The following is a 55,577-nucleotide window of genomic DNA, read 5'->3' as shown; positions in this document are numbered from 1 at the left end:
CGAGGGCGCGGGCCGCCTCCTTGTCTTGCGGTCACCAGGCTCATAGGATTATGAGCGTACTTTAATTGCTCGAGGGAGCCCATCAGCAGGCGCAGCCGATGCGCCGCCACAGCGCCCTTCCCACATCGCGAGGAGCTTTTCATGGACCTCTCCACCAGCACCGCCCTCGTCACCGGAGCCAACCGGGGCCTGGGCCGGGCCCTCGCCACCGAGTTGCTCAGCCGCGGCGCCACGGTCTACGCCGGCGCCCGCAACCCCGACCAAGTCGACCTGCCCGGCGCCAAGCCGATCGCGATCGACATCACCGACCCCGCCTCCGTCGCGGCCGCCGCCCAGGCCACCGGCGACGTGACCGTCCTGATCAACAACGCAGGGTCCTCCACCGGGGCCGATCTACTGGCCGCCGGCCTGAACGACATCCGCCTGGAGATGGACACCCACTACTTCGGCACCCTCTCGGTGGTCCGGGCCTTCGCACCCCAGATCGCAGCGGGCGGCGGTGGCGCGATCCTGAACATCCTCTCGGGCCTGTCCTGGTTCAGCTTCCCGGAGGCCGGCGCCTACTGCGCCGCCAAGTCCGCACAGTGGTCACTCACCAACACCCTGCGCCTCCAACTCGCCGACCAGGGCATCCGCGTCGCCGGCCTGCACGTCGGCTACATGGACACCGACATGGCCCGGGCCGTCGACGCGCCCAAGTCCGACCCCGCCGACATCGCCCGCATCGCCATCGACGGCATCGCCGCCGGCGCCTACGAGATCCTCGCGGACGACGCCGCCCACCAGGCACAGGCCGCACTGTCGGGGGGCGTCTCGACGCTCTACCCCCAGCTTCCCTGAAAACCAGCGGCCGGGAATCCACCCGGTCCAGTGAGCACCAGAACCAACGGCACAGACCGAGGGCGTGCACTCAAAGCAGGCCGGGCTCGCGGGTGGCGTGCTGACACCGCTATAAAATTTCCCCACTGTCCTCTTCGCCGTCCTGCCCACGCTCCCCAGCGACGCCTCGCCCCCTGGCAGCCCTTGCCGTCGCGGCCCCTCTCCTGAAACACGCGGGCGGGTGCGGATGGACGGCGTCGCCTGAGTTTCGGCCCACCAGGACCGTATCTCGACGGGCCTCCGTCCAGAGGCGGCATGCTCGGTGTTTCGCCTGGGACGCGGCTCCGCACTTGTCCCTCAACGCAGCACATTGACCAGCGGGCGCCCCGGCGTCCTCGTTCCGCACCGCGGTTCTGCTGGCGGCGGCGAGACCACGGGGCCCCAGGATGCGCCGGCACCCCAGCAAGTCCCCATAGCTTCCTGGGCGGCGGCCGACTTCACTTTGATCCGCGTGCGCGACTCTGTGCCGCCTGATGGCCCGCTCCCCGCAGAAGTCGGACGGCTGTTCTCGCGCCGCCCCGAGCAGAGCATCCCTGCGGCGGCATTCACCGGCGACAGCATGAACTGGCACGGCGGCGGTGGCTGCGCCGACGTTGGGTGCGTGACCACGATCAAGATCTTGATCCTCACGTCAGCGAACTATCCATGACGGCCGCTGAGTTGGCATGAGCCGGAACTACATCGTGAGTCGCTCGTGGTGGGTGCGGCCTCTTGATACCCCGATGCGGCGCAGCGTGCGTTGGGTGGCCAGCACGGCTGGGTTGGGCCCGACGACGAAGAATGCCCCACGCGCGACCTCCTCGTCGGACAGGGCATGGGTCAGATCGTCTCGGGTGAACCGCCCGGTCCGGACAGTGACGGTGAGGCGACCGCCGCTGAGGTTTTCGTACTCCTGCAGAAGGGTGTCGTAGTAGGCGTCCTCGGGACGGCGGACCGACCAGAGCAGGTGAATGCGCCGATCCCCTCGATGGGCTGCGATCAGACCTAGCAGCGGTGCGACACCTGCGCCCATGCCGACGAGCACGAGCGGTGCACCGACAGGGTGTTGCCGGACAGTCTGGTCGAACTGTCCGAACGGCCCTTCCAGGCGTACTGGTGTTCCGGGCGCGACGCCGCCGGCCTTGCGGGTGTAGTCGCCGGTCTGCCGGATCGTGAACGTCAGGGTGTCGTGACGGTCGTCGGTCGCGGAGAAGGGATGCCACTCCCGGCCGATGCCCGGGTCCTCGAACCGGAGGAAGTAGAAGTCGCCGGGCCGTGACGTCGTCGACGTACGGTCGAGTGTGACCGCCAGCCTGCGGGTCGCCCGGTTCAGTGCGACGTTGTCCTGCACTCTTCCCGTGAGGTAGCTGTCTGGTGCGATCCACTTCTTCCAGACGTGGATACCGAGCACCACAACCGTGTGAAGGTCGAAGAGGACCATGAACGCGAAGTGCTGGGCCACCCGGTCGATCACGTGGACGTGCAGCCAGATCAGGAGGACGGCGGCCAGGTTGAGCCGATGTATCCAGACCGAGAGCTGGTGCCGGAAGGCGAGTTCGAGCCGGCTCTTCACCTTCAGCAGGAGAGGCGACCTGTCGGTCAGCCATCCGCTCATGAACAGGAGCGAATAGCACAGCACCGCGAACGCCGCCCAGAACGCCCAGTCACCGAGGTCCCTGGCCCAGGTGCTCGGGGCGAAGGTGTTCTCGCGGTGCAGATATGCCGGGATGAGGGCGAGGATGCCGAGCACACCGTGCAGCGCGTAGATGTGCCGCAGCCCTACTGCCCGGTCCAGCCAGGACGGGCGCACACTGAGCAGGATCGCCAGCAGCCACCAGCAGTACGCGACCAGCCCCAGGGATATGTAGAGCCGCATGTTCGTCACGTCCGTGAGCTGGGCGTTCAGCGTGAGCACGAGGGGCAGCGGGAACACCGCGACAAGGCCCCACAGCAGTAGCGTCCTGGCCATCAGAACCCCAGTTCTTCCAGCCAGGAGTTGACCTGGGTCCGGGTGCCGTCAGGATCGCGGTAGACCTGCTGGCCCTGCCGGGCGTAGCCGTCCAGGACGTCTGCCTGGGGGTAGTAGCGCTCGAGGATTTCAAGTGAGTTACCGAACTGCGAGCCTTCGTGGGTGACGAAGGGGACGATCCTGGCGCCGTTCAGATCGTGATCCCGCATGAAGGTCTGCATCGCCATCGGCTGTTCGCCCCACCAGACCGGGAAGCCGAGGAAGACTGTGCCGTATTGGTCGGTGTCGGGTGTGCCGGGCTTGATGGGACGGTAGAGGCGCTCACTCGCCTCGCGTTGCGCCATCCTGTCGGTCTCGTCGTAGTCGGCGGGGTATGGCTCGGCCGGGACGACCTCGTATCTGCCCCCGCCGACTCGGTCGTGGATGAATCCGGCGACCTGGGCGGTGTTGCCGACTTCGAGGTTGAGGTCGGGGAAGTTCCTGCCGGTCTTGGAGTAGAAGACGACCAGGGTCTTGTTGCCCCGCCTCGGTGGGGTGCCCCCGGCGTTGACCGGGGAGATGCCCGGCCAGCCAGGGTCGGACGCGTTCTGCCAGTTCACGGCCAGGAGCCCCGCTGCGGCAGCGGAGCCGGCGGTGATCAGTCCCAGCAGTTTGCGGCGGCTGACGCCGTGCGGATTCACGGCCGACCCCCTCGACGACGCCGACGTACTGTGTCCCATGGGGTGGGGCCGTCGATGGTGTCCACGCCGCGGTAGGGCCAGAGGCTCGAGCAGCAGACGCAGGAAGCTGAGAGCCGGATGAGGGCATCTGTCGGGGCGGTGCTCTTCGGGGCGGCGATCTCTTCCACACGTACGTCGCCGGGGGCGTGCAGTACTGCAGCGTGCATGGGGTTGCTCCTTTGCGGTTTCGGGTCGGCCACCGAGGCGGTCGGGACGGTTCCTTGCCATGTCTTGGGCCCGGCCCGGTGGACGCGGTGGGGGGCGCCGGTGGTCGGCCGTCATCTCACCCGCGTGCCCGAGCGTCCGTTTTGATCGGTCCTCTGATGGGTGCGGTCCTGACCAGCGATGGCTCAGGCCTGCTCGGCGTGGGTTGGGGCTGAGCTGTGGATGCCGGCGGCCGTGGAAGCCGCGGGTCGGCGGCGCTGAGCGCAATGGCGAAGTCGACCGCGGCCGAAGACCAGCATGCGCGGGCGCGACGCCTGGACGTGGACGAGGACGGTCAGCGGTTCAGGGCATCCGTCCCCGCTGCCGCCGACCGTGACGCGGGCGGTGCGGCCTGCCCGCAGCAGGGCCCGGGCTTCCTCCGCCACCAGCCGGTCCGCCGATCCGTCGCCCAGGGTGCCGTAGGTCATGCTGCCGTCGGCGAGGACGCTCAAGGTGGAGCCGAGGACGTCGTCCGGGCCGTCGACGACCTGGGCCACGGCCGCGGGCCTCCCTTCCACGACCTCACCCAGAGCCGCCGCGAGGTGAGGTCCGTCGGACCAGTCGACGCGCTGCACAAACACGTCGAGCTCGCCGCCGCAGGTCAGCCCGACAGCGAAAGCGTCGTCGTCGGAGTACTCGAACCAGGCCCGCTGCGGGGCGCCCCCGTCGTGCAGCACCTGTCGGCACAGCTCGTACACGGCGCCCTCGACGCAGCCGCCGGAGATGCTGCCGACCGCGTTTCCCTCCGCGTCCACCGCGACCGACGTACCCGTGGGCAGGGGTGCGCTGCCCCGCACGTCGACGACGGTGGCCAGGGCGAAGGGACGTGCCTCGCGGCACCAACGGTTCAGCGTGTCCGCGATGTTCAGCATGGGCGGGTCTCCGTGTGAGACGACGGGGGACGACGATTCTTGGAGTGCGACGGCTTGGGCAGGTGGGCCGCCGCTGTGTCGTCGGGGGGAGTGACACGGCGGCGGCCCCGGGGTCCGGCGGCCAGGCATGGTCGGCCGCCGGACGGTAGGGGGAGCACCCCGGGCGGTCGTCTCACCTCGAAACCGGCCGCCCGGGGGCTCGTATCGGGGCTTCGGCTCAGAGCAACGCCTCGGCGGTGATGGGCAGTTCGCGGATCCGGCGTCCGGTGGCGTTGAAGACCGCGTTGGCGATGGCGGCCGCCACCCCGACCTGGACGATCTCTCCGACCCCCTTGACGCCGAGCGGGTCGGCCTACATGTCCTCGCCCTGTAGGTAGATGGCCTTGATCTCGGGGATGTCGGCGTTGACCGGGACCAGGTAGCCGGCGAGGTCGGCGTTGACGATACGACCGTCGCGGTGGTCGGTGACCGTGTGCTCAAGGAGTGCCTGGCCGATGCCGCCGACCATGCCGCCCAGGGCCTGGCTGTCGGCGAGCTTGGGGCTGACGATGCGTCCGCAGTCGTACACGCCGAGCATCCGCCGCACCCGCACCAGGCCCAGGGTCGCGTCGACCCCGACCTCGGTGAAGACCGCGCCGTAGGAGTAGTACGAGTGCCGCTCGGGATCCTGCGGCCCGGCCCAGGAGCCGTCGGCTTCGATGTGGGTGAGGTTGTTGCGGGCGAGCAGCCGTTGGTAGGTCTCGCCGCGCGCCGTGTTGCTCCGCACGTGCAACCGCCCGCTGCGCACCACGATGTCCTCGGCTTTGACGCCGTACAGGGGTGATTTCTCGTCCTCTACGGCCAGTTCGATCGCCTGTTGGCGGATCTTGTTGCAGGCGTCGAGGTTGGCGGAGCCGACGCACATCATGGTCATGGAGCCGCCGTGCGGCGGGGTCTGCGGATACAGGGAGTCGCCGAGCCGGAAGGTCACCGCGCGCATGGCGAGTCCGAGGGCGTCGGCGGCGACCTGGGTCTGGGAGGTGTAGGTGCCCGGGCCCATGTCGCTGGCGGCGGCCTCGACCACCGCGGTGCCGTCCGCGTTCAGGCGGGCGCGGGCGTGCGCCTCCATGTTGTTGGGGTCGTACACGGCCGCCGCCATGCCCAGACCGATCAGCCAGTCGCCATCCCGCCTCGAGCGGGGTTTCGGATTGTGCCGGTGCCAGCCGAACTCCCGGGCGCCGACGGTGTAGCACTCGCGCAGTCGGCGGGTGGACCAGGGCAGCCCGTTGGACTCGTCCTCGGCCGGTTCGTTGCGCAGGCGCAGCTCGATCGGGTCGATGCGGAGGCGGTGCGCGAGTTCGTCCATGGCCGACTCGATGGCGAAGGAAGCGTTCGCGAAGCCCGGGCCGCGCATCCAGATCGGGCTGTTCACGTCCAGGGGCACCTTGCGGTACTCCTGGCTGACGTTGGGGGTGCTGTAGAACATCTGGCCGGCAAGCATGATGGCCTCTTCGAACGTCTCGTACGACGAGGTCTCCGCGTCTATCTCGTGGACCGTGGCCTTGAGGCGGCCCCGCCGGTCACTGCCCAGGCGCAGCCGGTACTCGTACAGGGGCCGGAAGCCGGTACCGAAGTACATCTGTTTGCGGGTCAGGACCACCTTGACGGGACGCTTCATCTCGCGGGCGGCCAGCGCGGCGACGACCGTGTGCGGCCAGCAGCGCAGTCCGCTGCCGAAGCCGCCGCCGACGAAGGGGTTGATGACCCGCACGGAGTCCAGCGGCACATCGAACACCGTGGAGAGTTCCGTCTGGGTGCCCACCACCCACTGCGTCTTGTCCCACACGGTGAGCTTGTTGCCGTTCCAGCGGGCGATGGTGGCGTGCGTCTCCATCGGGTTGTGGTGGTTGCGCGCCATCCGGTACGTCAGATCCATCCGCACCGCCGCCTCGCGCAGGCCGGCCTCGGCGTCACCGCGTGCGTACTCGGTCGGCTCGCCCGCCTTGGCCTCGTGCAGGTCGGTCGAGGGCTGCTCGGCGTCGTACTCGACCTTGACCAGGCTCGCGCCGTGCTGCGCTGCCTCCAGGGTGGTGGCCACCACGACGGCGACCGGCTGACCATGGAAGAGGACCTTGTCGTCCTGGAAGACCCGCAGCCTGCGGCCGGGAAGGTTGTTCGAACCCGGATTGTCGCGGTACGGCAGCTTCGGCGCGTTGCCGTGATGGATCACCCGCAACACGCCCGGATGGGCTTCGGCGTCACGCGTGTCGACGCCGGTGATACGGCCGCGCCCGACGCTCGCGTCGACGATGACCGCGTGCACCACCCCGTCGACATCGAACTCGGCGGCGTACAGCGCCTTGCCCGTGACCTTCAGCCGCCCGTCCACCCGGGACAGCGGCGCACCCACGGCTGCCTGGGGCTGGGGGCTCACTTGGTACCTCCTACGACGCGCAGCTGACGCTCGACGGTCCGCTTCAGCAGCGCGACCTTGAACCGGTTGTTCTCCAGCGGACGAACCCCCTGCACCGCCTCCTCGGCGGCGGCTGTCCACAGGGCGTCCGAGGGACGTTCCCCGACGAGGTGCCGCTCGACGGCGGGCAGCTTCCACGGCACCGTGCCCACTCCCCCGGCGGCGGCCTTCGCCTCACGGATCACCCCGCCGCGCACGTGCAGGGCGACGGCCGCCGAGGTCAGGGCGAACTCGTACGACTGCCGGTCACGTACCTTCAGGTAGCCGGACTTCAGCGGGCGCGGCAGGGCGGGGATCTCCACCGCCGTGATCAACTCGCCCTTGCGGAGGGCGTGTTCACGGTTGGGGGCATTGCCAGGCCGCAGCAGGAAGTCGGCGAAGGGCACCGTGCGCTCCCCTTCCGGGCCCAGCAGATGCACGGTCGCCTCCAGCGCCGCGAACGCCACCGCCACGTCGGACGGATGCGTGGCCACACAGGCATCGGAGGTGCCCAGGATCGCGTGCATGCGGTTGAAGCCGTGCAGAGCGGCGCAGCCCGAGCCGGGCTCACGCTTGTTGCAGTCGGCGCTCACGTCCCGGAAGTAAGTGCACCGGGTGCGCTGCATGATGTTGCCGCCGATGGTCGCCATGTTCCGCAGCTGCGCCGACGCGCTCAGCTCCAGCGCCTCGGAGATGACCGGGAACAGGGAACGCACCTTGGGGTGGGCGGCGGTCTCGGCCATGCTCACCAGCGCGCCGATGCGAAAGCCCCCACGCTCGGTGACCCTGATGTCGCGCAGTGGCAGGTCGCTGATGTCGACCAGGGTCTCGGGGCGCTCGACCGTCTCGCGCATCAGGTCGACGAGGGTGGTGCCGCCGGCGATATAACGACCGCCGCGACGGCCCGCGTTGAGGGCCTCACGGGTATCTGCGGCCTTCATGAAGGAGAAGGGATGCATGTCAGCGGCTCCTTACTTCCGGCCGGCGGTCTGCTCGACCGCGCGCACGATCTTCACGTAACAGCCGCAGCGGCAGATGTTGCCGCTCATCCACTCCCGGATCTCCTCCGGCGAACCGGTGTGCCCCTCCTGGATGCAGCCGACCCCGGACATGATCTGGCCGGGCGTGCAGTAGCCACACTGGAAGGCGTCCTCGTCGATGAACGCCTGCTGGAGCGGGTGCAGTTCGTCGCCCTCGGCCAGGCCCTCGACCGTGGTGACCTCGGCACCCTCCAGACGCACCGCCAGCGTCAGACAGGAGTTCACCCGACGCCCGTCGACCAAAACCGTGCACGCCCCGCAAGCTCCGGCGTTGCACCCCTTCTTCGAGCCGGTCAGGCCGAACTGCTCGCGCAGCAGATCCAGCAGCGAGGTGCGGTTGTCCACGGTCACGGTCCGCCGGGTGCCGTTGACCGTCAAGGAGACCCGGCTCTCAGGCGGGGCCTCGGCGGCGGCCACCTCGTCATCGACGAGCAAGGTGCCTCCGATCACACCGCCCGCAACGACAGCACCACCGACCACGGTGGTGGTGGCGATGAAGGTGCGCCGGGTGGGCGCCGAGGAGGGCTCGTCGACTCCGGCGGGGGGAGGAACGGAGGACTGAGGGAATTCAGTAGACATTCGTACGCCTTCACATCACGGACGGATCAACCACGCACAGGGCTCTGCGGCAGCTCAAGCGGGAAGTCGTGCAGTACGGGATACGGAACGTGATCGAGCTGCGGTGCTTCAGGAAACCGGCTCAGCCGCGCGTGAGGAAGGTCGTGTCTATAGGGGGCATAAACTCAACCCCCCTCCCGAGCAGGCTCACGACTACCGTCTGGGGCCATGAACCCCTGACCCTCGGCGACCAAGCCGACAACCACTCGGAGATGGCACGCCTACTGGCGTACCGGGTGCGACGCGGCCGACCTTGCGGGTGAAGTCGCGGAGCCACTCGCGCCCAATGCCGGCGGCTTCGAAGCGGAGGAAGCAGTAGTCGCCGGAGCGTGCGGCCGTCGCTGGCCGGTCGAGCGCCACGGACAGCCGACGAGTCACCTCGTTCAGGGCGGTGTTGTCATACACGTGACCCGTGAGGTAGCTGTCCGGTGTGACCCACTTCTTCCGCCGCGTGGAGCGCCGCCTCGGTGAGCACTCAATGCCCGGCTCACTTCATGGCTGCTCGTTCTCTCACGGCCGGCCGGTGGATCGGGCCGCTGGTCGACGACAGGGGCAGCCCGGTGCCCAGGTTGGTGTGGGCGATGATCTCCGCTGTGATGGAGACGGCGGTCTCCTGCGGAGTGCGGGCGCCGAGGTCAAGGCCGATGGGGGACCGCAGCCGGGCCAGTTGGTCCTCGGTGAGGCCGGCCTGCCTCAGCAGGTGCAGGCGCTCGTGGTGGGTGCGCCGTGAGCCCATCGCGCCGATGTAGGCGGCAGACGTGCCGAGCGCCAGGCGCAGTAGGGGGATGTCGAACTTGGCATCGTGGGTGAGGACGCAGATGGCGGTGCGTTCGTCCACATCGGTGTGTTCCAGGTAGCGGTGAGGCCAGTCGGTCACGACCTCGTCCGCGTGCGGGAAGCGGGCCGTGGTGGCGAAGACGGGGCGGGCGTCGCACACGGTGACCCGGTAGCCGAGGAAGGCCCCGGCCTGGCTGAGGGCGGCGGCGAAGTCGACGGCGCCGAAGATCAGCATGCGCGGGCGGGCGGCGTGGACGTGCACCAGCACGGACAGCGGTTCCGGACAGTCGTCTCCCCCGCCGCCGGCCTCCGCGCGTCCGGTGCGCCCCATACGCATCAGGGCACGGGCCTGGTCCGCCACCGCCCGGTATACCGGTCCGCTGCCCATGGTCCCGTGGGCGACGTCGTCGTCGCCGAGGATGCTGAGAGTCGCGCCGATGAGGTGGTCAGGGCCGTCCACGATCTGTGCCACGGCGGCCGGTCGGCCCTCGGTGACCTCGGCGAAGGCGGCGGTCAGGTGGGGCTGCTGTGCGGGGTCGATCCGCTGGACGAGGACGTCCAGTTCGCCGCCGCAGGTCAGGCCGACGGCGAAGGCATCGTCGTCGGAGTAGCCGAACCAGGCGCGTTGTGGGGCGCCCCGGTCGTAGAGCACCTGTTGACACAGCTCATACACCGCGCCTTCGACGCAGCCGCCGGAGATGCTGCCGACCGCGTTGCCTTCTTCGTCGACCGCGACCGACGTACCGATAGGCAGGGGCGCACTGCCGGTGACGTCGACGACGGTCGCCAGGGCGAAGGGACGGGCTGCGCGGCACCAGCGGTGCAGTACGTCTGCGATGTTGAGCATGGGACTGCCTCCGGGGAGTGCTTCTTCGTGCGATGGGGCGGGCCGCCGCCGCACCCTTCGGGGAGCGGAGAGCGGCGGCGGCCCTGAATGGCCCGGCAGCCGGACGCGATCGTGGACCGACCACCCGTGCCCAGGAGCACGGCTGGGTGACTCGCCATCGCCGCAGGAGGGGATGGCCGTGCGCGGGGGCCGTCGCCCGCACGCGGTATGTCGCGCAATGACGGGTGACAGAACGGAACGGCTGGGGAGTCGCCACGCCGCGCCGCAGTCGAGTCTCCTCAGCCCGCTCCGTCTTCTGCCGTGGTGGGGAGCGGGCGGAGAAGGGGTGTGAGAGGCGGGATCAGAAGGTGAGGATCACCTTGGTGGCGCGCCGCTCGTCCATCGCCTTGTAGCCCTCCGGGGCCTGTTCCAGCGGCAGGGTGAGGTCGAAGACCTTGCCGGGGTCGATCTTGCGGTCCCAGATGAGCTGGATCAGGTCGGGCAGGAACCGGCGTACCGGGGCAGGGCCGCCGAGCGTGTGGATGCCGGCGAAGAACAGCTCGATGCCGGGGATGGACACGTCGTAGTTCACACCCACGTAGCCAAGGTGTCCGCCGCCGCGGGTGGCGCCGACGGCCTGCATGAAGGACTCCTGGGTGCCGACCGCCTCGATGACCGAGTGCGCTCCGAGGCCGCCCGTGAGTTCCTTGATTTTCGCGACGCCTTCATCACCGCGCTCTTCGACGATGTCGGTGGCGCCGTAGTAGCGGGCCAGCTTCTGCCGCTCGGGGTGGCGGGACATCGCGATGATGCGTTCCGCGCCGAGCTGCTTGGCGGCCAGGACGGCCATCAGGCCGACGGCGCCGTCGCCGACGACCGCGACGGTCTTGCCGGGCCCGGCCTCGGCGGCGACGGCGGCGTACCAGCCGGTGCCGAGCACGTCGGAGGCGGCCAGCAGGGAGGGGATCAGCTCGGGATCGGGCTGTCCCGGAGTGGCGACGAGGGTGCCGTCGGCGTGCGGAATGCGGGCCTTCTCGGCCTGGGTGCCGATCGTCTGCGCGACGAACTCGGCGTGCACGCACTTGGACTGGAACCCGGCCTGGCAGATCTCGCAGGTGTTGTCGGAGATGACGAAGGACCCGACGACGAAGTCGCCGACCTTGACGTTCTTGACCTCGGAGCCGACTTCCTCGACGACGCCGGCGTACTCGTGTCCCATGACCTGGTGGTCGGCGGGCTCGATGCCGCGGTACGGCCACAGGTCCGAGCCGCAGATGCAGGTCGCGGTCAGCTTCACGATGGCGTCGGTGGGCTCGACGATCTTCGGATCCTCGCGCTCCTCCACCCGAACGTCACCGGCCGTGTACATCACTACTCCACGCATGGTGGATCTCCTTGCTCTGTTGTGCTGGCGCCTGGGGCGCCGTTTCGTGTTAGTCGGTTTGTGGGGCTCATGCCGCCGGGCGCCGGCGCTGGGTGAGCGCGATGGCGATCGTGGGGACCAGGGTCAATGCGGCGATGACGGTGCCGATGACGGCGGGGCCCGTGGCCCCCAAGGGGGATGCGAGGGCCACTCCGGCGATCCAGGAGCCGATGGCGGTGCCGAGATTGAACGCCGACACGGTCAGTGCTGATCCCAGAGTGGGTGCCTGGCCTGCGAAGCGCACCGCCAGGGCGATGAGGACCGGGTTCGCGCCCAGACCGAACAGTCCCAGCAGGGCGATCAGCGCGACCGTCGGCACGGCGTGGGTGGACAGCAGGCAGATCGCCAGCAGCAGGGCCGTGGTCACCGCGGGGGCCACGATCGTGATCGTGTGCGGACGGCGGTCCCCCAGGCGGCCTCCCACCAGGAACCCTGCCAGGGCGCCGACGCCGAAGCCGACCAGCACCAGCGGCACCAGGGTGGCGGCCAGACCGGCCCGGTCGGTCAGCAACGGCGAGATATAGGTGTACGTCGACAGCACGCCGCCGGTCGTGGTCGTGCAGGCCGCCAGTGCCAGCCACAGGCGCCCCGAGCGCAGAGCCGACAGCTCGGAGCGCACGGAGATCGCCTGGCCGCCGTCGGTGTCGCGCGGAACCTGGCGGGCGATGAGCACCATGGCCGTCGCCCCGAAGACGGCCAGGGCCCAGAACGGTCCCCGCCAGCCCAGGAGCTGCCCGGCGAAAGCGCCGAGCGGCACGCCGACGACGTTGGCGAGCATCGCGCCGGCGCCCACGACGCCCAGAGCACGGGAGCTCGCGGCGGGACCGGCCGCACGGGCGGCCACCACGTTGGCCACCGCCCAGAACGCCCCGGTCGCCAGCGCGGTCAAGAACCGCGCGGCCAGCAGCAGCGTGAAGCTGGAACCGAGCGCGACGATGACGTGTCCGGCCGCGAAGACGCCCAGGGCGAGGATCAGCGTCAGCCGCTGGGGCAGCCGTAGCGTCAGCATCGCCATCAGCGGCGCGCCGACGATCATCCCGACCGCGAACACCGTGATCAGCAGCCCGGCCCGGGCCACACTGACCTGCACATCGCCCGCTATCTCCGGCAGCAGGCCCGCCACCACGAACTCGGTCGTGCCCATCAGGAACGTGCCCAGGGCCAGCACGTACACGACGAGCGGAAGCCGGGCGGGCGGACGCTCGCGGTCACCGGTGCGGCCATCGGCGGGGGCGTGGAGGGCTCCTCCTCGCAGGGTCATGCATCATCTCCGCAGCGATCGAGATCGGGGTGCGCATCCCACGAAACCGCTCCTGTCGCCCGCGCGGGAGGCTGCATTTATGGGGGGTACAAGCTCAACCCCCTTTGCCCCGGTTGCGGGCCGTAGCGTGGGAAGCATGGAAAGCCGCTCCGACAACCGCGCCGACATCCGTGACTTCCTCGCCCGCCGACGCGCCCAGCTCACCCCCGAACAGGTTGGCCTGCCCACCAGCGGCCGGCGTCGCGTGCCCGGGCTGCGCCGCGAGGAGGTCGCCGTCCTCGCCGGGGTGAGCACCGAGTGGTACACACGGCTGGAGAAAGGCCACATCAGCGGCGTGTCCGAGGATGTCCTCGACGCCGTGGCCCGCACCCTGCAGCTGAGCGAGGACGAACGCATCTACCTGTTCGACCTGGCCAAGGCTGCTCATCCCAGCCCTGCGAACCGGAGCCGCCACAAGGCCGTCGACGTCCCGCCCCGCGTCCAGTGGCTGCTCGACTCCATGACGCTGTCCGCGGCATTCGTCAGCAACGGTCGCCTGGACATCGTGGCCACCAACGCTCTCGCCCGCGCCCTGTTCGCACCGATGTTCGACAGTCGCACCACCGGCGAGCGCCATCGCCCCAACTTCGCCCGCTACTACTTCCTCGACGACGCCTCCCACGACTTCGTCGACGACTGGGACCGCGCCGCGAACACCACCGTCGCACTGTTGCGCGCCGAAGCCGGCCGATACCCCCACGACAAGGCACTGCGCGAACTCGTCGGTGAGCTGTCCACCGTCAGCACCGAATTCCGCACCCGGTGGGCCGCCCACAACGTGCGCATCCACCACGGCGGCGTCAAACACTTCCACCACCCTGACGCAGGCCCTCTGGAACTCACCTACCAGCCACTGGACCTGCCGATCTCCGCCCGCGAGGCGCACTCGCTGACCATCTACACCGCCCAGCCGGGCACCCCGGACGAAGAACGACTCAAACTGCTCGCCAGTTGGACGGCCACCCCCCGACCTGCCCACTCGCTGCGCCGGCGGTCGTGAGCCGGGCGAGCTGGACCGTTGCGGTGCAGGAGATGCGAGATGAGGCGACGCCCGCAGGCCGGCGAGTGGGCAGGTCGGCCAGCAGCAGGCCTGACTGCAGGGCGGCGGGCAGACGGCGAACAAGCTTGCTGAACCTGGCGAGCGACTCGAAAGCCGCAGCAAAGAGGGCGCAGGTGCGGCACTCGATTGGCAGCCCAGTGAGCAGAACCCCGTCGCCGCGCCGGCGCCGGTGAAGGTCATGGAGTTCTTCCAGCGTGCGGGTCTGCCCCGAGGGAATGTTGACCATCGGCCGCAGGCGGCAGCAAACCGCCGAGCAGCTCGTCGACGACCCGCACGTCCCGGCGGTTTCGTTCGTAGGCTCCAATGCCACCGCACAGGCGACACGGGCGGCCTTTTGGTCGCAGGATCCCGAGTGTGAACAGATGGCCCGGCGGCGCGTCCACTCCTCGAGAGCGCACCGTGCCGATGGCGCTCATCGGCATCAATTGGCCGGGTCTCATCGTCGCGGTCAGCTGCGCGGGCGTCGCGACGCCGGGCCGCATGCTCTCCCGCAGCGGACCACTGGACCTGGACGCCTCCGCCCGGGTGGTCGGAGTCAACCTCGTCGGTTCAACGTCTTCCGGCTCGCCGCCCAGCGCATCGCCGTGCTCAACGGCGAGGTCATCCGCCTCGACGGCGCCATCCGCATGGCACCGCGCTTCCGGAGGGCCCCAGCAGATGTGAGAGCCCAGGCCGAGGCGACCATTTGACGAAAGGTGAATGGTGCTTCACTCTACTAGGTGAAGCCACATTCACGTTATGGAGGTTGATCATCATGGCCAGCAGGAGCAACCGGTGGACCGAACAGGACATCCCCGCCCAGGACGGCAGGGTCGCCGTCGTCACCGGCGCCAACAGCGGACTCGGGCTGGAGACCGCGCGGGCCCTGGCCGAGCACGGCGCGCACGTCGTCCTCGCCGTGCGCAACCCCGGCAAGGGCCACCAGGCCCTCGCCCGCATCAGGGAAAGCGCCCCGGGCGCCAAGCTCAGCCTTCAGCGCCTGGACCTCGCCAGCCTCAAATCGGTACGCGAGGCCGCCGATGAGCTGCACGCCGCGCACCCGAAGATCGACCTGCTCATCAACAACGCGGGCGTGATGTACACCCCCCGGCAGAAGACCGAGGACGGGTTCGACATGCAGTTCGGGGTCAACCACCTCGGGCACTTCGCGCTCACCGGCCTGCTGCTGGACCTGATGCTGCCCGTGCCCGGCTCCCGGGTGGTCACCGTCAGCAGCGTCGGCCACCGCATCCGGGCCGACATCCACTTCGACGACCTGCAGTTCGACCGCTCCTACAACCGGGTTGCCGCCTACGGGCAGGCCAAGCTGGCCAACCTGATGTTCACCTACGAGCTCCAGCGCCGCCTCGCCCCGCACCGCACCACCATCGCCGCCGCCGCGCATCCCGGCGCGTCGGATACCGAACTCAATCAGAACATGAGCGGCCTGGCGCGCAAGGGAGCCGAACTGGTCCAGCCTCTGGTCACCCAGTCGGCCTCCATGGGGGCGCTGCCCAGCCTGAGGGCGGCCACCGATCCCGCCGTCACCGGCGGCCAGTTCTACGGCCCCAGAGGCATGGGCGGAACCCGCGGATACCCCAAGGTGGTCGCCTCCAGCAAGAAGTCACACGACACGGCCGTCCAGCAGCGCCTGTGGGCCGTGTCCGAACAGCTCACCGACGTCACGTACCCCGCCTGAGGCGCCCACCCGCGAGCCGGCCGACCAAAATGAGAGGGTCGGCCTGCGCGCAGTCCTCGCTCGGTGAGACCCGGCATATGTGCCGCGCCTGGGCGTCGCCGTGCCACTCAACAGCACACACACTCTGCGTACCCGCATCTCCGTGCTGGACCGACAGCACCGGAGCGGCCCGCAGGTGACCAGTCCGACGAGCCTGCACCCACCGGAGCTGACGGCCGACGTGACCGGCACCCTGCCGCCTCCGCACCGGCTGGCTCTTCGCCCGCCTACGACGAGGACATCCGGCTCCACGTCGAGGTACAGCTTCTGAGTGCCGTCGAGGCGCAACTGCTCGACCAGCGCCTCTCCACAGGCTGCCTGGACTGCTCGCCGAGCACCGGCACCACGGCAACCACAACCAATAGGCCGACGAAGGACGCCACCGATGCACCTGCGCAGTCAAGTCATCGAGCGCATCATGCGCCTTCCCGCACCCGCGACCAGGGATCTGGTCGTCGAACGCGTAGGTGGCATCGAGAGAGACATAGGGGAAGCGGATGTGATCCAGCGGGCGGGTGCGGAACGCATCGAGTTGTTCGTCGAGGTCCGCGCAGATCCGGGAGACCTCGCTCTTCGGTATGCCGGTGTCCGAGCCGAGGGCTTTGACCAGGTCGTCGACCGAGCGGGTGGAGACGCCGTGGACGTATGCCTCCATGACGACCGCGTAGAGGGCCTGGTCGATCCGGCGCCGTGCTCGAGCAGGCTCGGGAAGAAACTGCCGGCCCGCAGTTTCGGGATCGCGAGCTCCAGGTCGCCGGCCAGCGTGGTCACGGTCTTCTCCCGGTGCCCGTTGCGCCAGGTGGTGCGGCTGTCGGTCCTCTCGCCCCGCTCCGCACCGATACGGGCGGTGGCCTCGGCCTCGATCAGTTCCTGCAGCAGCCGATCAGCGACCTCGCGGACGAGTTCAAGACCGTCTGCCGAACGTAGTGACTCAAGCAAGCGAAGTAGGTCATGCCGGGACAAGGCCACCGGGCACCCCCTTGGACCGAACTGGCAGTTCACCAAGGACAGTTGCACGGTGGCCTGCCCCGTTCTCAGGGAGCGTTCACCGGCAGTCGATGCACGCGAGGGCACGGAAACGGCGCACTTCCCAGCCTCGCCCCGGGCACCCACCAGAGCCGTTCGCAACCCTCCGGCCCCCACCCTGTCCGCACCCATCCGACCGCAGGTTGACAGCAACCCGGCACTCGCAATATGGTTGACATTGTCACTGAGTGAGGATCTCAATGATTGACAATAGCGCCCATGTTGTGGAACTCGTCCCGGCGCTGATGCGGCTCGTGGCCGAGTTGACGAGAAAGACACGCGCACTCTTCGGGGCCGGCGGTCTGGATTTGACGCCGGATCAGTTCGCGGTGCTCCAAGCCCTCGCAGAGCACACCGACCTGATCACCCAGGCTCAGCTCGCCGCCGAGCTCGCCAGGGAGAAGACCGTCGTGCTGCGGCAGATCGACTCGCTCGAGAAGCGAGGACTACTCGAACGGGTTGCCGACCCGGACGACCGGCGCAAGAGAGGCCTGGTCCTGACCGATGAAGGCCGTCGCGTCCACGCCGCAGCCAAGATCATCGTCGAGCAGCTGATGACGGAGCTGGTCGGTGACATGCCGGCCGAAGAACTCAGGGGCGTAGTCAAGTCTCTCGACGAGATTCGCGCCAAAACCCAGTCGCTCTGAACCGAATCCCGATCGGCCAGTGCCGGCAACGGCGTCGCCGGGCTCGACTCCACCTTGCTCTGTTTCCAGGGAGGTTCACGATGGAAGGAACGCCGAACCATGCCAGAAAACTTAGTTGTGGTCGGGGCCGGACAGGCCGGCAGTGAACTCGCGACGACGTTGCGCCAGCGCGGCTGGAGCGGCGGCATCACCCTCGTCGGAGACGAGCTGAGCCCGCCGTACCAGCGCCCGCCACTCTCGAAGGGCTTCCTCCTCGGAAAACTCTCCCGGCAACAGCTTTACCTCAAGCCTGCCGCGACGTACGAACGCTTCAACATCGCACTGCGGCTGGGCACATGGGTGGAAGCGATCGACCGGGCGGTGAAAGAACTCGTCGTCAGCGACGGCAGCCGCCTGCCGTACGACAGACTCGTCCTGGCGACAGGAGGCCGCGCGCGGCGCCTGACGCTGCCAGGCGTGGACATGGACCGGCTCGACAACCTCTTCACGCTGCGCCGGATCGACGACGTCGACGCGCTGCGTCCGCAGTTCGTCCCGGGCCGCAAGCTCGTCCTCATCGGCGGTGGCTACGTCGGCCTGGAGATCGCTGCGGTGGCCACACAGCTTGGCCTCGACGTCACCGTCGTCGAGGCGGCTGAGCGACTCCTGGCGCGCGTGACCGGGCCGGAGGTGAGCGACTTCCTTGAGGACGTTCACCGCTCCCACGGTGTCCGCTTCCGACTCGCTGCCACGGTGACCGACGTGGCCGTGGACGCGTCAGGACGCCGGGTGACCGGGGTGGAGGTGTCGGTCTCCGGGGTCATGGACCGGCTCGACGCCGACCTCGTACTCGTCGGGATCGGCATGGAGCCGAACACCGGCCTGGCTTCCGCAGCAGGTCTGCAGGTCGACAACGGCATCGTCGTCGACGAGTTCGCACGTACGAGCGACGCGGACATCCTCGCCATCGGCGACTGTGCCAACCAGCCCAGCGCCTACGCCGGCAGGCGCATCCGACTGGAGTCGGCGCCCAATGCCATCGAGCACGCCAAGGTCGCCGCGGCGACCATCCTCGGCCAGCCACAGGCGTCCACGGCGACGCCGTGGTTCTGGTCGGAACAGTACGACCTGAAGCTCCAGATGGTGGGCCTGTCAGCCGGCCACGACCGGTGTATCACCCGCAGTGGTACGGGCACGACGTTGTCTGCCTTCTACCTCACGGGCGACAGGGTTGTCGCCGCCGACGTCATCAGCCGACCGGGCGACTTCGCCACCGCGCGGCAGCTCGTCACCAGTGGCCGTCCCGTCGACCCCGAGCGACTGGCCGACTGCGAGATCCCCCTGGCTCAGGCCGCACTCTGATCCCGGCCGCCCCCACGGGGCGGTGACTGCTCCTGGGCCCGCCGAGGCGGCCAAAAGGGCCGCCTGTTCATGAAACACACCCACGCGAGGAGGGGAGTTCACCATGCCCAAGATCACCTTCATCGAGGACGACGGCACCGAGCACGCCGTCGAGGCAGCCGCCGACGCGTCTGTCATGCAGGCCGCGATGGACAACCTCGTCCCCGGCATCGTCGCCGAGTGCGGCGGTTACGCCAACTGCGCCACCTGTCACGTCTACATCGACCCGGCATGGGCCGACAAGCTGCCTGCGCCCGAGGAGGCCGAGGAAGTCATGATCGAGGCCGCCTTCGACGTCCGGCCCACAAGCCGACTGTCCTGCCAGGTCCAGGTGACCGAGGACACCGACGGCCTGATCGTGAGGCTCCCTGCCTCCCAGACCGGCGCCTGACTCGCCCTTTCCTCCCAGCGCCCGACCACCCTGACGAGAGAGGTGACACGATGACCACAAGCTCCACGATGGACATCCCCGCGCACGTACCGGAAGACCGCGTCGTCGACTTCGACTACCTGCGGCCGGCAGGCATCAACGAGGACCTGCACGTGGCCTGGAAGAACGCGCAGGACACCCTGCCCGACATCTTCTGGACCCCCCGCAACGGCGGCCACTGGGTCGTCACACGCGCCGACGCCATCAAGGCGATCCAGCTCGACCACAAGCGCTTCTCGCACGCGCGCCTCTCGATCGGAGGCGAGTACGCGCGCGAGGGATCCGTCGTCCAGATGGACCCGCCACGGCACGGCTCGTACCGGATGCTCGTGTCTCCCACTTTCTCCCCCAAGGCCGTAGCGGCCCTGGAGCCGATCGTGCGGGAGACCACCGTTTCGATCGTCGAGGAGCTGCGCCCCAAGGGTGAGTGCGAGTTCGTCGGCGATTTCGCCCAGATCGTGCCCGTCGTCGTCTTCCTCGGCACCGTCGACCTTCCGCCGGAAGACCGCGACTACCTCCTGCCGCTCGCGGAGAAGGTCATTCGCCCGCGGGATCAGCAGGAGCACCATGAAGGCCACACCGCTCTGGGCGAGTACGTCGCCCGAGCCCTGGCCGCACGGGCCGAGCAGCCGGGCAGCGACCTCCTGAGCAAGATCGTGACGGCGAAGATCGGTGGCGAGCCCATCGCCTTCGAGGCGGCCGTGGCGCTGTCCCAAGTCGTCCTGGCCGCCGGTCTGGACACCGTCGCCTCGATCCTCGGCTTCGTCGTACGGTTCCTCGCGCTGAACCCGGGACACCGGCAGCAGCTGATCGACGACGCCTCCCTCGTGCCCAACGCCGTCGAGGAGCTCATCCGCCGCCACGGGCTCGTCAACAGCGCACGGCTGATCACGCAGGACACCGAGTTCCACGGTATGCGACTCAAGGAGGGGGAGCAGATCCTCGTCCCCAACCACCTCTACGGCCTCGACGAGCGGCAGGTCGACAACCCGCTCGTCGTCGACTTCACCCGGCCCCACCCCGAGCAGCACTACGCGGCCTTCGGCAACGGCCCCCACCGGTGTCCTGGCTCCTTCCTCGCCAAGCTCGAACTCACGGTGTTTCTCCAGGAGTGGCTAGCCCGGATCCCGGACTTCGTCATCAAGCCCGGCACGACGCCCCGCATAGCATCCGGTCCCGTCAACACCATCCAAGAACTCCACCTCGCGTGGGACACCGATCCCCGCTGATCTACCCGCTCAGCGAACCCGGCCGGCAGGTCAGCACCATCACACCGGTCCTCCGGCGCCAAGACCCAGAAGCATCCATGTCCCAGATCACCTTCACCGATCGTGTTGTCGCGATCACGGGCGCCGGCCGAGGACCGGGAACACGCCCTGGACTTCGCCCGCCGGGGAGCGGCGGTCGACTGGCCCCCGTAGAGCACCGCGCGCACCGCACCGGACACCACGACGGGCACGGCTACGACGGAGCGGATCCCCTCCCTCAGCACGGGGGCGGTCGTAGTCGTGCGTGATCGAGCGGGCCGATCTGTAGTCGGTCACCTTGGTCGGCCGCCCCGTGGTGAGAACCCGGCCGCCCAGCCCGGCCTCGGCGCGCACCCTGAGGCCGCGCAGACCCGCCGTCCGCACACCGATGAACTGCGACAGGCTCAGCCGTGTGTTCTCCACCTGTCCGCCGAACAGGACGGGGATGCCGGAGTGGCCGTGGAGCTGGCGAAGCACCTGCCGGAGCGCGTCGCCGTCGTCGGACCGCAGAGGCGCACAGGGCTGTGCGCTCCTGCCTCGCGGGCGGTCAGCGTGCGGTGAGGCCGGTGAGGAGAAGGGCGAGCCATCGGGTGCGGGCGGTGGGCGGCTGGTCGGCGGGGAGGGTGGAGAGCATCAGGTACAGGTCGTCGAGGGTGAAGTCGGCGCGCAGGGCGCCCTGAGCCTGTGCGCTGCGGATGAGCCCGCCGAGGGCCTGGGTGACGCGGGTTTCCACGGCCTGCATGGCGGGGTGGGCGGTGTGGTCGGCGCTGAGCGCGTAAGCGGCTGCTTTGACGGCGCGGTTGTGGGCGACGGTGTCCATCACACGGCTGAGGAAGCCGGTGAGCTCCGCCATGGCGGGTGAACCCTGGACCTCGCGTCGCAGACACTCTTCGGCGTCATCGGCGAGCGTTTCGAACGAGGCGGCGACCACGGATGCGACCAGGTCGTTCTTGTTCGGGAAGTGCTTGTACAGGGTGCCCACCGCGACGCCCGCGGCAGCGGCGATCTGCTCCATCGACACCTCGGGCCCGTGCTCGGTGATCTGCTGATGCGCCGCGGTCATGATCCGGGTGCGGTTGCGCGCCGCGTCGGCGCGCAGCGGTCGGGGTGAGGTCATGAGGGCGGCCCTCCGGCATCATTTGACGAAAGATGAATGATACTTCACCATACAACATGAAGCACCATTCACGTTATGGAGGTTGATCATCATGGCCAGCACGACCGACCGGTGGACCGAACAGGACATCCCCGCCCAGGACGGCAGGGTCGCCGTCGTCACCGGCGCCAACAGCGGCCTCGGGCTGGAGACCGCGCGGGCCCTGGCCGAGCACGGCGCACACATCGTCCTCGCCGTGCGCAACCTCGACAAGGGCCTCCAGGCCCTCGCCCGCATCAGGGAGAGCGCCCCGGGCGCCAAGCTCAGCCTCCAGCGCCTGGACCTCGCCTCCCTCAAGTCGGTACGCGCGGCCGCCGATGAGCTGCACACCACGCACCCGAAGATCGACCTGCTCATCAACAACGCGGGCGTGTGTTACACGCCGCCGGTGAAGACCGAGGACGGGTTCGACATGCAGTTCGGGGTCAACCACCTCGGGCACTTCGCGCTCACCGGCCTGCTGCTGGACCTGATGCTGCCCGTGCCCGGCTCCCGGGTGGTCACCGTCAGCAGCGTCGGCCACCGCATCCGGGCCGACATCCACTTCGACGACCTGCAGTTCGACCGCTCCTACAACCGGGTTGTCGCCTACGGGCAGTCCAAGCTGGCCAACCTGATGTTCACCTACGAACTCCAGCGCCGCCTCGCCCCGCACCACAGCACCATCGCCGCCGCCGCGCATCCCGGCACCGCGGACACCGAACTCTCGCAGAACCTGAGCGGCCTGATGCGCAAGGGAGCAGACCTGCTCAACCCCCTGTTCAGCCAGCCGGCCTCCATGGGAGCGCTGCCCACCCTGAGGGCGGCCACCGATCCCTCCGTCACCGGCGGCCAGTACTACGGCCCCAACCGCATGGGCGAAACCCGCGGATACCCCAAGGTGGTCACCTCCAGCAAGAAGTCCCACGACACGGCCCTCCAGCAGCGCCTGTGGGCCGTGTCCCAGCAGCTCACCGACGTCACGTCCCCCGTCTGAGGCGCCCACCCGCGATCCGGCCGACCAAGCCGTATGACAGAACAGGATCACCGTGCGCATCATCATCTTCGGGGCCACCGGCGTGGTTGGCCAGGGGGCTCTGGAAGCCTGCCTACGTGACGAGGAGGTCACCGACGTCCTCGTCGTCGGCCGCACCCCCACCGACCGCACCCACCCCAAGCTCCACGAGCTCCGCCACGAGGACTTCACCGACTTCACCACCGTCCAAGACCGGCTGACCGGCTACGACGCCTGCTTCTACTGCCTGGGCACCTCGGCCATCGGCATGAGCCAGGCCGACTACAGGGTCGTCTCCTACGATTACCCGCTCGCCGCCGCCCGCGCCCTGCTGGCCGTCAGCCCCGGCCTCGCCTTCGCTTACGTCTCCGGCGTCGGCACCGACAGGACCGGCAAGAGCCGCATGATGTGGGCGCGGGTGAAGGGCGAGGCGGAGAACGCCCTGCTGGAGCTGTCACCGCGGGCCCGCATGTTCCGCCCGGCGTTCGTCCTGCCCCTGCCGGGTACCAAGGCGAAGGCCAGGGTCCACGTCCTGATGTACCGGCTGCTCACTCCGCTGTACCCGGTGCTGCGGCGCATCGCGCCGCGCTACGTCACCACCAGTGTGCAGCTGGGCAGGGCCATGATCCAGACGGCCCGTAGCGGCGGGAGGCGCCGCGTCCTGACCCCGGCCGACATCAACGAAGCAGCCGCAGCCGCAACGCCATGACCGCCAAGGACACGCGCGCCGCGACTACTCGCAGCGGGTGCGGGGCCGTTGAACTGAGGTCGGTGACCGGTTCGGCCCGAGTCGTCTGCAGGGGTCCCGCTCGCTCGTGTGGCCGACCCCCGGCCCGTCCATCGGACGCCTCGTACCTTCGAGGTCACGGCACCGGCGGCCGTGATCGCACTCGCCTGAAACCCTCACCGCCTGTCACCGGTACCAGTTAACAATGCCGGTGAGAATCAGTAGCCAGCGTTGCCCGACCGGTTCGAACCAGCGGCGCCCTGACGCACCGAGGAGGCCTGCGTCAGGGTGCCGAGCCGATCGAAGACATCCTGAGCGGCGTCCGCGTAGCTGAGCCCCGCAGCGGTGGCGTTGCGCTGGAAGAGACGGACCAGGGCCATTGTCGTGGAGCTCCACACCTTGGCGTCCAACTCGTCGAGGTCCGGGTACCGCACACGCAGAGCTTCGGCGAAGGCCACGGCCCCATCCCCCTGCACAAGATCGACGCCCAGGCGAAGCCCGTCTACGTCATCACCGGCGAGTACGACCCCGCCAGCGACGACGACGTGAACGGCGGCCCGGCCGTCGAGAAGTTCATCCTGGGCGCCAAGTTCGTCAAGGCCGAAGGGCTCGGGCACTTCGCCCCCTGCGACGACCCGATCGGGTTCGGCGACGCCATCGTCGCGATCCTCGACGAAGTGATCAACAAGGCCTCAGCCGTCACCTCCCGATGACGTCCCAGTACCGAACGGCCCGTGCGGCATAACTGCCACCGACGACCTCGTCCGACGGTCGGCTACCGGCAGGCCGATCATCGAGTTCGATCACGAACTCACCCGCCTGTCGCGACACCTGGAAGGAACTCGCCGCTCGCTTCCACTCGATCGGCAACCCGATCGCCCGGACCGAACGCCACGACGGGTACTGGGTGGTCGCCTCCGGGGAGGAGGTGCAGCGCATCGGCTCCGACTGGGAGACCTTCACCCGAGGATCTTGCCCGCATCCCTCTCGTCCGACCTGCGCCGCGCCGATCCGTGGTCCCGCCGGCCACTACCTCGGCACCCAACTCCGGCGGACGGCTCAGGGGTCCGAACTGGTCGACGAGGTCTGCCGAGCCGAGAACCGTTCCACGACCTGACCGTGCTCCCTCCCCCGCAACCACCGTGGAGAAGACACCATGACCACGCTCACGTCAGAGAAGGACCCCGCGCCCTGGCCGACCGACACCACCCCCGACCTGCTGGCCCGGATCAGCCAGGCACGGGCCAAAGGGGTGACCTGGCTGCGGGACCGCATCGCCGACGACGGCCGCCCCGAAGGCGCCGAGACGGCCAACTTGTGGTGGCGCGTCCCCTGGGCGCTGTGCGTCGGCGGAGCCCCGGAGGCCGCCGCGGCGATGATGGGCTGGGTGGAACGCGAGGCCCTCACCGACGAAGGCGACCTCCGCCCCGGCCCGCACGACGTCCCCGGCGGCAGCAGCCCGGTCTACCACCTGTCCGCCCTGGCGATCTGCGCCTGGCTGCTCGCCCGCTACGACACCGCGACCGCGATCGACACCACACTTCGTCGCTTCCAGAACCCCGATACCGGCGGAGCCTACGACCTGCGCGACTTCGCGCAGGATCCGCTGGAGGACAACCTCAAGACCGCCCAGCTGGGTTTCTCCGCGCTGGTCACCGGCGACCGTCACACGGCTGGCGGCGTCCACCGGTGGCTCAAGCGCAACCTCGCCGAGCAACCCGAACTGCCCAAGCGTCTTTTCACCGGCCGTTGCGGCGACACCCTGGTCACCGACTTCCCGCCGGAGACGGCCTTCCTCCGAGTGGTCGACTTCCAGTCCCCCCGGCAGGCGTACTTCCACCCCGGCATCGCCGCCGCATTCCTCGCCGGATATGCACAGCAGAACAGCGACCCGTCCGCGCTCCAACTCGGCCGCGAGTACCTCGCCCTTAGGGCCAGCGGCACCGAGGAGCAGTACGACGACCCGACGTCGGTGCAGATCTGCAAGTTCGGCTGGGGCGCTGCCGCCATGCTCTCCGCCGACCCGGACGGTGGACATCTCCCATGGGTGGCGAGGATGGGCGAGTGGTTCGTACGACGGCAGCGTCCCGACGGGGCATGGGCGCCGTCCTCGTTCGTAACACCGCAGCCCGGAATCCTCGACCTCTATTGGAAGACGGCCGAGCACACAATGGAACTGTCCTACGTGGAACAGGCTTTGGCGGCTCACGCCACCCGCTGACCGAGCCAGATCGAACGTCTACACAGCGCGCACGGCACTCCGCCAGGGCCGCGACCGCGAAGGCGGCGCCGACGCCGCGGCGGCTGTGATGTGCCCGGCGCCGACGTCCCGAGGCCAGCATCTCGGACCCCGGCGCCGAAACACGCCGACACGTGGACGAGCGCACAAATTGCCTGACTGCCTAAGCGGCGAACTCGCGCGCCGAGCCTACAAATGTCGCCGCTCGCGCGCGGGTTGAAGTGGGAACATATCCGGGAACCCGCGAATCGCAGGGATACGAGTACGCCGAGGCCCAGCTCCTCGCGCTCCGAGCGCCGGTGCCGCGGGCCAACTGCTGGACGGCGCACGGTCACGCTCATCGATGCGGCGGACGCCTGGTGACTACCGCGACCACCGGCTATGCCTTCACGGACCTGGACAGCGCGAGACACCGGTCACGGGGCCAGCCACCCGCCGAGGCCACCAGCCTGACCGTGCACGGCTCGGGTGTGTGAGAGCCACGACATCGAGCGCTCCCACCCGCGTCCTGGAGCTGTTCGTTGGCCTCGCGAGGCTGACCGTCCACTCCTTCGGCATGTGCGCCCTCATAATCGTCGGCCTAGCCGTTGCGTGTGTTGCCACCCGAGCGCGACCCACGCCCGCCGACCCGGCCTCCGCGGCCAGGTGTAGGTCCGTCTCGCCTCGAGGGCGGCCTGCATCAGGCGCTGCAGGACCCCGCCCTCGCCCCATCAGCCTCAGTCCGTCCTCGGCGGTCCTTTCGGCCGCCAGCGCGGCCAGTTCTTCCAGCAGCTCGCTGGACTGCCCATTCGCGGATACCGGCATCGATTTCACGTCCGCACCCTCGACGCCCTCGGCGACACCGGCAAGCGACACGCCGCTACCCGTCCCGATCAGGTGATCCGTCGTCGTTCTTATCAGGTGGACACCTACGTGGAGGCTCACATCTGATTCATGACACTCCCGCCGTGCGGTGCGGAGCGGGCACGGTCAGGCCTAGCGGGGAAGGCGTGTTACCTGATGCGGATCTCCGCCAACTGCAGGCGGTACTTGCCAGTCTCGTCGGAGGCGGGCCTGCCGAGCCTGGTTGCGCGCAGGCGCAGGTAGCGGGCGTTGGCGGAGGTGAGGGCGTAGGTCTGGGCGGCTCCGTTCGGGTTTGGCTCACCGGTGACGGTGCGGGCCGTGGTGTACGTGGTGCCGCCGTCGGTGCGGGTCTGGAAGGTGAAGTCGACGGGGAAACCCGCCGAGCCGCCGCCGGCCCCGCCGGCATCGGTGCGCGGGTGGAGGGTTACGGAGCCGATGGCCCGATCGGCGCCGAGGTCGATCTCGATCCACACGGGGGTGTCACTGACGTCGGCGGAGGCGAAGTCGATGCTGGTGAAGCCCTTGGCGCCGGTCACGCTGGCGGTGGTGCCGTCCAGGACCCGGGTCTTTCCCCAGTCGCCGTTCTCCAACGTGCAGTTGGCGGTGACGGTGGTCCCGGCGGTGGGGATGGTGAGCTCGGCCAACTGGAGACGGTACTTGGTGGTCTCATCGGAGGCGGGTGTACCGAGGCGCGTGGCCTGCAGGCGGACGTAGCGGGCGGTGCTGGTTCTGAAGCCGTATGTCTGCACCAGCCCGTCGGGGTTCGCCTGTCCGGTGACGGTGCGGACGGTGGTGTAGGTGCTGGATCCGTCGGGCCGGGTCTGGATGGTGAAGTCGACGGGGAAGCCCGCCGTGCCGCCGCCGGCGGCGGGAGTGTCGGTGCGGGGGAAGAGGCGTACGGCGTCGAGGTCGGTGTCGGTGCCGAGATCGACCTCCACCCAGACAGGGGTGGCACTGATGTCGGCGGAGGTGAAGTCGTTACTGGTGTAGCCCTTGGCGCCGGTCACGCTGGTGAGCGTGCCGTCCGTCAGGCGGCCGCGGCCCCAGTTGCTGTTCTCCAGGCTGTTGTTGCCGGTGACCGGCCGGCCCAGGGCGAGGTTGTCGAGACGGCCCACGCCGGTCGCCGTGAAGGTCCATGTGCCGGGCTGGACGACCCAGTACACGTACGAGGAGTCCTTGCCGTCGTAGGTCAGTCCGCTGACGCCGCCGGTCGACGAACCGCCGGTGAAGACGGTGGTGTCGTTCGCCTTGATGACCGGCTGCGCTCCGCCGTAGGTGGGCACGCCCACTCGCGCAGTCGTTCCGCTCGGGGAAGTGAGGGTCAGCGTCACCTTTGTTCCGTCGCGGGTGATGCCCAGGCGGATGTCACCCTTGACGGTGGACGTCACGGTGTTGATCTTTGCGAGGGTGCCGGTCTGCGGGATCACCTCGTATGTCTGCCAGCCCGGCTTGGTCGGGCGGACACCGGCGGCGTAGGCGGAGAGCGCGTACAACGGGCCGCCGTTCCAGGCGTGGTTGTCGGTGCCGGCCGCCTTGTCCCACACCTCCCACAGCGTGTAGCAGGCGGGGTCGGCGACCTGGGCGGCGAAGCGGTTGCGCATCCGCTCCTCGGCGACCGTGGCCGCGCCCATCAGATACAAGGCCTCCAGGACGTAGAACTCCATGTAGGGGCTGGCGTTGAGATGGGTGCGCAGCACCTCGGTGATCGCCCTGTACCGGGAGGCGGGGGCCAGGCCCGCGACGACGGCGAGGCCATGGGCGCGGTCGTCGGTGTCGCGGGTATAGCCGGGTGAGCGGTACTCGTTGCGCGCGGAGTTCCACAGGACGCGGTCGAAGTTGGCCTTGATGCTGTCGCGCTGGGCCTTCCATCCGGCGACATCGGCGCTGTTGCCGCTGAGGTCGGCGAGCTTTGCGGCGGTGTCGAGGGCCAGGTAGTACCAGGAGTTGTCCAGGACGCGGGCGTCGATGTCGGAGCCCCAGTCCTCCCAGTCCCAGTCCCCGGCGCGGTGGTTGACCAGGCCGTCGGCGTCCAGGCTCCACAGGTTCAGGTACTTCTTCACCGCCGGATAGGCGCCGGTGACGGCGTCCGCGTTGCCGGTGTAGAGGTAATACGTCCAGAACGACCACACCGAGGCGAGCATCTGGACGGGCAGTTCGTTGGTCCAGATGGTCGTGGGGATCGGGGAGTACAGCACCCCGCCGGACTCCTGCCAGGAGGTCAGCTGGGCGATGGCCTTCTTGCCCAGCGCGTGGGAGCGGGTGTCGAAGGTGTAGAAGCCTTCCTTCAGCTGGTTGACCACATCACCCCACCACTGGGCCCGCTCGCGGGTGGGGCAGTCCATGTAGTTGTCCCGCATGTTGACGTACATGGTGCGGGCGGCCTTGGTCCACAGGGTGTCGAGAAAGGCGTCACTACTGCTGAAGGACCCGGCGAAGTCGGTGTCGTAGCCGGACTCGCGGTACTTCAGCTCCAGGATCGTCACGCCCGCCGGGATCGTGTACCGCACGGCCGTCCCGCTCATCCAGGCCAGCGACTCGAACTCCTGAACTCCGCCGGAGCAGACGTAGGTGGCGCGCATGTTGTACTGCGTTCCGGGCTCGATGCCCACCAGGCCCGCTCCGTCGTCGTAGTGGTCGGTCTGGATGCCGATCACCGCCCCGGCCGGGGCGTCCACCTTCAGGTACGGGGTCACTTGGAGGTTGGACGGCAGGGTGCCCGAGATCGCGGTGGCACCCCGCCCGGTGCTCGGCAGGGACGCGGCGTTGGTGTAGGACCTCAGACCGGAGTAGCGGAACTGCGGGACCGGCCGCTCGACCAGGGCGTTCCAAGGTGCCGCACCCGTGGCGCCGAAGTCGGTCGGTGCCGTCCAGCCACTGTCGTCGAACCCGGAGGACTGCCAGCCGGCCATACCCGTGGCGTTGCGGGCGTCGTAGTAGACGTTCGACTCCGGCAGCCGGAAGTTGACCTGCGTTCCGCTCGTGTTGTTCGAGTAGCCCGGGTGCACGATGTGCTTCCAACTGGTGTCGCTGACGAGCCGGGTCACAGTGGAGCCGGTCGTGATGTCGGCCTGGAACAGCAGCCCGCCCTTGCCGCTGCTGCTGTGCGAGAAGCCCTGCTTGCCGAAGTACCACACCAGCAGCGCGACCGTGTTGCCACCGGCCTGCAGGTACGGGGCGAGGTCGATCTCGTCGTAGTAGGTGTCCGTACGGTTGGGGCCCCGCTTGAGCCCACCCTCGAACACCACCAGCGTGCCGTTCACCCACAGCCAGTACTTCGAGTCCGCGGCGATCTGCGTGACCGCCTTCGACGGAGCCGAACCCAAAGTGAACGATCTACGAAACGCCACCCACTGGTTCGTCGCACTGGACGGCGCCCAGATCCACCTCGCCGACCAGGAAACCGCTGCGGACGCCGTGGACGCGAGCCCCGGAAGGGCAAGGGAGCCAAAAGTGGGTGTGAGAGCCACGGCTATGGCCGAGCGCAGGGCGGACCGGCGCGATACATGGTTCATCGTGGACTCCTACTTTCGCTGTGCGGAGTGCAGCGTGAAGGGGGCGGCATCCGGCGCTGAACGGCACCCAAGCGAAATGAATCGATTCAATCGGGTGTTCGTAGGCGAGATACTCGATCCTCGCGCCACGGGGTGTCAACACTCGCGCAACATGGCGTTTGCACCTAGTACTCCAGCCGTAGTTCGTGATCTTCATTCCTGAGTGGCTTGTCGTCGGTAGTGGCTGGCTTGGGATCGGGCCTGGTGGCGGCGTCGCCAGTTCGACCAACCGAGCCGGTGGGCTGTGTCGTGGACGGGTCGGACGACGAGGGTGATGAACAGGCGCTGGATCTCGTTGCAGGTGAGCGGAATGAGGGCATCGGGTGCGGGGCGGGAGTGCTCGTCTGCGCGTACAACGGCGAGGAAAGCGTGCGCGAGCATGGCGAGGGTGACCCAGCGGGTCCAGGAGGTATAGCGGCGGACCTGGTGCTCGTCGAGTGCGGCCAGGCCCTTGCCCGACTGGAAGAACTCCTCCACCCGCCATCTTGATCCGGCGACTTTGACCAGCACGGTCAGCGGCACGGACGCGGGCGAGTAGCAGCGGTAGTAGGCGAGTTCGCCGGTGCTGCGGTTACGGCGGATCAGTAGCTGACGACTCCCGGGGCGGGGGTCGGGGAGGTCGAGGACTGCCCAGTTGTAGACGCGGTGGCCCTTGGCCCCGGCCCCTGCGGAGAGCTTCTGCCAGGCCCGCTTGGGCACCTTCTTGGCCAAGATGTCCGCACGGAACTTCCCCGCACCGGTGGTGACGTCGTGCGAGCAGGCCACCGCGAGGACGTAGCCGGTGCCGCGTTCCTCCAGCGCGGTTCGCAGCTTCGGGTTGCCGCCGTAGACCTCGTCGCCGGCAACCCATGCGACCTGGTGGCCGGCGTCCAGGAACCGGGCGACCATACGAGTGGCCAGCTCCGGCTTGGTGGCGAAGGTGGTTTCCTCGGCAAGGCCCGCGGCGCGGCAGCGGTCGGGGGCGGAGGTCCAGGAGCGCGGAACGTAGAGTTCCCGGTCCACTGCGGCGTGGCCGCGCTTGCCTGCGTAAACCAGGTAGACGGCCACTTGGGAGTTCTCGATCCGGCCGGCAGTACCGGTGTATTGGCGCTGGACGCCGACCGTGCCGGTGCCCTTCTTCACATCGCCGGTCTCGTCGACGACCAACACCGCCCGGTCGTCGTGCAGGTGCTCCACCACGTAGCCGCACACGTCGTCGCGGACCTGATCGGCATCCCACTTGGCCCTGCCCAACAGGTGCTGCATGCCGTCCGGAGTGGTCTCGCCAGCCCACTCGGCGATGGTCCAGCAGTTCTTGCGTGGCAGGTCGGCCAATAGACCGAGCACCAACCGCGCCGCCCTGCGCCGGGGTTCGACCCGGGCGAAGCGCCCCGCGATCCGGCCCATCAGACCCATCAGGCCCTCGAACGCGTCCCGCCAACGGGTGGGTTCTATGCTGTGACCTGCGGCCACCGTCTCTTCGTCAGTCCACACAACTCACGATGATCAACGGTGGCCGCACCCGTCTCCACAACGCGTTAAGGTCGCGCAGTTCCGCCTGCCGTCCTGAGTCAGGAGGACATGTGCAACGTGGCGAAGTCTGGTGGGTGGAGTTCGACGAGCGGCGGCTGGTCGTACTGCTGGCGGCAGACGACGCGTCCAGGATCCGGGCGATGCAGGTCGTCACTCCTGCGGGCGTCGACATCAGCGGTCTGGGCGTCGAAGTGCAAGTAGGTGCCATGGAAGGACTGCCCTTTGAAGGCGTGCTGCGATTCGCGTTCCCGCGCCCGGGCTTTACCCCCTGCACGTGGCTGACCACCGTGTCCCAGGACGACCTGATCGAGCGGGCGGGCGTCCTGTCCTCCGCGAAGCTCAGCGAGATTGAGGACGCCCTCCGTCTCGGCGAACAGGCGAAGGAACGGACCCCGGCGACAACCGCGAAGCTCAGCGAGATAAGGGACGCCCTCCGTCTCGGTGAACTCGGGTAGGCGGAGAGGCGCCACTCACCATCGACATCACGATCTACGGCTGGAGTACTAAACGACGTTACAACCCTGCCCCGCCTGACTCGCCACCAGTGGTTCCTGGCCTACGACAGCCGCGCCTGCCCACATTGCCTTTCACAGAGTGCGGTATGGCCGGTGTGGTGGCGCCTGGGCATCGCAGCCGTCTGCCCCGTCCATCGACGCCGAGAGCCGCTGGTGCCGTGGGCGGCCCGGCGCGATCGTGGTCTGCGCACTGAACTGTTCCGCGCGAGGGTCGCTACTTCCTTCCATGCAGAGAAGAGTTCAGTGCCCAGGTCAGGGCCACGGGGACTGAACTCTTTCCTTTCGTCCGACAAGTGTGACTGTGGTGGCGTGTCCGCCACCACCGCCACCATCTCGCTGACGGTCAGTCCAGGAGCACCAGATGGCACGTCTCCCCCGGCGCGACGCTGATCGCGCGGTCGGGCAGCCGGATGTCGATCGGTGAACGGTCGGACGAGGGCACCCTGATCTCCAGCCGCCCGTGCTCCAGGCGCAGGTGTACGCCCCAATGACCCTGGTACTGGATGGAGAACCCGTACGACGACACCTCCGGCAGCGGCACCGGATCGAGCCACAGCGCGCCCGCGCGGGTCTCCAGTCCGGTCAGCCCACGCTGGACGAGATCGAGGGTGCCGGCCATGGCACCGAGGTGAATGCCCTCCCCCGTCGTGCCGCCCTGAAGGTCGGCGATGTCGCCGCGGAGGGCGTCCAGGCAGAACCTCCACGCCTCGGCGCGCCGGGCCCGGGCCAGGACCCAGCCGTGCACCAGGCCGCTGAGGGTGGAGCCGTGGCTGGTGCGGTGCAGGTAGTAGTCGACGGTGCGCCGCCAGGTGTCCTCGTCGAGCCGGTAGCCCAACCGGCGGAAGAGGCCCTGGAGTTCGGCGGGTGAGAAGAGGTAGCCGAGCATGAGTACGTCGGCCTGCTTGGATGCCTGGTAGCGGTTGACCGTGTCGCCCTCCGCCTCCAGGATCCGGTCCAGGCGCCGGATGTCGCCGTACCGCTTCCGATAGCCGTCCCAGTCGAGTTCGAGGAGGTCGCCGTAGCCTTCGAACTGGCTGATGACGCCGCTGTGGAAGGGCACGTGGAGGGTGCGGGACACCTCCTCCCACCGCTCGAGCTCGCCGTCGTCGAGTCCGGTCAGTTCGACGAGTTCGCGGCGGCGTGGTTCGGGCAGGGTCCGCAGCACGTCCAGGGTGCGGGTGAGCACCCACACGGCTGTGACGTTGGTGTACGCGTTGTCGACGAGGCCTGGCCAGGTCGCTGCGGGATATGCCTCGTGGTACTCGTCGGGGCCGACCACGCCCTTGATCCGGTGGCGTCCGAGGCTTTCGTCGTACGTGGCCGTGTCCGCCCAGAAGCGGGCGATCTGCAGCAGCGTCTCGGCGCCTTCGGTGTGCAGGAACTCGGCGTCGCCGCTCGCCTCGCAGTACTGCCACACGTTGTACGCGATCGCCGACCCGACGTGGTGCTGGAGGTGGGAGTGGTCCGGGAGCCAGCGCCCCGAGCGGGGGTTGAGATGCAGCTGCTGCGTCTCCTCGCGGCCGTCGCTCCCGCTCTGCCACGGATACAGCGCACCGCGCCGATCCACCGAGCGGGCCGCGGCGCAGGCCTGGTCCAGGCGGCGGTGGCGGTAGCGGAGCAGGGCGCGGGAGACCTCCGGGAAGTGCAGGGTGAGGTACGGCAGGACGAAAAGCTCGTCCCAGAAGACGTGGCCGCGGTACGCCTCGCCGTGCAGCCCGCGCGCCGGCACTCCCACGTCCAGGTCGGCGGTGTGCGGGGAGAGCGTCTGGAGCACGTGGAAGAGGTGCAGGCGCAGGATGCGGCCCGCCTCGCCGGGGACGTCCAGTTCCGCCCGCCGCCACAGCTGGTCCCACGCCGTCACGTGCGTCTGAAGCAGTTGGTCGAAGGCGGGTGCGGTGCCCACGTGGTCGACGGCGGCGCGGAGCGGATCGCTGATCGCGGGATCGCGGGAGGTGTGCAGGGCGATCGTCTTGTCGACGATGACCGTGCGGCCGGGAGTCAGCCGCAGGCGTACCCGCTGGACGGCACGCAGGGGTTCGTGCCGGTCCGACACCGGCGCGTCGGCGGTCAGGCGGGCCGCCATACCGATCCGGATGTCCGAGGTGCGGGTACGGCAGCGCAGCCATACCGTGTCCGGTGCGTGGGTGCCGGTGTGCACGTGGGTCAGATGACGGCCGTCCAGGTCGCGGTAGCGCGGGACTCCGGCGTTGGTGACCGCGCCGTCGAGCGCTGCCTCGACGTCGAGTTCGTCGGCGAAGCCCTCGGCCGTGAACTCGGTGCGCAAGGCCGCCAGATGAGGCAGGGCCATGTGCACGACGCGCCGCTGCCGCACGGACAGCACTCGCCCGTCACCCAGTGCGTAGCGCGTCCGGCGCTCCAGCAGCCCGGAGGACAGGTGCAGAACCTGGTGGTGGTCGAGCACCGGCGCGGTGTCCGGGGTGAGCCACGTCTGGTCCCGTAGCCGGAAGCGGAGCGACAGCCAGTTCGGGAGGTTGACCATGTCCTCGTTCTCGACCTCGCGTCCCGCGATGTCCGAGGTCAGCCGGTTGTAACAGCCCGCCGCGTACGTACCCGGGTAGTGCACGTCGTCCGCCGCGCACTCGGGCAGTGCCCCGCGCGTGGCGAAGTAACCGTTGCCCAGAGTGCACAACGACTCCCTGAGGCGCTCGTCCGCGGGCTCGTAGCCGTCGTAGTCCCACGTCCAGCCTGTCATGTCGGCGGTCCCCCTTCGAGCGGTCCTGAGAGGTCGGGTACGACGATGTCGGCGCCGTGTCGCAGCAGTCTCTCCCCGTACCCGGGCCGTCCGCGCGGTCCACGCCGACGAGGGGCGCGAACGCACCGGGTCGGGACGCGGGCTCGGCTCTCCGGCCTGCCCTCGCGGCGTCGCATGGAAGCAGCCAGGCTGGTCGTAAGGCCACTCGGCGGCTCCTGCGCCGGGGCGAAGGAGTTGATCACCATGACGAACCCGGTGGAATTCCCGGACCGCCCGGTCCGGGTGAACGCGCGTATCGACTCGCCGCTGTCCCGATGGCTGTGGCTCGTGAAGTGGATCCTCACCATCCCGCACTACGTGGTGCTCTTCTTCCTCTGGATCGCCTTCACCGTGGTGACCGTGATCGCGTTCTTCGCCATCCTGTTCACCGAGCGCTATCCCCGCGCCCTGTTCGACTTCAACCTGGGGGTGATGCGCTGGAGTTGGCGGGTCGCCTACTACTCGTACGACGCCCTGGGCACCGACCGGTACCCCCCGTTCAGCCTGGGCGAGGAACCGGACTACCCGGCACGGCTGGACATCGCCTACCCGCAGCGGCTCTCCCGCGGCCTGGTGCTGGTGAAGTGGTGGCTCCTGGCCATCCCGCATTACATGGTCATCGGCTTCTTCCTCGGCGGCGGCCATCTCGGCTGGTGGTCCGGCGGGCTGATCGGCGTGCTGACGATCATCGCGGCCGTGATCCTGGCCTTCACCGAGAAGTATCCGAAAGACCTGTTCGACCTGATCGTCGGCCTCAACCGGTGGGTCCTGCGGGTCTTTGCCTACGCCGCTCTGATGACGGACAAGTACCCACCGTTCCGTCTGGACCTGGGAGGCCGGGAGACGGTCGTTCCGGAAGAGCGGGCGTAATCCCGCTCCACTGGTGGCCCCGCGTCCGTCGAGTGGTCGTTGCGGATCGAACGGAGGGAGGCTGGAAGCAGGCGACCAGCCGATGGGAGGAAGCCCATGAAGGTCGGAGTGCTGACCGGCGGTGGTGACTGTCCGGGCCTCAACGCCGTGATCCGCAGTGTCGTCCGCAAAGGCGTCCAGGAATACGGCGTCGACTTCGTCGGTGTGCGGGACGGGTGGCTCGGTCTGCTGCAGGGTGAGGTCATACCGCTGGACATCTCCAGCGTGCGGGGGATCCTCCCCCGCGGCGGGACCATCCTCGGCTCCTCCCGCACCAACCTGTTCCAGCACGAGGACGGACTGCGACGCGTGCGGGAGACGCTCGCCGCGCACGACGTGGACGCGCTCGTCGTGATCGGCGGCGAGGACACCCTCGGTGTGGCCACCGAGCTGAGCCGGCAGGGGATCCAGCTGGTCGGCGTGCCGAAGACCATCGACAACGACGTCTCCGGCACCGACTACACCTTCGGCTTCGACACAGCCGTCGGTATCGCGACCGAGGCCATCGACCGCCTCCACACCACTGCCGAGTCGCACATGCGCGCCCTGGTGGTGGAGGTGATGGGGCGGCATTCCGGGTGGATCGCCCTGCACGCCGGCGTCGCGGGCGGCGCCAACGTGATCCTCATCCCGGAGCGACCGTTCGACATCGATCAGGTCTGTGAGCAGGTGCAGAGCCGATTCAAGATCAACTACGCGCCGATCGTCGTCGTGGCCGAAGGAGCCGTCCCCAAAGAGGGCCAGATGGTCCTCAAGGATCGGTCGCGGGACGAGTTCGGCCATGTGCGGCTGTCCGGCATCGGTGAATGGCTGGCCCGGGAGATCTCGAAACGCACCGGCAAGGACGCCCGCACCACGGTGCTGGGTCACGTCCAGCGCGGCGGCACCCCGAGCGCCTTCGACCGGTGGCTGGCCACGCGCTTCGGGCTGCACGCCATCGACGCGGTCAAGGAGGGTGACTTCGGCGTCATGGTCGCGCTGGAGGGCACCCGGATCGTCCGAATCCCCCTCGCCGACGCCACGGGGCAGACCAAGCGGGTCGATCCGTCGCTGTACGACGAGTTCGAGGTGTTCTTCGGCTGAGAGGTGTTCTTCGGCTGACCGGTGCGGTACTCAGCCACCGGCGTCCACACTACGGTGCCCGGAAGCGGCGGCGAGGCATCGGTTTCCGGTCGTCCGGCAAGTCCGCGGGACCCGGTTCCGGCTTCTGCGGCAGCATCACCTCCTCGTACCGGCCCAGTGCCAGCACCACGCCGAGCATGAGGAACGGGATGATCACAGCGAGCACCGCCATGGCGTGTCCTTCCCCAGGGGTGTGCGCGGGGGCGTGAGGCGGGTCTCCCTCCTTCGGGGGTGCAAACCCTGTGTCGGCATCCGGTCCTCGGGTACGCGGTGCGCACCCCCGAAGCACTGGAGGGAGACATGCAGCGAGGCAGCGACCGGCTGAGCCGTCATCGTGACGACGAGATGAAGCACGAACTGCAGGGTCTGCTCAGGTCCGGCCACCCCACGCGGAGCGAGGAGTGGCACGACCCGGAGCCGACCGCCGAGGACGATCCCGAGGTCGCGGGCGGACCTGTGACGCCCGGCCGGGCCGGGGCGTCGCTGGAGATGGTCCGGCTGGAGCTGGCCCGGATCCTGGGCCGTACCTCGTTCCCGGCGACTCCGGCGGAGCTGGCCCGCGCCCTGCGCGGCAAGCACGCCCCCGACGCCCTCGTCGACGCCCTGGACGGCCTGCCGCGCAAGGAGCGCTACGCCAACGTCCAGGAGCTCGCGCACGCCCTGACCCGGAGGGAGGGCGCCCGGTGACAGCCGATTTCGTGAGGGACGTCATGACGCCGGGCGTGGTGGCCGTCCGCCCTGACGCCTCGCTCGTCGAGGCGGCGCAGCTGATGCGCGCGCAGGACATCGGCGATGTTCTGGTGGCCGACGGGCAGCACGTCGTCGGGCTGCTCACCGACCGGGACATCGCGGTGCGGGCGGTCGCCGACGGCGCGGATCCGCTGACGGTGAGCGCCCAGGCGGTGTGTACGCCGGATCCGGTGGTGGTCGCCCCGGACGACCCGGTGCCGGCGGCCGTGGCGCTGATGCGTGAGCACGCCGTGCGCCGACTGCCGGTCGTCGAGGGCGGGCTGCCGGTCGGCATGGTGAGCCTCGGGGACCTGGCCGAGACACAGGACCCGGACTCGGCGCTCGCGGACATCAGCCGGGCCCTGCCGGACGACGGGCAGGGCGGCGTATGACCCGGGAGCGCGACCAGGCCACCGAGATCGCCGCCACCGGCACCACCGTGGACGTCGGCGACGCGACCACGCGCTACCTGCTGTACGGGCTGCTGCCCAGCTGGTTCGTGCCCGGTCTCGCCGACTGGGCGATGCACCGGCGCACCCGTATCGAGGACACCGCGGGGACGAAGGAGTCTTTCATCCACTCGCTGATGATGGCCGAGGTCGGCATCCCGATCGCGCTGACCCTGCGCTACGAGGTCAACCCGCTGCTGCTCACGGTGCAGTTGGGCGGGGCCGCGGTGCACGAGGCGACCGCGCTGTGGGACGTACGCACGGCCGTCCACAGCGACCGCGAGGTCAAGCCGATCGAGCAGCACATCCACAGCTTCCTGGAGTCACTGCCGTTCGGCGGCCTGGCCTCCCTGATGTGCCTGCACGCCGACCAGGTCAAGTCCCTCCTGCGCGGCGGCGACGATCCGGACGCCTGGCGCCTCGTACCGCGCCGGCCGCCGCTGTCGCCCGGCTACCTCGCGGGCATCGCCGCCGCGATCGGCACCTGTGTCCTCCTCCCGTACGGCGAGGAGCTGGTGCGCTGCCGGCGCGCGGCCCGGGCACGGAAGAAGCACGCGCGGAGCGACGCGGCCCACTGGCGTGCGCCTGGCTCCACTCGTTCCAAGAAGCGTTCTGTGAACAAGAAGCGTTCTATGAAAGGGCGTTGAACCATCATGCGTATCGCGTTTCTGACGGCACCCGCAGGCGTCGAGCAGATCGAGCTCACCGACCCGTGGCAGGCGGCGGTGGACGCGGGTCACGAGCCGGTGCTCGTGTCGACGAAGTCCGGGACGATCCAGGCCTTCCACCACCTCGACAAGGCGGACACCTTCCCCGTGCAGGAGGTCGTGGGCGAGACGTCGGCCGACTCCTTCGGCGGGCTCGTCCTGCCGGGCGGCGTGGCCAATCCCGACTTCCTGCGCATGGATCCCAAGGCCGTGTCGTTCGTCCGGGACTTCTTCGAGCAGGGCCGCCCGGTGGCCGCAATCTGCCACGCCCCGTGGACCCTCGTCGAGGCGGACGTCGTACGCGGCCGGGTGCTGACCTCCTGGCCGAGCCTTCGGACCGACATCCGCAACGCGGGCGGCACCTGGGTGGACGAGCAGGTGAAGGTCTGTGATCACGGCGACAACAAGCTGGTCACGAGCCGCAGGCCGGACGACCTGAAGGCGTTCTGCCAGGAGTTCCTCGACGTGTTCGCGCAGGAGGCCGCCTGATGGAGAACCGTAAGCAGGAGCAGCGAGAGGCCTTCCGGGCGGACGACCCCGCGGTCGGTCCGCTCACCACCGACCAGGGCGTGGAGGTCGACCACACCGACGACTCGCTGACCGTGGGCGAACGCGGGCCCACGCTGATGGAGGACTTCCACTTCCGGGAGAAGCTCACCCACTTCGACCATGAGCGGATCCCGGAGCGGGTGGTGCACGCGCGGGGTGCGGGTGCCTACGGCTACTTCGAACCGTACGAGTCCTGCGCGGAGTTCACCCGCGCGGCCTTCCTCCAGGATCCTTCGGTGAAGACGCCGGTGTTCGTGCGGTTCTCGACCGTGCAGGGGCCGCGCGGCTCCGCCGACACGGTGCGGGACGTGCGCGGTTTCGCGACCAAGTTCTTCACCTCGGAGGGAAATTACGACCTGGTCGGCAACAACTTCCCGGTCTTCTTCATCCAGGACGGCATCAAGTTCCCTGATTTCGTACACGCGTTGAAGCCGGAGCCGCACAACGACATCCCGACGGGCGCCTCCGCGCACGACACCCTGTGGGACTTCGTGTCCCTCCAGCCGGAGACGCTGCACGCGATCATGTGGCTGATGTCGGACCGGGCGATCCCGCGCAGCTACCGCATGATGCAGGGCTTCGGCGTGCACACCTTCCGGTTCGTGAACGCCGAGGGGCGCGGCACGTTCGTGAAGTTCCACTGGAAGCCGCGGCTCGGCGCGCACTCACTGGTGTGGGACGAGGCGCAGGAGTGCCAGGGTCGCAACCCGGACTTCAACCGGGGTGACCTGTGGGACGCGATCGAGGCGGGCGAGTACCCGGAGTACGAACTCGGCGTCCAGCTCGTGCCCGAGGAGGAGGAGTTCGCCTTCGACTTCGACCTGCTCGACGCCACGAAGATCATCCCGGAGGAGCAGGTGCCGGTCCGGCCGATCGGCCGGATGGTCCTGGACCGCAACCCGGAGAACTTCTTCGCGGAGACCGAACAGGTCGCCTTCCACACGGCCAACGTCGTCCCCGGCATCGACTTCACCAACGACCCGCTGCTCCAGGCCCGCAACTTCTCCTACCTGGACACGCAGTTGATCCGCCTGGGCGGCCCCAACTTCGCGCAGCTGCCGGTGAACCGTCCGGTGGCGCCCGTACGGACCAACCAGCGCGACGGCTACCACCAAAGCGCGCTCCACCGGGGCACGAACTACTTCCCGAACTCGCTCGGCGGCGGCTGCCCGGCCCACGCCGGCGCGGACGGGCACGCGTTCACGCACTATGCCGAGCGCGTCGACGGCGCCAAGATCCGGCGGCGCAGCCCGAGCTTCCAGGACCACTACAGCCAGGCCGCGCTGTTCTGGAACAGCATGGCGGACTGGGAGAAGCAGCACATCGTCGAGGCCTTCCGGTTCGAGCTCGGCAAGGTCGACGCGCTGGCCGTCCGGGCCCGTACGGTCGAGCAACTCGCCAAGGTGAACGGCGAGTTGGCGACCGAGGTGGCGCGTGGCATCGGGGTGCCGGAGCCGTCGGAGGCGGACAAGGCGGAGGCGTCCAAGCTCTCCTCCCCCGCGCTCAGCCTGGAGTCCCTGCGCGGCGAGGGCACGATCCGCACCCGGCAGATCGCGGTCCTCGTCACCGACGGCATCGACGCGGAGCAGGTGACCTCCGTACGGGAGGCGCTGGCCGCCGAGGGGGCGATCGTGGAGGCGCTGGCGCCGACGGACGGCAGCATCACCAGTGCCGACGGTGAGCTGTATACGGTCGACCGCGCACTGCCGACCGTAGCCTCCGTGCTGTACGACGCGGTACTGCTGCCGGGCGGACCGGTGGGCACCCCGTCGACGGCCGCCGACCCGGACGCCATGCGCTTCGTGCGGGACGCCTACCGGCACGGGAAGCCGCTCGGCGTGCTCGGCTCGGGCGTGGGGATCCTGTCGGCGCTGGAACCGGAGGGGCTCAGGCTCTCCAGCGAGTTCCACCACGTGGTGTCCGACCAGGGTGTCGTGACGGACACCTCGCCGGGCGCCGCGAGCGAGGAGTTCACCCGGGCGTTCGTGGAGGCGATCGCCGCGCACCGGCACTGGGTCCGGCCGCCGGTGCGCTGCTGACCGGTCGCGAGACCTTCAGGAGCCGCGAGACGTTCAGGAGCGGGGAGTCGCCGACTCCCCGCTTCCGCGTTCCCGGGCACCTTCGCGGGTACGGCCCGCGGCGACCGGACGGTGCGGGTGGCGCCGCAGGAACTCGCCCTCGAGCTGCGCCATGCGCTCGTTGTGGGCCCGCAGCGCGTCGTTCGAGGCGTACAGCAGCGTGTCGTGGCGCGTGCGGTGGATGGTCTCCAGTTCCTTCATGAGCTGCTGGTCGTCCAGCCGGCTGGCGTCGACTCCGGTCATGGTCATGTCCCGCTCGTCGTGTTCGTTCATGCCGTCCGGGTACCCGCCCGGTGAGCACTACCCCAAGGGCATCCGGGAGGGAGCCATGGATCTCGCCTTTCTGCATCCACTCTACGAACGTGCGGGCCCCTGGGCCTCCGTGTACGTCGATACCTCCCGGCACACGGAGCACACACCCCACGAACGACATCTGGCGGCCGTGGCGCTGTCCCGGGACCTCGCCGGACAGGGCGCCGACGAGGAGACGTGCCGGGCCGTGCGGGACGCCCTGGAGGAGCTGCGGCACTCCTCCGAGCCGCACGGACGGGCCCTGTTCGCCCGGGCCGGCGAGGTGGTCCTGGATCCGCCGCTGGCGCGGGCGCCGCTGGCCGACAGCGCGCACTGGGCGCCGCTGCCGCACACCGCGCCCCTGCTGGAGCTGGCCGGTGAGGACCCGGTGTGCGTCGTGGCGTACATCGACCGCAAGGGCGCCGACTTCGAGCTGCGCAGCGCGCTCGGCCGGCAGGACGCCGGTACGGTCGCCGGTCGACAGCATCCCGTACACCGTACGAGCTCGCTGGACTGGTCGGAGCGGCACTTCCAGCTGAGGGTGGAGAACACCTGGGAGCACAACGCGGCCGAGATCGCCGACGCGCTCGCCGTCTGCCAGGAGGAGACCCGCGCCGACCTGCTGATCCTCGTCGGTGACGACCGGGAGCGGCGGGCCGTGCACGAGCGGCTGCCCCAGCGCCTGCACGACCTGGTCGTGGAGGCCTCGCACGGCACCGGCAGCAGGCTGCTCGACGCGGAGGTGGAGCAGGCGCGTGCCGAGCACGTACGGCAGCGCGCCGAGCGGGAGCTGGAGCGGTTCCTGGCGGCCCGCGAGCCGGGCGACGACGGGCGTGCCCGGGCGGTGGAGGGCGTGCCGGCCCTGATCGAGGCGGCCCGCGAGCACCGCATCGACGAGCTGCTGATCCGCCCGGACGGCCCCGACGCGCACCGCGAGGTGTGGATCGGCGAGGAGCCGGACCAGCTGGCGGTGCGCCGGACGGATCTGGCGATCCTCGGCGAGCAGCACTCCTGGTCGGCCCGGGCGGACGACGCGCTGATCCGCTCGGCGGTCGCGACCGGTGCCCCCGCCCTCTCGGTGACCCCGGCGGACGGGCCGACCGAGGCCAAGGCGCCGGTGGGCGGCCTGGGCGCACTGCTGCGCTGGAAGTGAGCCGCCGCCCGGACGAGGGACGGCGCCGAGCCCGGTTGGCGGTCACGACCGATGCCCCCGCCCTCTCGGTGACCCCGCCGGACGGGCCGACCGAGGCCAAGGCGCCGGTGGGCGGCCTGGGCGCACTGCTGCGCTGGAAGTGAGCCGGCCGCCCGCCGGTCCGGCCCGGTGACCCGCGGTTACCGGGCCCGTTCCACGCGTCGTTCGTCCCACACCGGCTCCGCCGACTCGCGGACCCGGCCGTCGCTGCCGAAGACCAGGTAGCGGTCGAAGGAGCGGGCGAACCAGCGGTCGTGGGTGACGGCGAGGACCGTGCCGTCGAAGGCCTCCAGGCCCTCCTGGAGGGCTTCCGCGGATTCCAGGTCGAGGTTGTCGGTCGGCTCGTCGAGCAGCAGGGCCGTGACGCCCTGGAGCTCGAGGAGAAGGATCTGGAAGCGGGCCTGCTGGCCGCCGGAGAGCCGCTCGAAGCTCTGCTCGGCCTGGTGGGTCAGCTCGTAGCGGCGCAGCCGGGACATCGCGGCGCCCCGGTCCTGGGCGTGTTCCGTCCAGAGGATGTCGAGGAGGGTACGGCCCTCCAGTTCGGGGTGGGCGTGCGTCTGGGCGAAGTGCCCCGGCACCACGCGCGCCCCGAGCTTCCACTGCCCCGTGTGCGCCACCTCGTCGCCGGCCAGCAGCCGCAGGAAGTGCGACTTGCCCGAGCCGTTGGAGCCGAGGACGGCGACGCGCTCGCCGTAGAACACCTCCAGGTCGAAGGGCTTCATCAGGCCGGTGAGTTCAAGTCCCGCGCAGGTGACGGCCCGTACGCCGGTACGGCCGCCCTTGATGCGCATGCGGATGTCCTGCTCGCGCGGCGGCTCCGGCGGCGGTCCGGCCTCCTCGAACTTGCGCAGCCGGGTCTGGGCGGCCTGGTAGCGGGAGGCCAACTCGTGGCTGATGGTGGCCGCCTGACGGAGATTGAGGACCAGCTTCTTCAGCTGCGTGTGCTTCTCGTCCCAGCGCCTGCGCAACTCCTCGAAGCGGGCGAAGCGTTCGCGCCGGGCCTCGTGGTAGGTGGCGAAGCCGCCGCCGTGCACCCAGGCGTCGGCGCCCGCGGGGTTCGGTTCCACCGAGACGATCTTCTCGGCGGTGCGGGCGAGGAGTTCGCGGTCGTGGGAGACGAACAGGACCGTCTTGCGGGTCTCCTTCAGGCGCTCCTCCAGCCAGCGCTTGCCGGGCACGTCGAGGTAGTTGTCGGGCTCGTCGAGCAGCAGCACCTCGTCGGGCCCGCGCAGCAGCGCCTCCAGGACCAGCCGCTTCTGCTCACCGCCGGACAGCGTGCGCACCTGCCGCCACTGCGCCTTCTCGTACGGCACGCCGAGCGCGGCCATGGTGCACATGTCCCACAGCGTCTCGGCCTCGTACCCGCGCGCCTCGGCCCAGTCGGACAGCGCCTGCGCGTACGTCAGCTGGGCGGCTTCGTCGTCGACGGTCATCATGGCGTGCTCGGCCCGGTCGACGGCCTGCGCGGCCTCCCGGATCCGGGGCGGCGCCACCGACACGAGCAGGTCCCGTACGGTCGTCTCGTCCCGTACGGAGCCCACGAACTGGCGCATCACGCCCAGGCCGCCACCCACGGTGACGGTTCCGCCGTGCGGTTTCAGCTCGCCGGAGATCAGCCGGAGCAGGGTCGTCTTGCCGGCGCCGTTGGGTCCGACGAGGGCCACGACGGCCCCTTCGCCGACCCGGAAGGAGACATCGCCGAGCAGTGCCCTCCCGTCGGGGAGGTAGTACTCGAGGTGCGCGGCTTCAAGGTGTCCCATGATGAGCCAGTGTGCGGTCGCGGGACCCGCCCGACAAGCCGTTTTCCCACCCGCCGCCTGGCGCCCGTACACAAACCGCCCACGCCGGGGTACCCGCATGGGCATGAGTCCAGACGTCGACCTCACCGTCCTGGAGCCCGGCCGCCATGTGCTGCGCGACCGGCTGCTGGCCCTCGACTGCCACGTGTTCGAGTTCGCCGCCGCGCGCCACTGGCCGGGCGCCGAGCGCGTCCTGCCGCGGCTGAGCCGGAGCGCGAACCACGGTGTGCTGTGGTTCGCCACGGCGGCCGCGATGGCCGCGAGCCGCAGCCCGCGGGGCCGGTCGGCGGCCGTGCGCGGCCTGGCCTCGCTCAGCCTGGCCTCCGCGACCATCAACACCTTCGGCAAGCGCTCGGTGCGCCGCACCCGGCCGGTACTGGACCCGGTGCCGCTGGTCCGGCAGCTGAAACGGCAGCCGATCACCACGTCGTTCCCGTCCGGCCACTCCGCGTCGGCGGCCGCGTTCGCGACCGGGGTCGCCCTGGAGTCGCCGAACTGGGGCGCGGTGGTGGCCCCGGTCGCCTTCTCGGTGGCCATGTCGCGCGTCTACACCGGGGTCCACTTCCCGAGCGACGTACTGGCGGGTGCGGCCCTGGGCGCGGGCGCCGCGTTCGCCGTACGGGGCATGGTGCCGACCCGTGCCCAGCTCCTGCCGCCCGCCCGGCCCCGGGCGGAGGTTCCCGCGCTGGCGGACGGCGACGGACTGGTCGTCGTCGCCAACACCGCCTCGGGCACCGCCGACCGCGTCCGCGCGCTGCGCGACAGCCTGCCCGGGGCCGAGGTCATCGAGTGCGAACCGGCGGACGTGCGGGGCGAGTTGGAGAAGGCGGCGGCTCGCGCCCGGGTGCTCGCCGTCTGCGGCGGCGACGGCACCGTCAACGCGGCAGCCGAGATCGCCCTGCGGCACGGTCTGCCCCTCGCGGTGCTGCCCGGCGGCACGCTGAACCACTTCGCCCACGACGTGGGCGTGGAGGGTGTCCGCGATCTGAGCCGGGCCGTCCAGCAGGGCGAAGGGGTGCGGGTGGACGTGGGCCGGTTCGTCTGCGGCGAGCGGCGGGGCATCTTCCTCAACACGTGCAGCCTGGGCGTGTATCCCGAGCTGGTGCGCGAGCGGGAGCGCTGGTCGCGCCGGATCGGCGGCTGGCCGGCGGGGGTGGTCGCGGCGCTGCGCGTGGTGCGCGCCGACCGGCATCCGCTGGAGGCCGAGTTCCGCGGTGAGCCACGGCCGCTGTGGCTGCTGTTCGCCGGCAACGGCACCTACCACCGGATGGGCCTGGTGCCCGGCCGCCGTCGCGACCTCGCGGACGGACGGCTCGACATACGGGTCGTGCACGGCGGCCGCCGGCCCGCCGCGCGGCTGCTCGCGGCCGCCGTCGCCGGGCCGCTGACCCGCTCCCCCGCCCACGCGGCCGTCCAGGTGGGCCGCCTGCGGCTGGCGGGTGTCGCGCCGGGCACGCTGCTGGCGTACGACGGCGAGGTCATCGAGGTGGAGGGCGAGGTGACGCTGGAGAAGCTGCCGGAGGCACTCACGGTGTACCGGCCGCTGCCGAGCAACTGATCCCCGGCCACCCACCCCGAGCTGTCCACATAGTAATACGCGGGTCTCATTATTCGACATGCGAGCGTACCGTGATGCGCACCGACAAGCCGTCGAACAGGGGAGTTCCGCCATGTCGAAGCCGCGGGAGACCGCCGTCTACACGCACGGCCACCACGAGTCCGTGCTGCGTTCGCACACCTGGCGCACCGCCGCCAACTCCGCGGCCTACCTGCTCGGCTCGCTGAAGCCCCACATGAAGATCCTGGACATCGGCTGCGGCCCCGGCACCATCACCGCCGACCTGGCGGCACTGGTCCCCGACGGGCATGTCACCGGCGTCGACCACGCGCCGGGGATCCTGGACCAGGCCCGGGCCACGGCCGCCGAGCGCGGTCTGGGCAATGTCGACTTCGCGGTCGCGGACGTCCACGCCCTGGACTTCCCGGACGACACGTTCTGTGTGGTCCACGCCCACCAGGTGCTCCAGCACGTCGGTGATCCGGTGCGGGCGCTGCGCGAGATGAGGCGGGTCACCAAACCGACCGGGTTCATCGCCGTCCGCGACTCGGACTACGCGGCCATGACCTGGTACCCCCTGTCCCAGGGGATGGACGACTGGCTGGACCTGTACCGCCGGGTGGCCCGGGCCAACGGTGGCGAGCCGGATGCCGGGCGCCGGCTCAAGTCCTGGGCGCTGCGCGCGGGCCTGACGGACATCACCGCCACCTCCAGCACCTGGACCTTCGCCACCGCCGAGGAAAGGGCGTGGTGGAGCGGCCTGTGGGCGGACCGCACCCTGGCCTCGGCGTACGCGGAGCGGGCCACGGAGGGCGGCCACGCGACGGTGGAGCAACTGCGGGCCGTGTCGGAGGCCTGGCGGGAATGGGGAACGCGGGAGGACGGCTGGTTCAGCGTTCTGCACTCGGAAATTCTCTGCCGTAAGGAAGCCTGAAGCGCCGAAAGGAAGTCTGGAGCGCATTCACTCACGGGGAAGCAGAGGTCCGAGCGGCCCGAGGTCCAGGTTGAGGTCCTCGGGCCGCAGTCCGTACCGCTCGCGCAGTTCGGTCATGCGGTCGTCGAGCAGCATGAGCGTGAGCCCGATCCGCTCCTCCTGCTCCTCGCTCAGGTCGCCGGTGTCGAAGCGGCGCAGGGCCTGGCGTTCCATGAGCTGGCGCAGCAACTCCACCACGGTCAGGACGAGTTTGACGAGGTCCCGCTCGACGGTGTCGGGTTCGAGGTCCAGCCGGTTGCGGCGTTCGGTCACGTCGACTCCCCCCAGGGTGACGGCACTTGCTCGTTCACCGAACTGATCAGCGCGTTCAGGTCGATACGGACGAGGTCGACGTCCGCGATGCGCAGGGTGATGTCGCCCGTGATGACGACCCCGCCGGCGAGGAGCCGGTCGAGCAGATCGACCAGAGCGACCTCACGACGTTCCACCACGGTCATGACTCTTCCCCTGTGACGTCCTGCCCCGTGAAGTCCCCGGTGAAGGAATACGCGGCCCAGGGACCGGTGAGTTCGACGCGCATTCCGGGAACGTCGTCCTTCGTGCGGTCCACGAGTTCCACGAATTCCTCGGAATCCTCGCGCGGCACGAGATAGGCGGCGTTCAGCACATTCCGTCCGGTGACGGCGGAAAGCGCGGGATTCTGTGGCGCGTGCAGCCGGGAATCCTCGGCATACGAGGAAAGCGTGGCGTGCAGCCGGCTCGCGAACTCCTCGGCTTTCTGCCACATGTCCTCGTTCGCCCGCACGCTCAGGCGCCGCTGCCGCAGATAGTCCCGGCCCGACGCGGCCTTCTCCGCGGGCGCCGCGGGCGCCGGCCGGCCGGTGTCCTCCGGCTCCGTCCCGGCGTACACCTTGACGCCCCATTCCACCCGGCCCTGCAACCGGTCCAGGGTGCGCCGGAACTCGTCCTCACGCGCCTCCATCATCACGCGTACGCCGCTGTCGTCCCGGAAGACGGTGCCGAGCCGCAGCGGCAGCGGGGTGGTGACGACGGTGAGCGCGTCGATCACGCCCTGGTGGGCGCGGGCGGTCGCGGTCAGCCAGTCCAGGTCCTCCAGATGGGCGCGGAGCGGCTCCTCGGCGAAGTCCCGCTCCGGCACATGACTGACGACGGCGACCAGCCCGTGGTGGGTGAGCAGTCTGGGCGGATCACCCGCCACGCCCGTCAGCTGGGCCTGCAAGGGCGCGCCGAGGGGGCGGCAGACGGCGTAGACATACCGCAGACCGGTCATGGTGCCTCCTCCTCCACGCGGGCGGATTCCTCCACGCGGCGGGATTCCTCCACGCGGCCGGACTCCTCCAACTGGGCGAGCCGCTCGCGCAACTCGGCGTTCTCCCGGGCGAGTTCCTTGCGGCGGGCCCCCGAGGACAGCGCCGGGTCGTCCTCCCACCAGTCGATGCCCATCTCCTTCGCCTTGTCGACCGAGGCGACGATCAACCGCAGCTTGATGGTGAGGAGTTCGATGTCGAGCAGGTTGATGCGGATGTCGCCCGCGATGACGATCCCCTTGTCGAGCACGCGCTCCAGGATGTCGGCGAGGTTGGCACCGCTGCTCTGGCCGTAGGGCGGCTCGGGCAGCCGGCTGGGCATGGTCATCGGCGGCTCCCGCCCTTGGCGTACTCGTACTCTTCCGCGGGCTCCGCTTCCTCTGCTTCCTCTGCTTCCTCTGGCTCCTCTGCTTCCGCTTCCGGCTCCTCTTCCTCGTCGTACTCGTCGCTCGCCTCGCCGTTCTCCTCCTCGGCGTACGGGCCTTCCTCTTCTTCCTCGCCCTCGTAGGCCGCTTCGGCTTCCTCCTCCTCGGCGACCGCGTCCTCGTGGCTGCGGACGACCTCGCCGTCGCGGATCTCGCCGCGCCAGCCGTCCTCCGCCTCACCCTTGAGCGTGACGAAGCGGTCGAAGTTCTTGAGATCGAGCCGGGCCCGGCGGCCCTGGGCACGCCAGATGTTGCCGGTCTTCTCGAAGAAGCCCGAAGGGTAGTACTCGATGACCAGCAGGACGCGGGTGAGGTTGTCGGCGAGTCGGTGGAAGGACACGACGCCCTTCGTGGTGCCCTTGGCGCCCTCCGACGTCCAGGAGATCCGGTCGTCCGCCACCTGCTCGGTGGTCTGGGCCTTCCAGCTGCGGTTGGACCAGAAGACCTTCAGCTGCCAGTCGGAGGTCGTGTCGTCGGCGCGGTTCGCGCTCTTGACGCCCTTCGCGAAGGTGCTGAAGTCCTGGTACTGGGTCCACTGGTCGTAGGCCGTGCGCAGCGGTACACCGATGTCGACGGACTCGATGATGACGGTGGGCTTGCTGCCCGTTCCGCGCTTGCGCTTCTGCTTGCCGCCGCCGAGGTTCTTGAGCGCGCCGACGACGTTGTCCTTGGCGCGGGTGGCGCCGACTTCCAGTGCGCTGCGCAGCGGGCCCTTGCCCTGGGCGAGCTTGCGGCCGCCGTCGAGGGCGAGCTTGGCGAAGCCGGGACTGTTGCCCTCGGCGATGTCGTTCAGCTTGACCGTGGTCTCGCCGAGTTTGCGGCCCATGCCGACCAGCAGTAGCTGGACCTGGGCGGCCAGGTACTCCTGCAACTCGGCCTTGAGCCGGTCGGCGGCCTCGCTCTGGGCGAGGCCGGTGAGCGGGTTGTCCTGCGCCTGGCCGGCTGCCTTTCCGGCGGCCTTGCCGGCTGCGTCCCGCGCGCCAGAGAGGGTCTCGGTCATCGCTCACCGCCGCCCTTCGGCATCCGGGCCCGGGCACCGCGGGCGGTGTCCCTGGCCGCGGCCGTCTTCTTTCCGGCCGTCTTCCTTTGGGCGGTCTTCCTGGCCGCCCCCTTCTTGGCGGGGGCGGTCTTCTTGGCCGCCGCCTTCTTGGCCGTCGCCTTCTTCGCGGGCGCCTTCTTGGCGGCCCTCTCCGCCGGAGCCTTCCTCGCAGTCTTCTCCGGGCGCGGCTCGGGTTCCTCCTCGGGCTGCGACTCCTCGTCCTCCTCGTACTCCTCCCGCGGCTCCTCGTCCTCCTCGTACTCCGCCTGCTGTTCCTGGTCCTCCTCGTACTCCGCCTGCGGTTCCTGGTCCTCCTCGCGCTCCTCCTCGTCCGAGCCGAGGCGCGAGGCGTCCGGCACCACGCCTTCGAGCTGGTCGCGGACCTCGGCGGTGCGGCCGTGCAGGCGGTCGGCGAGCGCGTCCATCTGCCGCTCGACCATGGCGCCCGAGGCGGCCTTGCCGACGCCGCGCACGTCCTCGCGCAGCTGGTCCCCGATCTCCTTGAACTGCGGGTTCTTCAGCAGCTGCTGGGAGGCCAGATCCGCGAGCGCCCGCGGGCTGAGATGCATCTTCTTGCCGGCCACGAGGGAGCCGACGGCGAACGCCAGCTTCATCTTCTTCGTACGTCCGAGGACGTATCCGGCCCCTACGGCGAGACCCAGTCCCACTCGGTTCATCGCGCTGTCCCCTCGCCTGTACCTGCTCCGCCTGTCCTTGGTCCACCCCGCATGCCGATGTCCAGCCGGTCGAGGAGCTCGTCCTCCTGCCGGTCGAACTCCTCTTCGTCGATCTCGCCCGCCTCCAGCCGCTCCTCCAGCTGAGCGAGTTCGGCCCGGACCGTGGCCGGGTCGTAGTAGATCCGTTCGGCCTCGTGCAGGACCTGTCTGATGGCCCAGGCGCTGCCGCGCACCGGGGCGAACGGCAGCAGGAGTACCTCTGAGATCAGTCCCACGGGATCACTCCTCCCCGGTGTCCGCGCCGAGCGTGGTGCCCGCGGGCCCGGACGGGCCGGGCTCGACGAAGCTGTACGGCGGCAGCGGGCCGTTGATGCGCAGATCGAGGTGCGGGTGCACCTTGCGGACCTGTTCCGCGGCGGCGAGGAACGTCTCGGCCGAGTCGCGCTCCACCAGGAAGGAGACATTGGCCAGCCAGCCGGTGGACTCGGGGCCCACGCTCACCGCCTCGGCCACGGGTTCCAGGGCGCTCTGCACCTCGGTCGCGTCCTCGGCCTCCCGGGCCTTGACCGCGGCCACCACCATCTCGCCGAGTTGCAGCCGCTGCTCGTAACTGCCGCCGCCCGCCTGCCGGTTGGCCTCGGTCATGGCGCGGATCTCCGGGTTCTCGGACATCACGCGGTGCAGTACGGCCTCTTCGTTGTGGACGGCCTTGACGTTGTACTCGACCTTGCCGTCAAGGGTCCGCAGCCGCTCCTTGTAGTGGTCGGCACGCTCGGCGAGCACCCCGGTGACCGTGCCGTCGTCCGGGGCCACGCTGCCGAACCGCATGGGCAGGACGCAGCGAGCCGCGCCCGCCTCGCTCAGGACGTTCTGGTGGGCGAGCAGGTCCCTGCGCTTGGGGCGCAGCCCCTCGGGCGCGTCGCTGACGACCGCCGCCAGCTCGCCCTCCTTCAGCACGCGTACGGGACGCGGCGGATCGCCGACGCCTCCCATCCCCTCGGGCAGCGCAGGGTGGGAAGACGCGGTGATGCCGTAGACGTACGTGCTCACTCCTCTTCCTCCTTCCTGCGCGAGGCGGTGGTCTTGCGGGGGCGCGGCCTGGACTCGGGCCTGGAGTCCTGCTGGCCCTCCTCACGGGCCTGCTTGAAGGCGCCGGAAATGGTCTCGGCGGCGCCGGACAGCGCGCCCTTGGACTTGCCGCGCGCGCCGGACTCGGTGATCTCGCCCACCATGTCGGGCAGGCCGGGGCTCTTGCGCGGCCCGGCCTCCAGGTCGAGTCGGTTGCACGCCTCGGCGAAGCGCAGGTAGGTGTCGACGCTGGCCACGACGACCCGTACGTCGATCTTCAGGATCTCGATGCCGACCAGGGAGACCCGTACGAACGCGTCGATGACGAGACCCCTGTCGAGGACGAGCTCCAGAACGTCGTAGAGACCGCTGGTGCCGCCTCCGCCGCCGCTCTGCTGTGCCGGGACAACGGTCATGCCGACCGTGCCTCCTTGTCTGTGGACTGGTAAACGGGTGTGGGCTGCGGTGGGCGGCCTACCGGCCGCCGGGCCTGTGTGAGTCGGCCCGCCCGCGTTCGTAACGGCGAACGCGCCGGTAGCCGGTGAGCTGTCCCTGCGGGTCGAGATCGACCTGGTAGCTCGCCATCAGGCTCATCGTGTCGGGCACCCGGGCGAGCTCCATGACTTCGACCTCCAGCGACCAGCCGTCCTCCGTCTGCTCGAACGACGAGACGGTCTCGGCGGCCATGCCGGTCAGCTCCGCCAGCTGGGCGCGCGCCTGGCGCAGCACGTCCATGGGGCTCGGCCGGTCGTCCGCCACCTTGTTCTCCGTGCCCTCTCTTGCGCCCTTTTCCTTGGGGGAATTCCGTGAATTCTGCGACTCTGATGTGTTTTTTGTGTTCGCCATGGCCACCTCTCACTCCGGGTGGCCGCTCGCCTGTGGGCCAAACCTTCAGGAGGACATCAACGCGTCCAGGCGGCGGCGCGCCGGGCCCAGCGCGCGGCCCTTGGCCGGCACACCGGCCCACGGGTCGGTGCGGGCCTGCTCGACGGCGTCGGCGATGGTCCAGCGGCGGGCGTCGAGGTCCGGGTCGTCCAGCTGGTCCCAGGTCAGGGGCGTGGCCACGGGCGCGCCGGGCTTGGCGCGGACGGTGTAGGGCACGACCGCGGTCTGCGCGTAGGCGTTGCGCTGCACATCGAGGTAGAGGCGCTCGCCGCGGTCCTTCTTGCGGGCGGCGGTGGTGAGGCGGTCGGGGTGGGCGGCGGCGAGGGTGTCGGCGACGTCCCGGGCGAAGGTGCGGACCTCGTCGAAGTCGTGGCGTCCGTTGAGGGGGACGACCGCGTGCAGTCCGCGCGAGCCGGTGGTCATCAGGGCCGAGGGCAGTTTCAGCTCGTCGAGCAGCTCGCCCAGCAGCAGGGCGGCCTCACGCACCGCCGCGAAGGCCTCCCGGGACCCGGACTCCCCGGACGGGTCGAGGTCGAAGACCATCCGGTCGGGCCGGTCGACGCTGTCCACACGGGAGAGCCAGCGGTGCAGGGTGAGGGCGGCCTGGTCGGCGAGGTAGACCAGGGTGGCCGTGTCGTCGCACACGGTGTGGCAGACGGTGCCGCCCTCCTTGGCGACCTCGACGCGGGTGATCCACTCCGGGTAGTTCTCCGGGGTGTTCTTCTGCATGAACCGGGGGCCCTCGATGCCGTCCGGGTGCCGCTCCAGCATCAGCGGACGGCCCCGCAGGTGCGGCAGCATGAACGGGGCGACGGAGCGGTAGTAGTCGACCAGATCACCCTTGGTGTACTCCTTCGCACCACCGCCGTCGCCGCCTTCGCCACCGTCGCCACCGGGGAAGAGCACCTTGTCCGGCCGGTGCACCTCGACCGTGTGCCGGCCGGCCCGAACGGTCCGCGTGTCGCCGTCGCCGCTCACCGCACGACCGCCTCCTCCACCAGCAGCCGCCCGGCCGCGGCGATCGACTCGGCGTCGATGCCCGCGGCGTGCAGTTGCTCGTCCGGGGACGCCGAGCCGGGCATCGTGCGGACGGCCAGGCGCACCAGGCGCGGCATCGGGCGCCCGTCGAGGAACGCGTCGAGGACTGCGTCGCCGATACCGCCCTCCTCGTGGTGGTCCTCCACGGTGACCAGGCAGCCGGTGTCCTCGGCGGCCCGCCGCAGGGTGAGCCGGTCGACGGGCTTGACCGAGTACAGGTCGATCACCCGGACCTGGACGCCCTCCCGGTCCAAAGCGTCGGCGGCGGCCAGCGCCTCGGGGACGGTCACGCCCGCCGCGACGATCGTCATCCGGTCCCGATCGGAGGAGCGCAGCACCTTGCTGCCGCCGATGGGGAACTCCTCGTCGGGCCCGTAGATCACCGGGCTCTCGCCGCGCGAGGTGCGCAGATAGCGGATGCCGTCCAGGCCCGCCATCTCGGCCACCAGGTGCGCGGTCTGGTTGGCGTCGCACGGGTACAGCACGGTCGAGCCGTACACCGTCCGCATCATGGCCAGGTCCTCGAGACCCATCTGGCTGGGCCCGTCCTGCCCGATGGCGACGCCCGCGTGCGAGCCGACCAGATTGATGCCGGCGCCGCTGATCGACGCCATGCGGACGAAGTCGTACGCGCGCGTGAGGAAGGCCGCGAAGGTGGAGGCGTACGGCACCCAGCCGCGCGAGGCGAGACCGACGGCGGCGGCGACCATCTGCTGCTCGGCGATGTAGCACTCGAAGTAGCGGTCGGGGTGTTCCTTGGCGAAGAACTCCGCACGCGTGGAGTCGCCGACCTCGCCGTCGAGGGCGACGACGTCACCGCGACCGGTGCCGAGCGCGGCGAGCGCCTGCCCGAAGGCGTTGCGGGTGGCGACACCCTTTTCAGGGTCCCCCTTCTCCCAGCGGGGCAGTTCGAGGTGCCCGCCGCGTACGGCGTGCAGCATGCGGGCGGCGGCCGGCTCGTGCACCTCGACGCGGAGGTCCCGCAGGCCGCCGAGTTCGGCGATCGCCTCGTCGGCGTTCTTCAGCGGCTTGCCGTGCAGCCCCTCCCGGTCCTCGGCGTCGGCGACGCCCTTGCCCTTGAGGGTGCGGGCGAGGATCACGGTGGGCTGGCCCTTGGTGGACGCGGCCTCGCCGTAGGCCCGGTCGATGGCGTCGACGTCGTGGCCGTCCACCTCGACGGTGTGCCAGCCGAAGGCCTGGAAGCGGCGGGCGTAGGCGTCGAGGTCGTGGCCGTGCCGGGTGGGGCCGCGCTGGCCGAGCCGGTTGACGTCGACGATCGCGGTGAGGTTGTCGAGGTGCTCGTACGCCGCGTGCTCGGCGGCCTCCCAGATGGACCCCTCGGCCAGCTCGCTGTCGCCGCACAGCACCCACACCCGGTAGTCGGCGCGGTCCAGCCGCTTGCCCGACAGGGCGATGCCGACACCGACGGGCAGTCCCTGCCCCAGCGAGCCGGTCGCCGTCTCGACCCACGGCAGCCGCCGGGGCGTCGGGTGCCCTTCGAGCCGGCTGCCCAGCTTGCGGAAGGTGAGCAGCTCCTCGTCGTCGATGGCGCCGGCCGCCTTGTAGGCGGAGTACAGCAGGGGCGAGGCGTGGCCCTTGGACAGTACGAAACGGTCGTTGCCCGGGTGGGCGGGGCGGTCGAAGTCGTGGCGGAAGTGGTTCGCGAGGAGTACGGCCATCAGGTCCGCGGCGGACATCGAGGACGTCGGGTGCCCGGAGCCCGCGGCGGCCGAGGCGCGGACGCTGTCCACCCTCAACTGCTGTCCCAGTTCGACGAGTTCACCGGTGTTCATGAGTCTCCTTCCGCGGAGGTGTCGGGGTGTCGCCGGGGGTGTCGGCCGGGGCGTCGTCGGTCCGCTTGACGGGGCCGGGAGCTTTGGGGGGCTCATCGCCGGGCTGGTTCTTGGCGGGTTCGGGGCCGGGTTGGTCCTTCGCGGGCTCACCACCGGGCCGGCTCTTCGCGGGCT

At 69.7% G+C, this 55,577-nt stretch carries 54 protein-coding genes and 3 pseudogenes; 24 read left to right on the top strand and 33 right to left on the bottom strand.

Annotated features, from left to right (window positions below; translation table 11 throughout):
- Positions 1 to 141 precede the first annotated feature (141 nt).
- Positions 142 to 840, top strand: coding sequence for an SDR family oxidoreductase (locus AB0I77_RS17235; RefSeq protein ID WP_329254531.1), 699 nt, complete (start codon positions 142 to 144; stop codon positions 838 to 840).
- Between the two features lie 490 nt (positions 841 to 1,330).
- Positions 1,331 to 1,528 (top strand): hypothetical protein, encoded by a 198-nt coding sequence (locus AB0I77_RS17230; RefSeq protein ID WP_363283385.1) that lies wholly within the window; start codon positions 1,331 to 1,333, stop codon positions 1,526 to 1,528.
- A 27-nt stretch (positions 1,529 to 1,555) separates the two neighbouring features.
- Here AB0I77_RS17230 and AB0I77_RS17225 read toward each other — a convergent pair whose 3' ends face one another.
- The 9 genes and pseudogenes from AB0I77_RS17225 to AB0I77_RS17185 form a co-directional block, all read right to left on the bottom strand.
- Positions 1,556 to 2,827 carry a ferric reductase gene (locus tag AB0I77_RS17225; protein ID WP_363283384.1) on the bottom strand — a complete coding sequence of 424 codons (1,272 nt, stop codon included), beginning with the start codon at positions 2,825 to 2,827 and terminating at the stop codon, positions 1,556 to 1,558.
- Positions 2,827 to 3,507: a flavodoxin gene (locus AB0I77_RS17220; RefSeq protein WP_363283383.1), complete on the bottom strand. Its 681-nt coding sequence runs from the start codon at positions 3,505 to 3,507 to the stop codon at positions 2,827 to 2,829. Before AB0I77_RS17220 ends, AB0I77_RS17225 begins: the two co-directional genes overlap by 1 nt.
- 454 nt (positions 3,508 to 3,961) lie before the next feature.
- Positions 3,962 to 4,622 (bottom strand): annotated as a pseudogene (locus tag AB0I77_RS17215) (XdhC family protein); the annotation flags it as partial.
- Positions 4,623 to 4,839: 217 nt separating this feature from the next.
- Positions 4,840 to 7,035 (bottom strand): annotated as a pseudogene (locus AB0I77_RS17210) (xanthine dehydrogenase family protein molybdopterin-binding subunit).
- Positions 7,032 to 8,012 carry a xanthine dehydrogenase family protein subunit M gene (locus AB0I77_RS17205; RefSeq protein ID WP_363283382.1) on the bottom strand — a complete coding sequence of 327 codons (981 nt, stop codon included), beginning with the start codon at positions 8,010 to 8,012 and terminating at the stop codon, positions 7,032 to 7,034. The pseudogene AB0I77_RS17210 and the gene AB0I77_RS17205 overlap by 4 nt, the downstream one beginning before the upstream one ends.
- A gap of 12 nt (positions 8,013 to 8,024) precedes the next feature.
- Positions 8,025 to 8,672 carry a (2Fe-2S)-binding protein gene (locus AB0I77_RS17200; RefSeq protein WP_363283381.1) on the bottom strand — a complete coding sequence of 216 codons (648 nt, stop codon included), beginning with the start codon at positions 8,670 to 8,672 and terminating at the stop codon, positions 8,025 to 8,027.
- A 526-nt stretch (positions 8,673 to 9,198) separates the two neighbouring features.
- On the bottom strand, positions 9,199 to 10,335 hold the full coding sequence (locus tag AB0I77_RS17195; protein WP_363283380.1) for an XdhC/CoxI family protein: 1,137 nt from the start codon (positions 10,333 to 10,335) through the stop codon (positions 9,199 to 9,201).
- A 340-nt stretch (positions 10,336 to 10,675) separates the two neighbouring features.
- Positions 10,676 to 11,698 (bottom strand): zinc-dependent alcohol dehydrogenase family protein, encoded by a 1,023-nt coding sequence (locus tag AB0I77_RS17190; protein ID WP_363283379.1) that lies wholly within the window; start codon positions 11,696 to 11,698, stop codon positions 10,676 to 10,678.
- A 67-nt stretch (positions 11,699 to 11,765) separates the two neighbouring features.
- Complete coding sequence (locus AB0I77_RS17185; RefSeq protein ID WP_363283378.1) at positions 11,766 to 12,998, bottom strand: MFS transporter; 1,233 nt, start codon at positions 12,996 to 12,998, stop codon at positions 11,766 to 11,768.
- A 136-nt stretch (positions 12,999 to 13,134) separates the two neighbouring features.
- On the opposite strand from AB0I77_RS17185, the gene AB0I77_RS17180 reads away from it, so the two are divergent.
- Entirely contained in the window at positions 13,135 to 14,037 is a 903-nt protein-coding gene (locus AB0I77_RS17180) for a helix-turn-helix transcriptional regulator (protein WP_363283377.1), read from the top strand.
- A gap of 814 nt (positions 14,038 to 14,851) precedes the next feature.
- Positions 14,852 to 15,775, top strand: a complete 924-nt coding sequence (locus AB0I77_RS17175) for an SDR family NAD(P)-dependent oxidoreductase (protein ID WP_363283376.1) — start codon at positions 14,852 to 14,854, stop codon at positions 15,773 to 15,775.
- Here AB0I77_RS17175 and AB0I77_RS17170 read toward each other — a convergent pair.
- Positions 15,759 to 16,972, bottom strand: a pseudogene (locus AB0I77_RS17170) (transposase). The gene AB0I77_RS17175 and the pseudogene AB0I77_RS17170 sit on opposite strands and share 17 nt — an antisense overlap.
- 68 nt (positions 16,973 to 17,040) lie before the next feature.
- Between AB0I77_RS17170 and AB0I77_RS17165 the strand changes: the two are divergent.
- The 4 genes from AB0I77_RS17165 to AB0I77_RS17150 all read left to right on the top strand — a co-directional run bounded on the left by AB0I77_RS17165 (position 17,041) and on the right by AB0I77_RS17150 (position 20,526).
- On the top strand, positions 17,041 to 17,487 hold the full coding sequence (locus tag AB0I77_RS17165) for a MarR family transcriptional regulator (RefSeq protein ID WP_363283375.1): 447 nt from the start codon (positions 17,041 to 17,043) through the stop codon (positions 17,485 to 17,487).
- A gap of 99 nt (positions 17,488 to 17,586) precedes the next feature.
- A complete protein-coding gene (locus tag AB0I77_RS17160; protein WP_363283374.1) occupies positions 17,587 to 18,828 on the top strand; it encodes an FAD-dependent oxidoreductase in 1,242 nt (413 codons plus the stop codon).
- A gap of 103 nt (positions 18,829 to 18,931) precedes the next feature.
- Positions 18,932 to 19,258, top strand: coding sequence for a 2Fe-2S iron-sulfur cluster-binding protein (locus AB0I77_RS17155; RefSeq protein WP_363283373.1), 327 nt, complete (start codon positions 18,932 to 18,934; stop codon positions 19,256 to 19,258).
- Between the two features lie 50 nt (positions 19,259 to 19,308).
- The gene (locus tag AB0I77_RS17150; RefSeq protein ID WP_363283372.1) at positions 19,309 to 20,526 is read left to right on the top strand and encodes a cytochrome P450; all 1,218 of its coding nucleotides are present in this window, start codon (positions 19,309 to 19,311) and stop codon (positions 20,524 to 20,526) included.
- Between the two features lie 114 nt (positions 20,527 to 20,640).
- On the opposite strand, the gene AB0I77_RS17145 is transcribed toward AB0I77_RS17150, so the two are convergent.
- Positions 20,641 to 21,021: a hypothetical protein gene (locus AB0I77_RS17145; RefSeq protein ID WP_190147077.1), complete on the bottom strand. Its 381-nt coding sequence runs from the start codon at positions 21,019 to 21,021 to the stop codon at positions 20,641 to 20,643.
- A 70-nt stretch (positions 21,022 to 21,091) separates the two neighbouring features.
- Complete coding sequence (locus AB0I77_RS17140) at positions 21,092 to 21,661, bottom strand: TetR/AcrR family transcriptional regulator (protein ID WP_363283371.1); 570 nt, start codon at positions 21,659 to 21,661, stop codon at positions 21,092 to 21,094.
- 91 nt (positions 21,662 to 21,752) lie between these two features.
- Here AB0I77_RS17140 and AB0I77_RS17135 point away from each other — a divergent pair, with 91 nt between their 5' ends.
- Positions 21,753 to 22,676 (top strand): SDR family NAD(P)-dependent oxidoreductase, encoded by a 924-nt coding sequence (locus tag AB0I77_RS17135; protein WP_363283370.1) that lies wholly within the window; start codon positions 21,753 to 21,755, stop codon positions 22,674 to 22,676.
- A gap of 52 nt (positions 22,677 to 22,728) precedes the next feature.
- A complete protein-coding gene (locus tag AB0I77_RS17130; protein ID WP_363283369.1) occupies positions 22,729 to 23,403 on the top strand; it encodes an epimerase in 675 nt (224 codons plus the stop codon).
- 236 nt (positions 23,404 to 23,639) lie between these two features.
- Here AB0I77_RS17130 and AB0I77_RS17125 read toward each other — a convergent pair whose 3' ends face one another.
- Positions 23,640 to 23,879, bottom strand: a complete 240-nt coding sequence (locus AB0I77_RS17125; protein WP_363283368.1) for a hypothetical protein — start codon at positions 23,877 to 23,879, stop codon at positions 23,640 to 23,642.
- Positions 23,880 to 23,966: 87 nt separating this feature from the next.
- On the opposite strand from AB0I77_RS17125, the gene AB0I77_RS17120 reads away from it, so the two are divergent.
- Positions 23,967 to 24,134: a hypothetical protein gene (locus AB0I77_RS17120; protein WP_363283367.1), complete on the top strand. Its 168-nt coding sequence runs from the start codon at positions 23,967 to 23,969 to the stop codon at positions 24,132 to 24,134.
- Here the strand turns inward: AB0I77_RS17120 and AB0I77_RS17115 are convergent.
- Entirely contained in the window at positions 24,121 to 24,384 is a 264-nt protein-coding gene (locus AB0I77_RS17115; protein WP_363283366.1) for a hypothetical protein, read from the bottom strand. The two genes, AB0I77_RS17120 and AB0I77_RS17115, sit on opposite strands and share 14 nt — an antisense overlap.
- 193 nt (positions 24,385 to 24,577) lie before the next feature.
- Between AB0I77_RS17115 and AB0I77_RS17110 the strand changes: the two genes are divergently transcribed.
- Positions 24,578 to 25,642, top strand: coding sequence for a hypothetical protein (locus AB0I77_RS17110; RefSeq protein WP_363283365.1), 1,065 nt, complete (start codon positions 24,578 to 24,580; stop codon positions 25,640 to 25,642).
- A 1,010-nt stretch (positions 25,643 to 26,652) separates the two neighbouring features.
- Here the strand turns inward: AB0I77_RS17110 and AB0I77_RS17105 are convergent.
- On the bottom strand, positions 26,653 to 29,850 hold the full coding sequence (locus tag AB0I77_RS17105; RefSeq protein WP_363283364.1) for a discoidin domain-containing protein: 3,198 nt from the start codon (positions 29,848 to 29,850) through the stop codon (positions 26,653 to 26,655).
- A 357-nt stretch (positions 29,851 to 30,207) separates the two neighbouring features.
- Entirely contained in the window at positions 30,208 to 31,440 is a 1,233-nt protein-coding gene (locus AB0I77_RS17100; protein ID WP_363283519.1) for an IS701 family transposase, read from the bottom strand.
- Positions 31,441 to 31,616: 176 nt separating this feature from the next.
- Between AB0I77_RS17100 and AB0I77_RS17095 the strand changes: the two genes are divergently transcribed.
- The gene (locus AB0I77_RS17095; protein ID WP_266841859.1) at positions 31,617 to 32,021 is read left to right on the top strand and encodes a type II toxin-antitoxin system PemK/MazF family toxin; all 405 of its coding nucleotides are present in this window, start codon (positions 31,617 to 31,619) and stop codon (positions 32,019 to 32,021) included.
- A 403-nt stretch (positions 32,022 to 32,424) separates the two neighbouring features.
- Here the strand turns inward: AB0I77_RS17095 and AB0I77_RS17090 are convergent, their stop codons facing one another.
- Positions 32,425 to 34,794: a glycosyl hydrolase family 65 protein gene (locus tag AB0I77_RS17090; RefSeq protein WP_363283363.1), complete on the bottom strand. Its 2,370-nt coding sequence runs from the start codon at positions 34,792 to 34,794 to the stop codon at positions 32,425 to 32,427.
- Between the two features lie 243 nt (positions 34,795 to 35,037).
- Between AB0I77_RS17090 and AB0I77_RS17085 the strand changes: the two genes are divergently transcribed.
- Entirely contained in the window at positions 35,038 to 35,703 is a 666-nt protein-coding gene (locus AB0I77_RS17085) for a DUF4389 domain-containing protein (RefSeq protein WP_363283362.1), read from the top strand.
- Positions 35,704 to 35,799: 96 nt separating this feature from the next.
- The gene (locus AB0I77_RS17080; protein ID WP_363283361.1) at positions 35,800 to 36,825 is read left to right on the top strand and encodes a 6-phosphofructokinase; all 1,026 of its coding nucleotides are present in this window, start codon (positions 35,800 to 35,802) and stop codon (positions 36,823 to 36,825) included.
- Between the two features lie 49 nt (positions 36,826 to 36,874).
- On the opposite strand, the gene AB0I77_RS17075 is transcribed toward AB0I77_RS17080, so the two are convergent.
- Entirely contained in the window at positions 36,875 to 37,036 is a 162-nt protein-coding gene (locus tag AB0I77_RS17075) for a hypothetical protein (RefSeq protein WP_363283360.1), read from the bottom strand.
- A gap of 128 nt (positions 37,037 to 37,164) precedes the next feature.
- On the opposite strand from AB0I77_RS17075, the gene AB0I77_RS17070 reads away from it, so the two are divergent.
- Genes AB0I77_RS17070 through AB0I77_RS17050 form a run of 5 tightly spaced genes read left to right on the top strand, consistent with a single transcriptional unit; the run spans position 37,165 to position 41,337 of the window.
- Positions 37,165 to 37,551, top strand: coding sequence for a DUF2795 domain-containing protein (locus AB0I77_RS17070; protein WP_363283359.1), 387 nt, complete (start codon positions 37,165 to 37,167; stop codon positions 37,549 to 37,551).
- The gene (locus AB0I77_RS17065) at positions 37,548 to 37,985 is read left to right on the top strand and encodes a CBS domain-containing protein (RefSeq protein WP_363283358.1); all 438 of its coding nucleotides are present in this window, start codon (positions 37,548 to 37,550) and stop codon (positions 37,983 to 37,985) included. Before AB0I77_RS17070 ends, AB0I77_RS17065 begins: the two co-directional genes overlap by 4 nt.
- Complete coding sequence (locus AB0I77_RS17060; protein WP_363283357.1) at positions 37,982 to 38,689, top strand: diguanylate cyclase; 708 nt, start codon at positions 37,982 to 37,984, stop codon at positions 38,687 to 38,689. Before AB0I77_RS17065 ends, AB0I77_RS17060 begins: the two co-directional genes overlap by 4 nt.
- Before the next feature lie 6 nt (positions 38,690 to 38,695).
- Complete coding sequence (locus AB0I77_RS17055) at positions 38,696 to 39,238, top strand: type 1 glutamine amidotransferase domain-containing protein (protein ID WP_363283355.1); 543 nt, start codon at positions 38,696 to 38,698, stop codon at positions 39,236 to 39,238.
- Positions 39,238 to 41,337, top strand: a complete 2,100-nt coding sequence (locus AB0I77_RS17050) for a catalase (RefSeq protein ID WP_363283354.1) — start codon at positions 39,238 to 39,240, stop codon at positions 41,335 to 41,337. The genes AB0I77_RS17055 and AB0I77_RS17050 overlap by 1 nt, the downstream gene beginning before the upstream one ends.
- 33 nt (positions 41,338 to 41,370) lie before the next feature.
- Here the strand turns inward: AB0I77_RS17050 and AB0I77_RS17045 are convergent, their stop codons facing one another.
- Positions 41,371 to 41,649 carry a DUF6158 family protein gene (locus tag AB0I77_RS17045; RefSeq protein WP_363283353.1) on the bottom strand — a complete coding sequence of 93 codons (279 nt, stop codon included), beginning with the start codon at positions 41,647 to 41,649 and terminating at the stop codon, positions 41,371 to 41,373.
- A gap of 55 nt (positions 41,650 to 41,704) precedes the next feature.
- On the opposite strand from AB0I77_RS17045, the gene AB0I77_RS17040 reads away from it, so the two are divergent.
- Entirely contained in the window at positions 41,705 to 42,820 is a 1,116-nt protein-coding gene (locus tag AB0I77_RS17040) for a Vms1/Ankzf1 family peptidyl-tRNA hydrolase (protein ID WP_363283518.1), read from the top strand.
- Positions 42,817 to 42,963: a hypothetical protein gene (locus tag AB0I77_RS17035; RefSeq protein ID WP_363283352.1), complete on the top strand. Its 147-nt coding sequence runs from the start codon at positions 42,817 to 42,819 to the stop codon at positions 42,961 to 42,963. The genes AB0I77_RS17040 and AB0I77_RS17035 overlap by 4 nt, the downstream gene beginning before the upstream one ends.
- 36 nt (positions 42,964 to 42,999) lie before the next feature.
- On the opposite strand, the gene AB0I77_RS17030 is transcribed toward AB0I77_RS17035, so the two are convergent.
- Positions 43,000 to 44,619: an ATP-binding cassette domain-containing protein gene (locus tag AB0I77_RS17030; protein ID WP_363283351.1), complete on the bottom strand. Its 1,620-nt coding sequence runs from the start codon at positions 44,617 to 44,619 to the stop codon at positions 43,000 to 43,002.
- 103 nt (positions 44,620 to 44,722) lie between these two features.
- On the opposite strand from AB0I77_RS17030, the gene AB0I77_RS17025 reads away from it, so the two are divergent.
- Both AB0I77_RS17025 and AB0I77_RS17020 read left to right on the top strand, forming a co-directional pair.
- Positions 44,723 to 46,216 (top strand): phosphatase PAP2 family protein, encoded by a 1,494-nt coding sequence (locus AB0I77_RS17025; protein WP_363283350.1) that lies wholly within the window; start codon positions 44,723 to 44,725, stop codon positions 46,214 to 46,216.
- A 112-nt stretch (positions 46,217 to 46,328) separates the two neighbouring features.
- A complete protein-coding gene (locus AB0I77_RS17020; protein ID WP_363283349.1) occupies positions 46,329 to 47,150 on the top strand; it encodes a class I SAM-dependent methyltransferase in 822 nt (273 codons plus the stop codon).
- Between the two features lie 27 nt (positions 47,151 to 47,177).
- On the opposite strand, the gene AB0I77_RS17015 is transcribed toward AB0I77_RS17020, so the two are convergent.
- The 13 genes from AB0I77_RS17015 to AB0I77_RS16955 form a co-directional block, all read right to left on the bottom strand.
- A complete protein-coding gene (locus AB0I77_RS17015) occupies positions 47,178 to 47,462 on the bottom strand; it encodes a gas vesicle protein K (protein ID WP_133925918.1) in 285 nt (94 codons plus the stop codon).
- On the bottom strand, positions 47,459 to 47,647 hold the full coding sequence (locus AB0I77_RS17010; protein WP_363283348.1) for a gas vesicle protein: 189 nt from the start codon (positions 47,645 to 47,647) through the stop codon (positions 47,459 to 47,461). Before AB0I77_RS17010 ends, AB0I77_RS17015 begins: the two co-directional genes overlap by 4 nt.
- Positions 47,644 to 48,441, bottom strand: coding sequence for a GvpL/GvpF family gas vesicle protein (locus AB0I77_RS17005; RefSeq protein ID WP_363283347.1), 798 nt, complete (start codon positions 48,439 to 48,441; stop codon positions 47,644 to 47,646). The genes AB0I77_RS17010 and AB0I77_RS17005 overlap by 4 nt, the downstream gene beginning before the upstream one ends.
- Entirely contained in the window at positions 48,438 to 48,806 is a 369-nt protein-coding gene (gvpJ, locus tag AB0I77_RS17000; protein WP_363283346.1) for a gas vesicle protein GvpJ, read from the bottom strand. The genes AB0I77_RS17005 and gvpJ overlap by 4 nt, the downstream gene beginning before the upstream one ends.
- Positions 48,803 to 49,903 carry an SRPBCC family protein gene (locus AB0I77_RS16995; protein ID WP_363283345.1) on the bottom strand — a complete coding sequence of 367 codons (1,101 nt, stop codon included), beginning with the start codon at positions 49,901 to 49,903 and terminating at the stop codon, positions 48,803 to 48,805. Before AB0I77_RS16995 ends, gvpJ begins: the two co-directional genes overlap by 4 nt.
- A complete protein-coding gene (locus AB0I77_RS16990) occupies positions 49,900 to 50,619 on the bottom strand; it encodes a DNA primase (protein WP_363283344.1) in 720 nt (239 codons plus the stop codon). Before AB0I77_RS16990 ends, AB0I77_RS16995 begins: the two co-directional genes overlap by 4 nt.
- Positions 50,616 to 50,894: a gas vesicle protein GvpG gene (locus tag AB0I77_RS16985; protein ID WP_363283343.1), complete on the bottom strand. Its 279-nt coding sequence runs from the start codon at positions 50,892 to 50,894 to the stop codon at positions 50,616 to 50,618. Before AB0I77_RS16985 ends, AB0I77_RS16990 begins: the two co-directional genes overlap by 4 nt.
- Before the next feature lie 4 nt (positions 50,895 to 50,898).
- Positions 50,899 to 51,669 carry a GvpL/GvpF family gas vesicle protein gene (locus AB0I77_RS16980; protein WP_363283342.1) on the bottom strand — a complete coding sequence of 257 codons (771 nt, stop codon included), beginning with the start codon at positions 51,667 to 51,669 and terminating at the stop codon, positions 50,899 to 50,901.
- The gene (locus tag AB0I77_RS16975; protein WP_363283341.1) at positions 51,666 to 52,103 is read right to left on the bottom strand and encodes a gas vesicle structural protein GvpA; all 438 of its coding nucleotides are present in this window, start codon (positions 52,101 to 52,103) and stop codon (positions 51,666 to 51,668) included. Before AB0I77_RS16975 ends, AB0I77_RS16980 begins: the two co-directional genes overlap by 4 nt.
- A 58-nt stretch (positions 52,104 to 52,161) precedes the next feature.
- Positions 52,162 to 52,533 carry a gas vesicle protein gene (locus AB0I77_RS16970; protein ID WP_363283339.1) on the bottom strand — a complete coding sequence of 124 codons (372 nt, stop codon included), beginning with the start codon at positions 52,531 to 52,533 and terminating at the stop codon, positions 52,162 to 52,164.
- Between the two features lie 45 nt (positions 52,534 to 52,578).
- Positions 52,579 to 53,550, bottom strand: coding sequence for a non-homologous end-joining DNA ligase (gene ligD / locus AB0I77_RS16965; RefSeq protein ID WP_363283338.1), 972 nt, complete (start codon positions 53,548 to 53,550; stop codon positions 52,579 to 52,581).
- A complete protein-coding gene (locus AB0I77_RS16960) occupies positions 53,547 to 55,403 on the bottom strand; it encodes a transketolase (protein WP_363283337.1) in 1,857 nt (618 codons plus the stop codon). The genes ligD and AB0I77_RS16960 overlap by 4 nt, the downstream gene beginning before the upstream one ends.
- On the bottom strand, positions 55,390 to 55,577 hold a 188-nt coding region (locus AB0I77_RS16955), incomplete at its 5' end, for a hypothetical protein (RefSeq protein ID WP_363283336.1). The genes AB0I77_RS16960 and AB0I77_RS16955, both read right to left, overlap by 14 nt.

It is taken from the genome of Streptomyces sp. NPDC050619, from assembly GCF_040654815.1.
Classification (GTDB): Bacteria; Actinomycetota; Actinomycetes; order Streptomycetales; family Streptomycetaceae; genus Streptomyces.
This window is presented reverse-complemented; position numbering and strand designations above follow the sequence as displayed.

Excerpts from the sequence above, each read along its gene's own strand:
- AB0I77_RS17235 (WP_329254531.1), top strand. The coding sequence starts at position 142 with ATGGACCTCTCCACCAGCACCGCCCTCGTCACCGGAGCCAACCGGGGC.
- AB0I77_RS17225 (WP_363283384.1), bottom strand. The coding sequence starts at position 2,827 with ATGGCCAGGACGCTACTGCTGTGGGGCCTTGTCGCGGTGTTCCCGCTG.
- AB0I77_RS17205 (WP_363283382.1), bottom strand. The coding sequence starts at position 8,012 with ATGCATCCCTTCTCCTTCATGAAGGCCGCAGATACCCGTGAGGCCCTC.
- AB0I77_RS17200 (WP_363283381.1), bottom strand. The coding sequence starts at position 8,672 with ATGTCTACTGAATTCCCTCAGTCCTCCGTTCCTCCCCCCGCCGGAGTC.
- AB0I77_RS17195 (WP_363283380.1), bottom strand. The coding sequence starts at position 10,335 with ATGCTCAACATCGCAGACGTACTGCACCGCTGGTGCCGCGCAGCCCGT.
- AB0I77_RS17190 (WP_363283379.1), bottom strand. The coding sequence starts at position 11,698 with ATGCGTGGAGTAGTGATGTACACGGCCGGTGACGTTCGGGTGGAGGAG.
- AB0I77_RS17185 (WP_363283378.1), bottom strand. The coding sequence starts at position 12,998 with ATGACCCTGCGAGGAGGAGCCCTCCACGCCCCCGCCGATGGCCGCACC.
- AB0I77_RS17180 (WP_363283377.1), top strand. The coding sequence starts at position 13,135 with ATGGAAAGCCGCTCCGACAACCGCGCCGACATCCGTGACTTCCTCGCC.
- AB0I77_RS17175 (WP_363283376.1), top strand. The coding sequence starts at position 14,852 with ATGGCCAGCAGGAGCAACCGGTGGACCGAACAGGACATCCCCGCCCAG.
- AB0I77_RS17165 (WP_363283375.1), top strand. The coding sequence starts at position 17,041 with ATGATTGACAATAGCGCCCATGTTGTGGAACTCGTCCCGGCGCTGATG.
- AB0I77_RS17160 (WP_363283374.1), top strand. The coding sequence starts at position 17,587 with ATGCCAGAAAACTTAGTTGTGGTCGGGGCCGGACAGGCCGGCAGTGAA.
- AB0I77_RS17155 (WP_363283373.1), top strand. The coding sequence starts at position 18,932 with ATGCCCAAGATCACCTTCATCGAGGACGACGGCACCGAGCACGCCGTC.
- AB0I77_RS17150 (WP_363283372.1), top strand. The coding sequence starts at position 19,309 with ATGACCACAAGCTCCACGATGGACATCCCCGCGCACGTACCGGAAGAC.
- AB0I77_RS17140 (WP_363283371.1), bottom strand. The coding sequence starts at position 21,661 with ATGACCTCACCCCGACCGCTGCGCGCCGACGCGGCGCGCAACCGCACC.
- AB0I77_RS17135 (WP_363283370.1), top strand. The coding sequence starts at position 21,753 with ATGGCCAGCACGACCGACCGGTGGACCGAACAGGACATCCCCGCCCAG.
- AB0I77_RS17110 (WP_363283365.1), top strand. The coding sequence starts at position 24,578 with ATGACCACGCTCACGTCAGAGAAGGACCCCGCGCCCTGGCCGACCGAC.
- AB0I77_RS17100 (WP_363283519.1), bottom strand. The coding sequence starts at position 31,440 with ATGGGCCGGATCGCGGGGCGCTTCGCCCGGGTCGAACCCCGGCGCAGG.
- AB0I77_RS17090 (WP_363283363.1), bottom strand. The coding sequence starts at position 34,794 with ATGACAGGCTGGACGTGGGACTACGACGGCTACGAGCCCGCGGACGAG.
- AB0I77_RS17085 (WP_363283362.1), top strand. The coding sequence starts at position 35,038 with ATGACGAACCCGGTGGAATTCCCGGACCGCCCGGTCCGGGTGAACGCG.
- AB0I77_RS17080 (WP_363283361.1), top strand. The coding sequence starts at position 35,800 with ATGAAGGTCGGAGTGCTGACCGGCGGTGGTGACTGTCCGGGCCTCAAC.
- AB0I77_RS17075 (WP_363283360.1), bottom strand. The coding sequence starts at position 37,036 with ATGGCGGTGCTCGCTGTGATCATCCCGTTCCTCATGCTCGGCGTGGTG.
- AB0I77_RS17070 (WP_363283359.1), top strand. The coding sequence starts at position 37,165 with ATGCAGCGAGGCAGCGACCGGCTGAGCCGTCATCGTGACGACGAGATG.
- AB0I77_RS17060 (WP_363283357.1), top strand. The coding sequence starts at position 37,982 with ATGACCCGGGAGCGCGACCAGGCCACCGAGATCGCCGCCACCGGCACC.
- AB0I77_RS17055 (WP_363283355.1), top strand. The coding sequence starts at position 38,696 with ATGCGTATCGCGTTTCTGACGGCACCCGCAGGCGTCGAGCAGATCGAG.
- AB0I77_RS17050 (WP_363283354.1), top strand. The coding sequence starts at position 39,238 with ATGGAGAACCGTAAGCAGGAGCAGCGAGAGGCCTTCCGGGCGGACGAC.
- AB0I77_RS17045 (WP_363283353.1), bottom strand. The coding sequence starts at position 41,649 with ATGAACGAACACGACGAGCGGGACATGACCATGACCGGAGTCGACGCC.
- AB0I77_RS17040 (WP_363283518.1), top strand. The coding sequence starts at position 41,705 with ATGGATCTCGCCTTTCTGCATCCACTCTACGAACGTGCGGGCCCCTGG.
- AB0I77_RS17030 (WP_363283351.1), bottom strand. The coding sequence starts at position 44,619 with ATGGGACACCTTGAAGCCGCGCACCTCGAGTACTACCTCCCCGACGGG.
- AB0I77_RS17025 (WP_363283350.1), top strand. The coding sequence starts at position 44,723 with ATGAGTCCAGACGTCGACCTCACCGTCCTGGAGCCCGGCCGCCATGTG.
- AB0I77_RS17020 (WP_363283349.1), top strand. The coding sequence starts at position 46,329 with ATGTCGAAGCCGCGGGAGACCGCCGTCTACACGCACGGCCACCACGAG.
- AB0I77_RS17010 (WP_363283348.1), bottom strand. The coding sequence starts at position 47,647 with ATGACCGTGGTGGAACGTCGTGAGGTCGCTCTGGTCGATCTGCTCGAC.
- AB0I77_RS17005 (WP_363283347.1), bottom strand. The coding sequence starts at position 48,441 with ATGACCGGTCTGCGGTATGTCTACGCCGTCTGCCGCCCCCTCGGCGCG.
- gvpJ (WP_363283346.1), bottom strand. The coding sequence starts at position 48,806 with ATGACCATGCCCAGCCGGCTGCCCGAGCCGCCCTACGGCCAGAGCAGC.
- AB0I77_RS16995 (WP_363283345.1), bottom strand. The coding sequence starts at position 49,903 with ATGACCGAGACCCTCTCTGGCGCGCGGGACGCAGCCGGCAAGGCCGCC.
- AB0I77_RS16990 (WP_363283344.1), bottom strand. The coding sequence starts at position 50,619 with ATGAACCGAGTGGGACTGGGTCTCGCCGTAGGGGCCGGATACGTCCTC.
- AB0I77_RS16975 (WP_363283341.1), bottom strand. The coding sequence starts at position 52,103 with ATGACCGTTGTCCCGGCACAGCAGAGCGGCGGCGGAGGCGGCACCAGC.
- AB0I77_RS16970 (WP_363283339.1), bottom strand. The coding sequence starts at position 52,533 with ATGGCGAACACAAAAAACACATCAGAGTCGCAGAATTCACGGAATTCC.
- AB0I77_RS16960 (WP_363283337.1), bottom strand. The coding sequence starts at position 55,403 with ATGAACACCGGTGAACTCGTCGAACTGGGACAGCAGTTGAGGGTGGAC.